Genomic DNA, 57671 nt, shown 5'->3' on the forward strand with positions numbered 1-57671 from the left:
TCGATACCCCGCTGTTTCACTTGTTTTTCCAGCCATTGAAAATAACGTTCAAAGTCAGCTTCCTGGTCTAAAAGTTCGTCAAAAGTGTAGCAGAACAGATTTTGATTTTCCTCCTTTTCAACCCCATGGCGAGCAGCTTTACTAATACGACGCACTGCCACCAACCAACCCTCATCAGTTTTTTCCTTTGCCACAGACCGACGCAAAGCATTGAGGTCGCAAGTTGCCGCCTCCCCTTCCACACCTCTGACCAGAATGCGGTCATACCCCCGACGCGTCTTAACTTTAATTATCCATTCAAAAAATCTTTTACCGTGAATTTTATCTACAACGTTATAGTTTTCTGCAAATTGATAACCCAGAATTTTAAACCATTCCTTCATCTGTTGAGGTAGGGGAAATTTGTCGCGATCGCTCTGTTTTTGGAGTTCTGTTTCTACAACTCCACGAAAATTTTTGCAGGTAATTTTTTGCCAGAATAAATCTCCCAATATTTTCCATAAATTAGCTGCTTCCTGTCTAATATATCCCTCAGCAAAATTAGTTTTTATCGCAATTTCTCCATATTTTTCATTCTCCCAAGCTAGGCAAAAAATATTCTTTTGTAAATCGCTTAAACTTTTTCCTTTCTGATTAAGATATTGATTATTGACAAAATCAAAAGCTGGTTCTGGATTCATAATATTTTGAAAATAGTGTCTTAATTTTTCAACTATTGTTCATTATAGATTCTGTAAAAAATCAAATGTCGCCTTTCTCGCAAACTCCTAACTTTTTCTAACTTTTTAAAAGAATTGAAGGAAGAAGTAAAAAATTTAGGTTGTCTGAGTTTTATAGCGGTTTTCACAAGGCGTGAAGTACACCAACGATCCCCCTAAATCCCCCTTAAAAAGGGGGACTTCCGGTTCCCCCCTTATCAAGGGGGGTTAGGGGGGATCTCCACTTACCCTTACTAAGAAATGCTATATAAGCCATGAGCTACAACAAAGATCCCCCTAAATCCCCCTTAAAAAGGGGGACTTCCGGTTCCCCCCTTATCAAGGGGGGTTAGGGGGGATCTCCACTTACCCTTACTAAGAAATGCTATATAAGCCATGAGCTACAACAAAGATCCCCCTAAATCCCCCTTAAAAGGGGGACTTCCAGTTCCCCCCTTATCAAGGGGGGTTAGGGGGGATCTCCACTTACACTTACTAAGAAATGCTATATAAGCTTTTGATTTATCCTCACCTTTCTTTCAATTGCCATATTACAAAAAATCACTTTATCTCAGAACATTTTCTAACCATTGAATAACAGGAAAAAGCTACATTATAAATATCAAGTGAAGCGATTTTTATTGATGAAAACAAATAAATTTTTCTATTAATTTTTAGCAAAATATCACAGTTTATTAGGTAAAAATCTCGGCTTCAGCACAACTCAATTTTAACGAAAATATCTTAGTCAAAAAACACAAAAATGACAAATTTTAACAACTCTCGCACCAAAATTACTATGCCAATAAACCCAAAAAAAGGAGTAGAAATAGCATTAACTACAACTCGAGCAATCATTCTTGGTTTAACCACAACTTTTGCCTTAACTATTTGTCAACCCAAAATTATTATTAATATTTGTTGGCGTTGTACCTTAGATTCTGATAATAATAGTATTCCGGGAAATCAAGTAGGAAGAATTATCGATGAAATTGGCGAAAATTATTCGGTAATAAATAAGAGCGATCGCCTACTTCAGTTAAATAGGACTTACCAATGAACGCTATTGTTAGGGTGCGTTACGCTACCGCTAACACACCCTACTGGACCGACACAGCTAAAACTGTGCAATAGATTTTTGTTTCTAGGTGTCTTTATCTCCCAATCTCCCCATCCCCCCATCCCCCCATCTCCCCATCTAATGCACCATTTAAGGTGTGTCAGTCTACTACTGGACCGACACAGCTAATTTTATGCATTAGATTATTGGTGCGGGGGCGGGTTCACCAGGTCCTGGGTAAAACCATTAACTTAACGCGGAACCCGCCCCTACTATTGCAACATTTTAGGTGTGTCACACCACTACTGGACTAACTACTGGACTGACTTTTCTCTATTCCCTATTCCCTATTCCCTATTCCCTGCTATAGTTTAAAAATTTTCGGGTATTTTGTATTATCAGAAGAGCGCACAAAATCACCAATATTTTCCGGACCAGATTCTTGTAAATTTTTCAATAATTCAGTACTTTCTGTCAGTAAATTATCGACATCAATCTCAAAATAACTAGGTAAATAATAATTCAATTTCCTAATACCTTCCCCCAACAACATAACAGCACCACGCCAATTTTCATTACCCGCATGATAAAGTCCAACTGCTATTTGTAAAACCCCTTGATAAAAAGTACGTTCTGGTTCTCCAGCTTCCATCCATAAAGCCTCCAGAGTATCATGGCATTTATAGAACTCTTGTTGATTAAACTCAGCTATTCCCTGCCAAAACTCTTGGGGAATTTGTTCTTGTTCAGAAGTCATTATTTTTATAGTAATTTCATTTGAGTTGCGTAAAAAAACCGCTCGCTTTTAGGCAACAGGCAACAGTTCAATAATTGATAATTGATAATGGATAATTGATAATTACCTCTCCCTAAAACGGATTGGATTGAATAAAAGGAAAATATTTATTTTTTCCTCTTGAAAGGGAAGCTTTAAACCTAAATTATTGAATTATTGAATTATTGAATTATTAATTCTTCGGTAAGAAGGTTTGCCGGACTTTTTACCGTTAGTAAATAACCAACTCTTGTTTGACATCTCATTTGAAAACGCTATAACTAAGTTGAGGAAGGAAGAAGGAAGAGGGACTGAACTGGAAAAAATTGTCCGGCAATGTTTGTTACGAGAATAGTGGGAGCATCTTGCTCCCGTGCCTGATATTCCTTCTAATTTTCAGCCTACATAGTTGCTCTAGTAGCTTCTAAAACTTCTTGAGTAATTGTTTGCTCTTCCCCAGCAAAATCATTATCTGGAGTTAAAAACAACATACAATGACATTCTTTACGCTCTCGCATCGGAACACAAGGACAATTCCAATATGTAGCTTTTACTTCTGCTTCTTTATCTTCATAATGACGACATGGACATAAAGGAGCGCCCAATTCATCCTTATGTTTAGCCAACCCTTCAATTACCACCGCCGTAACGGAAGGATCTACACAAAAATAAGTATTTGTATTCTTAGCATACTTTTCAGAGAAACTTTTCATCGCCTTCAACGATTTTTCACTGGATAGTTTGCTTTCTGTAGTTGGGTTCATAATATACGCTTGTTATGCTGTTAATATTAGATAATTCTTTAAATTTTACAGCAAAAAGCCATTTTAGGGAGAAAATATGGTAAAAAATTCTAAATATTTCAAATTTTTTACACATATACAATAAAAAGTTAAATTTGTCAATACAAACATAGGTGTTAGGTCCTAGGTTTTAGGTGTTAGGTATTGGGTGTTATACCAATTTTATCTTTTCTCTCATGGGTTTAATACCCCACCGTCAACGGGGGTGCTTAAAATTGCTTGGGTTTATAAGACATTAAGTGGCGTCTAGAAGACATCCTCATGCAATTTTCCCTTCTTTCTTCTTCCTTCAAAGTTGAGACTAAAGTTGAAACTTTAATGGCTGAGTCGAAGACTATCCACAAGCAATTTTCCCTTCTTCCTTCTTCCTTCTTCCTTCTTCCTTCTTCCTTCAAACTTGAGACTAAAGTTGAAACTTTAATGGCTGAGTCGAAGACTATCCACAAGCAATTTTCCCTTCTTCCTTCTTCCTTCTTCCTTCTTCCTTCTTCCTTCAAACTTGAGACTGAAGTTGAAACTCTAATGGTTGAGTAGAATTAATTTCTAAACCAGAAGAATGCGAAACCTTTCCTGCTTCTGTTCCTCGAGAAATAGACTCATCTAACCATAACAACCACCTACTTCCAGAAGGGAGAGAAGATAAACTAACTGAGTCTTGAGTCAACCAGAGCAAAGACTTATTTGGTGGGTTTCCTAACACAACCTCCTCCCCGAAGTTAACTCCAGCCAAAGTTTGCAACACCACCCTATTTCCATGCACCAACCCAGTAGCAGCAGTCCAAAGCTGGACATTTTTCAGAGAGCGGTTAGCATAAAAATACAAAGAAGCTGCTGCTGTTACCGCCGCTTCAAAATTATCCGTTTGCCAGTGAGCAGCACTATCAAGACAAATAATAACTTCTTCTCCCCCCTTAGAAACCTCTAATTCTCGAACTCGCAACTCTCCATAACGAGCGCTACTCCGCCAATGGATCAAACGACTAGGGTCGCCAAACCGATATGGTCGTAATGTCCGAGTTAAGCCTTCCGAAGCCATCAGATAACGACTATCCTCATTGAGTTGACGACTATTTTCTTGACCAAGTTCATCTATTATCGGACAATTACTCAGGGGTAAAACAGTAGGATACACAATAGCAGTAGCTTTAGCATTCCGACTACGGCGACACCAAAATAGACCAAGAGGTGCTGCACTTCTCAGTTGAAGATCATCCCAACGATATATTCCTCTTCTTTTGGTAGGTAAATGGTAAGTCCAATGGTAAACTTCTTTGCCAGCAATGACTTCTATTGCTTCTTGAGGTGATTTTCCTAGCACAAAAGGAATTTCATCTTTGAGTTGTACTAATGCTATTGGTTGATTAGTAGAATTTTCAATTGTGAGAGCAATAGTTAAATAGTCGTTCACCGTTACAGGTTGAATTCGATGGCGACGTACTTGTATTTGACGTAGCGATCGCCCAGGCAAAAAAGCACCCATTCCTAATAATGCAAAACTCATCCCACTAATTACATATAGCCATCCTGCCATAGTATTAGTGGCGGCACCAAAGAAGAATATTGATAACATTCCGAGTAACCCACCTGCATAACTTGGTGTTACCCAGTGAGTTTCTAACCAGTCGGAAATTTTGTAGTAAATTTTCATCTTTTTAGTGTGACTATCTTTATAATTATTTAGGGATATTTTTACCGAAAAATTCAGGTATAAAACCTCTCCATTCATGGAGAAAAAAGCGGTCGAGGGATGGCGAGGTCCCCTCGCCATATCCATAAGACCAAGACAGCGGTCGTTTTGCTACGCAACATGTTTGCGGAGCATGACAAACGGAAAAAGCGTAGCTTCCCGTAGGGTGGGATGGCGAGCAAACCTGCGCCATATCCATAAGACCAAGAGAAGAAAAAAAATCCTTTGATCCAATCCTCTTATTTATAAGAAGAGGTAATTCTAAATTCTAAATTCTTAATTCTTGAATAATCTAATGCTGCTTCTTTTTGTGATTTTTTGTATATTTTATTTCGGGCATTCTCTGATTTTTGTCGGTATAATGATTTTGCTAAAATATATTAATAATTTTTTAATATATATATTGTGATTGCAATCTATCCAGGCAGTTTTGACCCTATTACCCTCGGTCACATAGATATTATTGAACGGGGATGTAAGCTGTTTGAAAAGGTTATTGTGGCCGTACTGCAAAATCCCAGTAAGACTCCTTTATTTGCCATTGAGAAACGTTTAAGTCAAATTTGCTATTCCACACAACATCTATCTAATGTGGAGGTAGCCAGTTTCGATGGTTTAGCGGTAAACTATGCAAAAATGCGACAGGCTAAAGTCCTGATTCGAGGTCTACGAGTTCTTTCAGATTTTGAAAAAGAACTTCAAATGGCCCATACAAATAAAACCTTATCATCTGAAATAGAGACAGTTTTTTTGGCTACCTCTAACGAATATAGCTTTTTAAGTAGTAGTGTAGTTAAAGAAATCGCTATTTTTGGTGGCTCTGTAGATCATCTTGTTCCTCAGCACATTGCTATTGATATTTATAAATGTTACGACAAAATTCAACCAATATTAAATCAGAAGTAAGTGGACAAGTTGATATCCAGGGACAATTAAATCGACTGGAGGAAATTATTCTCGATCGCCCTAGAATTCTCTTTATATTGGTTGATGAAAAACAACTACTCGAACCACTAGAAATAGTGCATCTGAATTTGGAAGGACACTAGATTGTTTCCTATACTAAAGATAAAATCCCGATTGAACCAAAAGTAAATGGACAAAATATCGAAAATCAACTTACCGAATAATTAAGGTTTAAAGCCTCTCCTTTAAAGGAGAAACAATGAATTAATTTTCATTATTAGTCAATCAATTCCGTTTTCTTTTGAGAGGTAATAATTAATAATTAATAATTAATAATTAATTGTTGAACAGTCCTTTCCTTGGAGTCGATATCCAGCAAGAATTAAATTGATTGGAGGAGATTATTCTTGATAGTTCTAAAATTTACTTTATGGGAAACACTTTTATAGATAAAGAACAGTTATTAAATAAGTTAGATAATGTTAGGACAAAACTCAGCCAAAGCCAATATTGAACCAGAAGTAAGTGGACAAAATATCGAAGGCGAACCCGCCAGTAGCTCCCCTGGAGTTGATATTCAACGAGAACTAAATCGTCTGGAGGAGATTATTCTCGATAGTCCCAGAATTCCCTTTGTAGGGCGTACTCTGATTGATGAAGAACAGTTACTAGACCAGTTAGATATAGTACGTCTGAATTTACCAGTTGCTTTTCAGGAAGCAGAAATGATTGTTCGCCATAAAGATGAAATTCTTCAAGAAGCTGAACTTTATGCGGAAGAGATTATTGAAAATGCTGAACAACGAGCTTCCCAAATTTTAAATGAAATGGGTCTTGTTCAGCAGGCAAAAGTAGAAGCAGACCAGCTCAGAAATCAAGTTCAGCTTGATTGTGAAGCTATTCAACAAGCTACTATTGCTGAAATTGAACAAATTCGCTATCAAACTCAACAGGAGTTAGAGGAAATGAAAGCTAGAGCGATCGCAGAGTGTGATGAAATTCAAAATGGTGCAGATGACTATGCAGATCGTGTTCTAGATAGTATTGAACAGCAGTTAACTGATATGCTCAAGGTCATTCGCAATGGTCGTCAACAATTAGAAGGAGATGAAAATATACCAAAACCACTAAATCCTACTAATAATTTATAGGCAAAAGTACAACCTGAGTTGCTGAATTATTAATTATTAATTATTAATTATTAATTATTAATTATTTATCACCTCTTCTTTAAAAGAAGATGATTGACTCAAAGGAAAATTTTTCTTTTTATCCCCTTACAAGAGGAGGCTTTACACCACAATTTTTCGGTAAAATTTGCATTGAGTTCATTAAAGCAATTAAGCTCTATTCTTGAGTAAAAAGTACTTTGACCGTCTTCAGCAAAATTTGACAATCCAGAGCTAAAGACCAATTATTGATATATGTCATATCTAGGCGGAAGGCATTCTCAAAGTTAAGAATATGAGAACGACCTGATACTTGCCACAAACCTGTAATTCCTGGCAATACATTTTGTTGTATAAAATGATGTGGCTGGAAATTTTCGATGTCTTTGGGTTTAAGAGGGCGCGGCCCTACCAGACTCATATCGCCTTTAACTACATTAATTAACTGAGGTAATTTATCGAGGTTGTATAGCTCAAGAAACTTACCTGCCTTGGTAATTTGCAAGTCTTCCATCGTGTCCCAGGGTACATCATCCCTAGTGTCATTTTTTCCTTCTAGCTCTTGAAGCAACTGATTTGCATTTACCACCATAGTTCGGAATTTCCATATTTGAAAGTGTTTCCCTCTCAGGCCAACTCGAATCTCCTTATCAATTATTGGCCCTGGGGAATCAAGTTTAATTAAAGTAGCGATCGACAATAAAAAAGGAGCAGTTAACAACAGAAAAAAACTGGAAACTACTAAATCAAAACTACGCTTCACACAATAATCAATACCCACAATAGCAGGCGGACTTAAATGAATTGTTGGCATCCCACCAATCATTTCTATTTTGGGAATTTGACTGGGAATGGTCAAACTAAATGGCAAAATCCGCAGATGAATACCGGCTGTTTTTAGACTCCAATAAAATTCCATGTGGTCTGGTATTGACCGCCAAGAGCAGACAAAAATTTCTCCCACTTCTTGATCGGACATATATTCTAAAATCTCTGGCCAGCGGTCGCAATTTTCTTTAGTAGATAAATCTATTTCTCCTAAGATTTCATATTTTTATTACTGACTAATTTTAGAGAAATTTTTGCTACTAAAGTATCTTGGGAAGTACCTACTAAAAAAATTTTGTGAGTGACGGTATTTTGTCTGGGAATAACGATAATTATTGCTTCTGAAATTAGACGACCTGCCGATACAAATATGAGATTAAATAACCATGCTAGTACAAAAGTAGAACGAGAAAAAATTGATTCTGGTTGGTATAAAAAAGCCAGTAATAGTAAAATTACTTGAGCAAATGTCAGACTTTTTACTAGGCTAAAAAAATGACAACGATTTTCGCGATCGCCATACAAACTAGCAGCAGCTATACTACTTAGAGTAATTAATAAAATTGGCAACAACAATGCTGGTTGATAAGCATAAGTTCCGACTACATCTGAGCTAACTAAGTAAGCCTTTTTCCAAGCAAGAGATACAAGAATTGCATCTAGAAGTACAAATCCAATGGTACGCAACCAGAGAATCTTGATTCCACGACTTAGACTAACAACTTTATTAGGCACACTTTGCTCTCGTTTACTATTTTTTTGAGTATCAGAATTTATGCGCTTTTTTGAGTACAGCATTTTTTTTCTTGCCTATTCTATCTTAACATTCTTGATGATACGATCGGGAAAGACAGAGGGCATAAGTGCCTTCGTTTATTGAAGAAAATTAATTGGCTTTGCATAATCAAGCCGATTTTATTTTATCTTCTAATATCACTACAGAAAATCATCTGAACTCAAATCATTTGTTAAACAATTTTTTCTGAATTGCCGATCGATAGTTTCATTAATGGATAATGGATAATGGATAATTACCTCTCCCTAAAAGGAAGAAGATTGACGCGGTAGGGAAAAAATTTATTCTCTTGGTTGATTGGATATGCTTAGGAAATCCATCCATCCCACCCTACGGGAAGCTCCGCTACGACCGCTTTTTTCCCCTTGTAGAGCGACAGCTCGCGGCGCAGCTAAGGGGAGGCTTTAAAACTGAATTATTTAATTATTTAATTATTAGACATCTCCAGAAAAGAGGGAACAGGGAACAGGGAACAGGGAACCCACCCCTAACCCCGACCGTGGAGGGGAATAATTGATAATTTATGGATAAGAATTGATTTTATTTTTGATTTTCACGCCTATGTCTATTAATTCTTCGGTAAATTCAATCTACCATTTTATTTTATACCAGTCGAAGCAAAGGTTAGGACATTTATAAATGCTCAAACCTAGACAGGGATTACTTTTGACTGTCAGATGTGCGTCTTACATTCTGGAGGGACTGTGTGCGGAATTACTTCAGCACAGTAGGCGCCCCGTAGGAAAGCTCGCCAATTAGCACTCGCTTTTGTAGGGCAAATGGCCATTTGCCCCTACTGATTTTTGGGCGTTGCACAGTGACGAATGATTTGAAATTTTTGATTGATTGGATTGTGGATTTGAGAATTGCTATAATGATTAATATTAGGTTTTTTAGTCAAAATCTAAACCAATTTTTGGCAATATCATTCCATAATGTAGCAACCCCGATTTTTGACTTGCGCGTAGAGCTATATTTGTTCAGAATTCATTTCTGCTTGATTTTAACTACTCTCAAAAAACTAGAAATTAAATTATTTGTTATCTGGTAGCATTCCGTTGTAAAGCAGTGATTCTCTGAGAATTGGCAAAGACACCTTCTCCTTGCATTTGATTTATTGGTGGTTTGATTTCAATTTTCATCACTTTTTCTGTAGAAATACAAACTGTTTGATCTATTAAGTGAAAAGTTATCCAAGGTTCTTGAAGTAACTGTGGTAACATAACTTGAAACTGTTGAGAATTTATTGGTAAACTAAAGGTCTCTGAATGACCGTTGATATAATAAAGTATTATCTCTGTACTGCTTTCTTGAGCGTATTGTGCAAATGAACCTTTCATTGTTTTTGTTCCTCAATTTAATTGTGCAAATACTTAGTTTTAGTTGATACTATGACTGTTAGATATTTTTATAAATTTGACTGTACCTACTTCTCACTTTAACTATTTTACCTAAAGAAAAATTAATTAGATGAGGGCAAATACTTGTTAATACAAAATTCATAATAAGTTGCATAGAATCAAATTTTTATCGGAGTTAATTGTAGAGCAAAACATAAATACTTAATGATTTTCTCCTGAGTTCTGAGTTCTGATTCTGTTCGGCCTCACATAAAATTGATATAAATCTAATAAATAATCAAAGTTACACCATATTGAAAAATATTTATGACATAAACAGTTTGAATTTTAGTCGCCAATTAAAATAACTAAATAAATCAAAATTTTATGATTTATAACTACCTCTGTGTTAACAGCTATCAACTCTGGTTTAAATTCCTTTTTAAATATCATTTATTTCGGTTTCAGTATCAAACTTATAGCTGAATAAATAAATTGCTAAACGCTGTTTATATAGTTAAAGATTCATTCTGGGATTGATACTTGATATAGATAATTAAATACTTGATGATGGAGTATAATTTTTTTCAGTTCCACAATTAATCTGTCAACACTATATATATAATATATACTCAATTATATTCCTCTTACAATAGCCAGTAAAAAAGTTAATAATCTGTAAGTATGAGATTTATAAATTCAAAAAAGATTAAAACTTTTCAGTAAAGCCTGACAACTATAACAAGATTTGCCTATACTCAATAGAATTGACTCTAATCTAGCCTTAGTCGCCATGATTAAACAGACTAACACCTCCCAAGCAACAACATTATCCCTAAATATTGCTCCAACTCAAATTATTCGAGGGAAAAAGGCTCTAGCTCAATCAGGAGAAGCGATCGCCCATCTTGGAGCTAATCCCTTAATTGTAGGAGGCGATCGCTCCTTGGATATCATTCAACCATACCTTGGGCCTTTACTACAAAATCATCAATTAAAATTTACTCAGGCCAGCTACGGGTTGGACTGTAGTGAAGCAAGTCTAGCTCATCTTCGCCAAATCGTCACAGCTCAAAAAGCAGACCTCATAATTGGCATAGGTGGCGGCAAAGCCCTCGACACAGCCAAACTCTTAGCCCACCAATGTCATTTACCCATAGTCACCATTCCCACCTCAGCAGGCACTTGTGCAGCTTGGACTGCATTATCAAATATCTACTCAGACCAAGGTGCTTTCTTGTATGATGTTAGTCTAGCTAAATGTCCAGACCTGCTAATCCTGGATTATGGTCTCATCAAAACTGGGCCTTCCCGTATATTAGTAGCTGGTATTGGAGATGCGATCGCCAAATGGTATGAAGCCTCAGTTAGTAGTGGCCATTCAGAACAAACAATGACCATTGCTGCTGTCCAACAAGCAAGAGTGTTACGAGATATTCTCTTCCAAAAATCAACAGTAGCCTTACAAGAACCTGGTGGAGAGACCTGGCAAGAAGTTGTCGATGCCACAGTCTTATTAGCAGGTTTAATTGGAGGTATTGGCGGTGCTCAATGTCGGACTGTCGCTGCTCATGCCGTTCATAATGGCCTAACTCATTTATCAGCAAGTCATGGTACATTACATGGAGAAAAAGTTGCTTATGGTATATTAGTCCAACTAAGGTTGGAAGAAATGCTACAAGGCAACCAACTAGCTATAACTGCCAGACAGCAACTGTTAAAATTCTATGATGAGATTGGTTTACCAAAAACATTGGGTGACTTAGGGCTAGGAGAAATCAGTTTGTCTGAATTATGGCGTGCTGCTGAAGTTGCTTGTTGTGGCAACTCTGATATTCATCGCTTACCATTTAGGGTAATTCCCGAGCAATTAGTAGCAGCAATGGTTTCAACAACAGTCCCACTGGAGTCAGAGAAACAAAATTTAGTGTCAAAGCCGGAAATGCTGGACAAAAGACTATAGCTGTGAACCCCAAAAATACTAGCCAAGATTGCTCAAATTGTGAAGAAAAAGTCCCTAAAGAATTAAACATACGAACTCATTCTTGTTCCCATTGTGGCATAGTAGACCGCGACTTAAATGCGGCGATAAATATCAAAAATAGGGCGGTAGGGCCCAGACGTCCTTAAAGCTCGTGGAGTCCGACGAGATACCGGGACTACGTTTCGAGTTGCCCACACTATAGCGTCAGCGAGCGTGTGGGAGATGTCACAAATTGATACCTATGCAGATACTACAGCTAATTTCTGAAGATTGAAATCTGATGTTTTGAAAAAAATAGTTTATTTTAAGTAGTCTCACTTTTACCGAATAATTAAGGTTTAAAGCATCTCCTTTAAAGGAGAAACAGGACAAAATTTTCATTATTAGTCAATCCTCTTCTTTTCAAGGAGAGATAATTGTTAATTATTAATTATTAATTATTAATTATTAATTGTTGAACTACCTATTTCCAGCCTCAACTTGTAATAAATATGGATTGGATTAATCCCGCAAACAGGGTACAAGCACTACCACCTTATGTTTTTGCCCGTTTAGACGAACTAAAAGCTCGTGCCCGCGAACAAGGGCTAGATTTAATTGACTTGGGAATGGGCAACCCTGATGGAGCGACTCCTCAACCTGTGGTGGAGGCCGCCATGGTCGCTTTACAAGAAGTAGCTAACCATGGTTACCCCCCCTTTGAAGGTACTGCCAATTTCAGAAAGGCAATTACTAATTGGTATTTCCGTCGTTATAGTGTAAAACTTGACCCAGAAGGTGAAGCTTTACCACTTTTGGGTTCTAAGGAGGGTTTAACTCACTTAGCTTTGGCTTATGTGAATCCAGGAGATTTAGTTTTAGCACCTAATCCTGCATATCCTGCCCATTTTCGTGGCCCTTTAATTGCTGGAGGTAAGATTCATAGCATTTTACTGAAACCAGAAAATGATTGGATTATCGATCTAGGGGATATTCCCGATAGTGTTGCAGAGCAGGCAAAGATTCTCTATTTTAATTATCCTAGTAATCCTACAGGAGCTACTGCCCCACGAGAATTTTTCCAGGATATTGTGGCTTTTGCGAAAAAGTACGAAATTATGCTGGTTCACGACTTATGTTATGCTGAGTTAGCTTTTGATGGTTATCAGCCTACAAGTTTATTGGAGATTCCTGGAGGAAAAGATATTGGTGTTGAGTTTCACACTATGTCTAAAACTTATAATATGGCTGGTTGGCGAATAGGTTTTGTTGTTGGTAATTCTCGGATTATTCAAGGGTTACGCACTTTGAAAACTAATTTAGATTATGGAGTGTTTGCTGCTCTACAGTCCGCTGCTGAAACTGCTCTACAGTTACCGGATGAATTTTTACAACAGGTTCAAGAACGTTATCGGCAACGTCGAGATTTTCTGATTCAAGGTTTAGGTAAGCTGGGTTGGAATGTACGGAAAACTCTGGCAACTATGTATTTATGGGTACCTTGTCCACCAGGAGTAGGATCTACTGATTTTGCTTTGTCTGTATTACAAAAAACTGGGGTTGTGCTGACTCCTGGAAATGCTTTTGGTAGTGGAGGAGAGGGCTATGTGAGGGTTAGTCTAATTGCTGAATGTGAGCGTTTGGCAGAAGTATTAAGTCGGTTTCAGCAGGCAGGAATTTCCTATCATTCCTATCATTGAAGTAAGCCAAATTTTATGTCCCACATTCCGCACCACAAAATGTAGTATAGAATCAGGAGTCAGGAGACAACCCACCCTTCGCCCCTCCCAGGAGGGGAGGGGAAGACAGGAGACAGAATTTTAGAAGAAAATCATAGCTGCCGTGATTGAGTCATCATAAGAGGAAGTATTTATGCGTAAATTTTTACTCGGAAGATCGATGAACGAAAAAAGTATTGAGATGATTTGCATAGTATGAATATCTACCAAGCTACAGATTCATATACTACTGTTAAAGTAAGCAGAAAGCTAGGGTTAAACTTAAGCCGACTTTGTAGGGGCACCGCGGAAATTGTCCCCAAAGAATATATCTTTGGTCAGCGCTCGAAAAAACGAAGCAACATGGATTTATCCTGTTGCGTAGTATCAACTTAGAATCCCCGTGACTGACCTCCGGGGAGTAGTCAATATTATTTTCTTTGGATTTCTGAGAGCTGATTTATAAAGTAAATATTAAGAGGATAAATGCTTTACAGTGTAAGGGTTCGACACTATCGATCGCCCCTAGGACATAATTTTCCGCAAACTCATGCTAGAAAGGAGTTTCAACTCAGTTTACAAATCAGCTCTGAATACTTAGAGCCTGTCATCAATTAAAAAATTGACAAAATGGGTATTGTATGATCTAGGTCATAGGCGATCGCTATGCCAATAAAATGACTGAAGCTACCTTTAGGAATTCCTCCAAGATTTTTCCTTGTCTTGTAGGGGCGTTAACGATAGTTATGCGCAAGCTTTCGGCCGTTTGCTGACCCATAGCTGACGAATGGCACCCCTACTTCTTCCTTGCCTTCTCTATACAATACCGATGCTACCGGACATGATATTATTAATTATTAATTATTAATAATTAAATAATTCGCGCCTTGAAGTCTCCCCTTTTAAGGGGAAAAAAGCGGTCGAGGGATGGCGAGGTCCCCTCGCAATATCCAATCGACCAAGACAGCGGTCGTAGCGCAGCTTCCCGTAGGGTGGGATGGCGAGGTCTCCTCGCTGTCTGACCATCGACCAAGAAAAGAAATAATATTTCCTTATATTCAATTCCGTAGCGGTTAAAACCCGAGGTAATTATCAATTATCCATTATCAATTAATGAATACGGCCTATATCTTCCTGTTCTCCACTACTGTCTTTCGCTCCTGCACTATGTTGATGAGCACGAACAATAGTGGCATCGATCATGGCATATTCAGACTTCTGCATCCTCAGTCTTAGCTTGAAATAGCCTTTCCCATACCCCTGAACTGCTCCAACGACTAAAATGGGTATGGACTACGCAGAATTCCCCGAATCTTTCTGGTAAGTCTCTGGTTCGCAATTCCTGCTCTATACCTGTATAAAACAGCTTCCACAAAGAGGCGGTTGTCTGTGGCAGTCCTACCTACAATTCCTTCGCAGCCTGGTAGTAGATTTTGAATCCGTTCCCATTGGTCCCATACGCAAGCCATAACGTCTAGTCATTTAGAGCAGTCCTTTTTTATGATTGCTGTAGTTATTCCTCATAAGCACACTATACTTTTAATGTCAACCTCTTTAATTGATGACATGCCCTAGGACAGTCCATGTTTTTAAGCTCTAGCAAGCAACAGATATTTCTTAGTATGGTCTGTTAAGTTTTAGACGGAATTTTCCTCGACATTTATCGACAACTGTGGACAAAATGTATAGATATAACCATCTTTTTTATGTACAACTTTTCATTTGCTTACATGAACACTTTTAGCTTTTTGTCCTGACACCTTCAATAACTAATAATTAATTATTAATTATTAATTATTACCTCTCAAAAGAAAACGGAATTGATTGACTAATAATGAAAATTAATTCATTGTTTCTGCTTTAAAGGAGAGGCTTTAAACCTTAATTATTCGGTGAAATTAAAATTATTTGATTTTTACCGAGGATTAACTCTACCAACTTCCCCAGTTTCAATGTTCAATGCGCTAGTCTCCACTATTCCAAGCTTTTATCGGTTTTAGTGGGTTATACCTTATCGGGTAGCCTAATTTATTTACCGCTGCTTTCTGTCTACCTCCAAGCCCAGTGTAGATAGCAGCTAAAGCTTGGGTGGTCTTAAAGTCTAACTGATTCACTTCTCTTACACAAGCTGCATCTATACAGTGTGCTTTTTTTCACCGTTTATCCCAACACCAAATATATATAGACATCTTCATAAATAAAATATTCCTATTCAGCAAGCTTTTTAGAGAGGTTATATACAGTCCATTTAACTATCCTTTAAATAACCTCTGCTATCGATTCAGGTCGAGTTTTCCTATTCTCCCTGAAATTTGCCCCCTGCTCCAGTACTCAACATTTCTACATTTTTTTCACGCCTATTTCTATTTGATGCGGGCATTCTAGGAACGTTTTTGATAAGTTAGTATTTGTTGCTGCCAGAGAACTTACGATTATTGCCACCACTGTAGTTACCACCACCCTTATTTTCTCGTGGCTTGGCCTTATTAACCCTCATATCACGACCCATCCAACTTGCACCATCCAAAGCTTCAATTGCTTTTTCTTCATCCTCCTCGCTTTGCATTTCCACAAATCCAAAACCACGTACTCGACCTGTTTCCCGGTCTATAGGTAAATGAACTCTTGTTACCTGTCCATATTCAGCAAATACTGCATTTAAGTCCTCTTGTGTGACATCGTAGGATAAATTACCCACATATATTGACATAGACTGTCTCCCAAATCAGCTAAAAATTTAAAAGGAATAGAACTCGGAGACAAGTCTGTAAAGAAAAACTGGAAAACGCCCATCGAACTTAAACAGATCCTCGAAACCGATAACACATTCTAGTATATCACAAGCTAGATTTAGCAATAGTAAAAATCAAGAAAGTTTGACTCAGAATATAGCAGGCAACAGGCAATAACTTATTTGTGGGAAAAATATTTCTTTGCCTAAGGTTTATTGTCGGTATATTTTCTAACCAACCCTTTCTTTGCTATAGATTTGTATACTTATGGCTGAGAATCAAGTAAGTTTTTCTATATTTGATAATTTTTAAGCAGACTCATGCTGTTTATGCCAAGTTGGATGCCATAACAATTCAGCAGTGGATCTTTTTTCTACCATTTCTTCAGTGATAATACAACGGGTTACATCTTTACGGGATGGCAACTCATACATTACCTCTAACATTAATTCTTCTAAAATGCCTCGTAATGCTCTAGCTCCTGTTTTGCGTCTATATGCTTCTTTAGCGATCGCCCTGAGAGCTTCTTTTTGAAATTCTAACTTAACATTATCCATCTTTAATAATTTTTGATACTGTTTAACTAGAGCATTTTGTGGCTCAGTTAATATTTTCATTAATGCCGTTTCATCTAATGGGTCAATTACTGTTAATACTGGCATTCGTCCAATAAATTCTGGAATCAAACCAAACTTAACTAAGTCATCTGGTTCTACATTTTTGAGTACATTAATATTACGTTTTTCTTTTGATTGTAAAGCGATATTCTCTTGATTAATATTTTCGGCCTGAATAAAGCCCAATGATTTTTTTCCCTGTCGTTGTTCAACTATTTTCTCTAACCCGACAAAAGCACCACCACAAATAAATAAAATTGAATTGGTATCAAGCTGAATAAAATCTTGATAGGGATGTTTACGTCCTCCTTGTGGTGGGACATTAACTATTGTCCCCTCCAAGATTTTTAATAAAGCTTGTTGGACTCCTTCTCCAGATACATCTCTTGTAATGGAAGTATTTTCACTTTTACGAGCAATTTTATCTATTTCGTCTATATATATTATTCCTCTCTGAGCCGCTTCTATATCAAAGTCTGCTACTTGCAATAACCTTAACAAAACATTCTCTACATCATCCCCTACATAACCAGCTTCGGTAAGGGTCGTTGCATCTGCTACTGCAAATGGCACATCTAGTAATTCTGCTAGAGTTTGGGCTAACAGAGTCTTTCCACAACCAGTTGGGCCAATTAATAGGATATTAGATTTTTGTAATTCTACATCAGGGTCAACGCTGTGGTCGGAATTATGATTTGTTTGACAACTCAGACGTTTGTAGTGATTATATACTGCTACTGACAGTACTTTTTTTGCCTGGTGTTGTCCAATTACATGATGATCCAAGTATTGATTAATTTCTGTAGGTTTTGGAACTGCTTCTAAGGAAGTTTTGCTCTTAGCTGAATAATTATTGTCTGCTAATTGTGAGCCGATTTGGCTAGCTGAAGTATCATCTTTTCTAGAGTTAAAAATTTCTTCTTCTAATATTTCGTTACAGAGTTCTACACATTCATCGCAAATATAAACCCCAGGACCTGCTATTAACTTACGGACTTGATCTTGGGATTTGCCACAAAATGAGCATTTAAGATGGGAGTCGTATCTGGACATACTTGTTTTCTTCCTTGATGATGGGGATCTTTTTTTTCTGAGGAGTTCAAAAGCTGTTATTTGATATTGATGATTGAAAAATCCAGCGTATTAGTCATATTTTAAGTCTGAATTTCACAACTTCTTATGTTTATAGTTTCAACTCTACTCTCATTATATATATTTTTAAGCATTTTAATTTTTCAATAAGATAATTGAAATAATTTACTATAGTAATTGCCATACTTGTAAGGTACAAAATTCGTAATTTTTAGGGAACAGGGAACAGGATAGAAATAAAGATAGGTGTATCTCACGCTTCCTGAGAAACACTATATGAGATTTATCTACTCAGAAGGTTTAACAAGTATGAGGATATGGCCTGATTATTTTAAACTCAAAAAAGAAAAATAAGCTCTGTCTGAATCATTAATAATTGTAGGTTGGATTTATGATTATATTATATCCACAATTTGTATCCGCTCAATAAATGGGGGCAGACTACCAGTTTAGGAACGATTTTATGCCATTTGAGGCTTGCCATTTACCTAATTTACCCCGGATTATTGAGCAGTTACCACAATTTCTTAGTTTTTTGCATAATCTAGATTTAGCTGAATCGCCGATTCATCTCACGCCATAATCTTTAATTTGGCGTGAGATGAATCTGCGGCAAATTGAATAGGTTCGATGCCCATTCAATTTTCCAACATCACAGCAGAAGCCTTCGCCCTAGTAGACATCTCCAATAATAAAAAATCAAATTAATTATCGTACAGAAATCATTAATTCTTTCCCCCTACTCCCTATGCATGGAGGAGATGTTTAGTAGAAAAACTTGTATTATGATATTCCAATAACCCCAGAAATTTTCCACCATGCGCACTGCCTACCAATATAAATTAAGGCCCAAATCATATCAAATCGCCACAATAGAACTATGGCTGGACTTGTTGCGTCGGCAGTACAACTATCGGTTAGGTGAGCGGTTCTCGTGGTGGTCAGAAAACCGTTGTCCAGTTAACGCCTGCCCCTTGGTAATGCCAATTCCTCAACTAAGAGATAATCCAAATTATTACTCTCAAAAAAAAGATTTAGTCAATACCAAAGACAAATTTCCGGAATACAAGCGAATTCACTCTCAGGTGTTACAAGATTGTATAAAACGGGTAAAACTTGCCTTTGATAGATGGTTGAAAGCAGACATAAAAGGACAAAAATCAGGAAAACCAAGGTTTAAGGGAAAAGGACGTTATCGCAGTTTTACTTATCCTCAAATAAAACTTGACTGCATAGAAGAAAATCAAATTAATTTGCCCAAAATAGGAAAGGTAAAGTTAATTCAACATCGTCCAATACCAGAAGGGTTTACAATTAAAACAGTGACGATTAGTCGTAAAGCTGATGGTTATTATGTAACTTTATCCCTAGAAGAAAAATCAGTTCCAGCTTTAACAACTGAAGTGGAACCTACATTAGAAAATACTCTGGGAATCGATATGGGACTGAAGGAATTCTTAGTAACAAGTGAAGGAGAATCTGTTTCTATCCCTCAATACTATCGAAAATCTCAGAAGCGATTAAAGACTTTGCAAAAACGTTTATCTCGAAAGAAAAAAGGAAGTAAAAGGAGGCTCAAGGCTGTCAAAGCTGTAGCGAAACAACATAAAAAGGTAGCCGATAAACGTAAAGATTTTCATTTCAAAACAGCCAATGAATTGTTATCAAAAGCAGATGTTATTGCCCATGAAAACTTAAACATAAAAGGACTAGCAAAGACTCGTTTAAGTAAATCAATTAATGATGCAGGATGGGGAAAATTCCTGTCTATTTTGACTGTCAAAGCTGGAAATGCTGGACAGAAAACCATAGCAGTGAACCCTATAAATACCAGCCAAGATTGCTCAAATTGTGGAAAAAAAGTCCCCAAAGAATTAAACATACGAACTCATTCTTGTCCGCATTGCGGTATTGTCATAGACCGCGACTTAAATGCCGCGATAAATATAAAAAATAGGGCGGTAGGGCATTCCGTCTTTAAAGCTCGTGGAGTCCGATGCAGTGGCAGGACTGCGAAACGAGAAGCCCACACTATAGCGTCAGCGAGCGTGTGGGAGTATGTCACATACTGACTAACTATTTTTTTGAAAAGATGTATTAAGCAGAAAATGTTGAAAAATTTATAAAAATCAAAAATATTTTGAGCTAGAAGAGAAATATTATGATATAGTTCTTAAACTATGTTGGTTCTAGCGAGGGTCAGTCGTTAGAAGTAAAGGGGAAAGTTTGGTGTAAATCCAACGCTGTCCCGCAACTGTGAAATGAGTTTAGTAAAGTCTAAAATTTCATTAAGCCAGAATGCCCACCAACATTATTAATAAAAATAATCAATACATCTGCGAGGTACGGATGAAAGATAAACATTACAAGCCTACAAAAAGTAGGATTGTTCATCAATTGCATAGAATAAAAGTAATTTTAGCACTAGCAATTTTAATTTTTTTCAGCACAATAGAATCAGCAATAGCTCATCATCCAATGGATGGAAAAACACCAAGTAATTTGTGGGAAGGTTTTCTATCTGGTGTAGGGCATCCAGTTATTGGAATAGATCATCTGGCTTTTGTAGTTGCAGTTGGATTAATTGCAGTAGGAATCCCCAATGGTATATCAATAATAGCATCTTTTCTCGCTACAGTAATATTAGGAACAGGTATCCATCTTCTAAGTATTGATTTACCTTTAACAGAAATAGCGATCGCTCTATCAGTACTTGTTTTTGGTACAATGCTAGCTCTTAAACAGAAGCTGAGTGTCCAATTCTTAAGTATCTTTGCAGCCATTGCTGGTATATTTCATGGTTATGCTTATGGAGAGGCAATTATTGGTGCAGAAATGACACCTTGATTTGCATATTTGTTAGGCTTTACAGTGGTGCAATTATTAATAGCATTATTAATAATAAAATCTGCTGAATTAGTAAGTAATTCTTGGCAAAATAAATTCTTTCTTGTAATGCGCTTCTTGGGTTTAGCAATAGGTGCTATTGGAATGGTATTTTTCACCAGAGTAATATTTAGTTAGTAGCACAATTAAATTCCTACAAAATTATCAAAAAAACAGAATGTCTACGCCACAAATACTATTTGTTTGTACTACTTGTGCGAGTGTTTGGAAAGATGGGAAACGACAAGGCATTAGTGGAGGAGAAAAACTACTCGAACAACTTTCCCAACAATATAAAAATTGGCACTTACGGGATAGATTTTCTATAAAACCAATAGAATGTATGAGTGCTTGTAGTCACTCTTGCGCTATCTCTTTTGCTGCTCCTGGTAAGCATACTTATGTATTTGGAGATTTACCATCTCAAACAGAAGTTTTGTCAGAAGTATCAGCAGCAGTATTAGAATGTGCGAGTCTCTATGATGCTAAATCTGATGGATTATTATCTTGGTCGGAAAGACCTAAGCATTTAAAAAAAGGCGTTTTAGCAAGAATTCCACCATTAATTTATGGAGAGATTTAAGCAAAATTAATTGTTGAAAAAGTACAGATATTTTTCAATGTTAATTGTGTTTCTTAAGTAAGCATTCAGCAATTAGTAATTAATAATTACTTCTTAGGTTTGTGGAGGGTAATTTGACAGTAACTTTTTATTCAAACTCAATTTCAAAGGTTGCCTTTACCTGCCCCAAAATTACAGCACTTTTGAAGATAGTGAGGTACAGTTATAAGACTATTTATTCCTATATTCCCTGTTGCCTGTTGCCTTACGGAGCTTTTGCCTAGAGCAATAAACTTTGTACCTCATCCACTAGGAAACTGCTGTAATTGCTATTTGCGTAGCATTGCGAAGGAAAGGAAGCGCTAATAACTGACAGCTGTTAGCTCCGCATTCCGCAGGAAATGCTTACCTTTCTTCTATCACTCGTTACTATGGCTTTAGTAGTTCCTATGTTTGTTAATTAAATGTAGCTATAGGATTTATATTGGAAATGTAAGTAATACCAAATTCAAAAAAGGTCGTTACAGTATTAATCTCTAAATTCCGACCAGCAGAGAAAACCACTGTAGCAATATTTTATGAAATTGGTATAAGAAATTTACAGCGCAATTCATTTAAGTAGACTACAAAATTATTTTGGGTTAGGGAGGTCGGGACATTCCATACAACGTCCGTAGGTAGTAACTTGTCACTGTAGTCTATCTATTTTAAAACCGCTATAATTCTCTAGAAAACAGGGGAAAGTTTTAGTAACTTTTTTTGCCTGCTAAAAAAGTTGAGAATCTAGTTTCAAACTCATTACTAAATTCTATAGAAGGCAACAGTTCCAGAAAGCAACAATGGAAAAAAATTTCTCCTTATTTGATTCATCATTACTCTATTTATTCATTTTTTCAGCAATTCAATATTTGCTTTTGCTATGGATAAAATAAAAATCTAAAGCAAGGAAAAGACCAAATTTAATAGTTCATAAAATATTTATAGCAGTGGAAGGAAAGGGCGCGGATATATCAAAAACTTACCGAAAAATTAATAATTAATAATTATTAATTAAATAATTCAGCTTACTCTGCCTCCCCTTGGCTGCGTCGCGAGCTGCCACTCTACAAGGGGAACAAAAGAAATAATATTTCCTGACATTAAATTCCGTAACGGTTTTAACCAGAGGTAATTATCCATTATTCATTATCCATTATCCATTAATGAAAGCGTATTTCATATTAGTAAGGTACACCTGTCGCGGGCAAGATGCTATAGCGGGCAAGATGCCCGCACTACGAACACTTTAGCATTCATACTTGTACCTCATTTATCTGAAATCTGCTGTAAAACTCAGACAAAACAAAATTTTTAGCTCTTTTAGTCCTTCCTTCTTCCTTTTTCCTTCTTACTTCTGCTATACCTAATAAATCTAGGTAATTTTGTACTTAGTTTTATTTCCTCTAATTTTTGATTTCTAGCTTGTTCCTTATTCTCAATTTTCTATTTGTCAAAAAAATCATCAATAAACAGTATTAAAATTTATGAGTGCCAAAATTCCTGTTACTGTAATTACCGGCTTTCTCGGTAGTGGAAAAACTACCACAATTCGCCATTTATTACAAAATAATCAAGGTCGTCGTATTGCAGTTTTAGTTAATGAATTTGGAGAGGTTGGCATAGATGGAGAACTTTTGCGTTCCTGTCAAGTTTGTGATGAAGAAGATGCCACTAATAACATTGTTGAACTAACAAATGGTTGTCTTTGCTGTACAGTGCAAGAAGAATTTTTCCCGACTATTCAGCAGCTATTAAAACGCCGAGAAAAAATTGATAGTATTTTAATAGAAACCTCTGGGTTAGCATTACCAAAACCTTTGATACAAGCATTTCGTTGGCCTGAAATTAAGACTTCTGCAACTGTAGATGGAGTTGTTACTGTTGTTGATTGTGAAGCAGTGGCAAATGGTACTTTGGTAGGAGATATTGATGCTTTGGAAGCTCAACGTCAAGCTGACCCAAATTTAGACCATGAAACACCTATAGAGGAATTATTTGAAGACCAGTTAGCTTGTGCGGATTTAGTTTTATTAACTAAGGTTGATATGGTTGATGAAGCTACTTCAAATAAAGTACAAAATTGGTTAAAGGAACAGTTGCCTAAAACTGTAAAAATAGTTTCTTGTATTGGGGGAGAAATTAGTCCGGATGTATTGTTAGGATTTAATGCAGCAGTTGAAGATGATTTAGATGCTCGCCCTAGTCACCATGATACAGAGGAAGACCACGAACATGATGATGAAATTAATTCTGTTCATTTAATTTTAGAGCAAGAATTTGAACCGAAAGAGTTAGTAGAAAAGTTGAAAAGGTTAGCGATAAATGATGAAATTTATCGAATTAAAGGTTTTGTTGCGGTGCCGAATAAACCAATGCGTTTAGTTTTACAAGGGGTAGGTTCGCGCTTTGATTATTTCTATGACCGTCTCTGGCAAAAAGAGGAACTTAGGCAGACTAAGTTAGTATTGATTGGTCGTGATTTGCAACTAGAAAAAATTCAATCTGAGTTGGTTGACATACTCTCCAACCTAAAGGCGCGGAGATTCTCCTGAAACCAGGATTCTTGGTTTGCGCTCCGCAAGGCTACGCCAACAAAGAGTCCACTTAAATCAAATACCTTGCGGAATCTAATCCAGAGATGGTTCTCACGTCTGCGGGTTTGCTCTATTGCCTCCTCCGGAGGAGCTTCGCTATCAAGAGCCTGTTACCGAATAATTAAGGTAAAAATCCTCACGGGGTGACAAGCTCCTCAAAACTATTGTTGGATAAGGATTTCCAGGATTCTACTTTTGTAGAAAATATGGATTTTTGCCAATAATAATGATAATCCTTTTTAAAAATGTGTGGGTTCGCGTTGGCGGAGCCTAGCGGCAGCTATATCGCGAACCCACACCACCACTAATAATGATTATCATTCTTACAAAACCAGTCAATTTTTCACCATTGCTTACATCCTTTAAACCTTTATACAACAATAGCTTTGAGCTGCTTGTCACCCCGTGAGGTGAAAATCCTCTCCCTTAAAGGAAAAACAAGAAAATATTTTCCTTTTATTCTATCCTCTTCCTTTTAGGGGGAGGCTTCAAACCCAGTTTTTCGGTGAATAATGTTGCATTGATGAGCTGCGGATGTGCCTAATAATATTTGTTTGAATAAGTGTTTGTTTTTTTATTTTTGATTTGGTTGATAATATTTTGTTTTGGAGGTTTAAATTAGATGTAATTATAGGTTTCTGTTTTTGGTTTTAATATTTTAAACTTTACCGTTTTTGTCTGATTGTTAAATAAGGAAATTTTTCTGAGTTGGTTAACGAGGTTTCAATATTTTTAGGGATTTTTTTCGATTTTGTGATATTCTATACTTGTGATAAACTTAGGGCATTTTATGTCTTGATTGATTTTTAATGCTGTTAATCCCTATTATGCCGTTGTCTTGCCCGATCTTTTTCTTAATTTTCTTTGCTCAAAATGACTAATTTTTCTTTGGTCATTTTTTGCTGTTTTGACAAAAAGTTGTTTGTGTGATAATTAAAGACAGCTTTTTCGGTTTTCGGAAATGTTTTGTGTTGAATAAAAAGTCTAGCGTAGGGGCAATAAATCCCCAATAACATTATACTATCAGAGTTGGTTTGAGGATGCAAGCCTATTTTTTTTTCGACCCCACTTCTTTTTTGGAGCTTCATAGAATGAAAGTGTTGTTGGGTTAACTGGACTTTTGGAAAAAATAGGTTAAAAATAAGGCTAAACCTTTATACATAGGACTTACCGAAAAATTGTGGGTATGCGCCTCCCCTTGATCGGGGATAATAAGCGGTCGTTTGCGGAGCAGTCCGTTAGGATGGGATGGCTCCGAAACCTGCGCCATATCCAATCGACCAAGAGAAGAAAAATTTTCATGAATTTGTCAATCCTCTTCTTTCAAGGAGAGGTAATTATTCATTATTCATTATTCATTATTAATTGTTGAAGCAGATACGCTATATATAGTACCCATAACTATTGTCCAATAGTTACTGGACTCTATACACAGTGTCTTTGCGTAAGTCCTGATACAGTAATATTTTTACCTTAAATAGAACGTTTTCTTGATATATCTAGGTTTCAGCCATTTTAAGCAAATTCAGGTATTTCACCTGCTAATACTGGGTTTGAAGCCATTTTCAGTGTAAAAAATTTAAAAGTCCAGTTAAGGGGGTTTTGATGGGAAAGGCGATCGCTCTATGGGTTTAGCGATCGCCTAAATTAGTATTTACTATGTATAGTCTCTTTGCTTAAGTCCTATCAAAATTAATCAAATTGACAATTATGAGAGTCTTTCTAACTTTATTGCTCTTTGTCAAGAGATTAATATTATTGCTCTTCACCGCTTAAACAGCCTGTTATTCACGAGTGTAGATGTCTAACTTGTTAACAGTTATGGTTTCATCCACAGGTCCACTATTCTTGATAATAGAGATGGAAAGTGAATCTAGGTTGAACTCCTTAAACTTTTTAATTTGCTGAAGTAACTCATCGGTAATGTCAAATAGAAATGTTTTTGAGGTTGGGCGATCGCTCTCTAAAACAAAGAAAGCCATAGCACCCAGAAAGTAGGTATCAATATCAGCAATGGCAGCCTTCTTGGCTTCTTGCTCATTGGGTAAATTGAGATAGACTTCGTAGATGCCTAGAGGTCGTCCGGTATAGGTTACACTTACTTCCAAATATTGGGGTTGAGATAACCCGTCTTTAGTGAATAACTGATTGGATTCAAGTTGACTGCGGAATTGAGGGTTCAGCGGAACCGTCTGGGTAAACTCTTGATTGCTTCCCACTGTTCCTGTAGTCTTATTGGTACCCAGGAGCGTTTTAGGGGGTTTATTGGCCATAAGAGTTGTTAAATCTAATATAGCAGAGAGATTTGGACTCGTGTCATTATATTTATAGTCTATGCTGTAGATTGCCTTAATGACTTCCTGTATGGTATTGGCTTTTACCGTTTCGAGATTCTTTTTTCCACAGAAGATATGGGCTTCATAGCGAGTATGGGAGTTACAGGTATTTGTAAGGGTATTATCAGCAGCAGTTTCTCCTGCCAATGTACTTACTGACAAAAATATACCTACCAAGGACAAAATAAATGTCCTGCATAGGAGTAGGAAAAAATACTTCATATTGGAGATGTACCTTGTAATCATCAAATTGACAACGATTACAGCTTGTCAAACTTTATTGTACTTTTTTTTAGTCTTTTCTGTCACCCCTTCTGCACATTATAGCGGTTTTCACAAAGGTAGACTACAGAACTTCATGCCTTCTGACTTTACAGCGCTTTTCAAATTGGTGAACCACATCGCCATAACCAAAACAAAGGCGATCGCTAAATCCATAAAACGATCGCCTCAATTAGTATGTACTATGTATACTGTTTTTGCGTAAGTCCTGTCAAAATTAATCAAATTAACGATTATGAGAGTCTTTCAGACTTTATTGCACTTCGTCAAGAGCCGGACTTATGGAAAATCACCATATCTAGTAGGAGCGAATGCCATTCACCCCTATAGATAGTGTATAATTTTGTGTTTTGCGTAAGTCCTGAAGAGATTAAAACTATAATTCTTCAGTACTTAAATAGCCCGCTATTCACGAGTGAAAATGGATATGTTGTCAACAGTTATGGTTTCATCCACAGGTCCGCCATTCTTGAGAATAGAGATGGAAAGTAAATCTGGGTTGAACTCCTCAAACTTTTTACCTTGCTCAAGTACCTCATCAGTAATATCAAATAGAAATGTTTTTGAGGTTGGGCGATCGCTATCTAGGACAAAGAAAGCCATAGTACCCAAAAAGTAGGTGTCAATATCAGCAATGGCAGCCTTCTTGGATTCTTCCTCATTAGGTAAATTGAGATAGACCTCGTAGATGCCTAGAGGGTGTCCGGTATAGGTTACACTGACCTCCAAATATTCGGGTTGAGATAACCCTTCTTCAGTGACTGGCTCATCGGATTCAGGTTGACTGTCAAGTTGAAGGTTCGACCTATTGGATCTCAATTGAGGGAGGAATTGAGAGTCTATCAGAACTGGCTCGATAAACTCTTGATTTTGTCCCACTTTTTTCCTAGTCCGCTTGCTAACTAGGACTTTTTTACCTATTTTAGCTTTGAGAGCTTTTGCTGTGGGAGCTGTTGAAGTTGATTCAGCAATGAAAGGTGTTGAAGTTGATTCAGCTTGAACAGGGAGATTAGGCCTCGTGCCATCATCATACACATAATCCATATTGTAGACGGCCTCAATGACTTCCTGCATTGTGTAGCCTTTTACCTGACCGTTAGGTTCAAAAAATTGATAAGGCCAACTTACTTTCTCCAGTTCCTCTTGGGTAACAGGCTGCGTTTTGGGTAGCTGAGTCCATTGTGCCCAAAGGCGATCGATATTGCCGTGATGCATCCAAAAGATGGGGTCAAAGCCAGCGCTAGGAACATTTGTCATTAAGCCAAACTGGGGGTTGCCTTGATCGTCTACAGAGCGGTTATAGATTATATTAAAGATATTTTGATTTTCTTCCGAGTAGTAACCGCCAAGATAGTTATGCATTAGGCCGTGGGGTCTAATATCAATTGTTGTGTTAAAGTCCTCATACACTGTCCCTTTTTTTAGTCCTTCCACTGCATCTAATAAATTTTTCTTGGCAAAATCATGGTCTAGTGACCCACCATTGTTCAATCCCGGGTCTCTTCCTGATTCATAGAGAGAATTAGAATCATCTGCTGGTGTGTAAAACTGCTTGGGCATAGTTAGCCGACTTTTATCCGGGATTTGCGTATCGAATAAACTAATATAATTCCAATAAGGAAGGTTGAAGTCAGGATTATTGGACAATTTCCGCACAATTTTTTCAAAATGATACACATACAGCCGATGCCAGGGCAAAAAGTGAATGCCAGACGTCCCTGCAGAGTCATGGGTGCAGTTATCCCAGGAGGTAAGCAATTTGCCAGTGTCGGGAATAGGATTACCTTGAGCATTTACAGAAAATTCGGAATAGAAGGGACACAGTGGATTTTCCATTATGAGTCCTGATAACCCAGAGGCTGCAGTAGGTACCCAGTGAATTGATCCCTGATAATACCAGCTAAGTGGGTCTTCACATCCCATAGCTTTCATTCTTTTGAGGGCTTTCTCAAGGGATTTGAGATTCTTTTTCCCACACTCGGTACTGGCTTCATAGCGAATATGGGGATTACAGCTTATGGTAGGGGTATCAGCAACAGTTTCTGTTGGAGTATCGGCAACTGCTTCCCCTATAAATGTATTGACAGACAACAATATGCCCACCAAGGACACAATAAATGCCCTGCGTAGGAATAGGAAAAAATGCTTCATAGTGATGTGCCTTTAATCAAAATTAATCAAATTGACAACTATTACAGCCTGTCAAACTTTCTTGCACTTTGTCAATAATTCTGCACTTCAAAATGTATGACAAAAGTGCCATTCAAGCAGTAAACCGAGCATCGTGAGGTTTAGGAATCTCCCGTTATAATCGCGAGATTTAACGGGAGAGGATGTCAAGAATCGACTAATTTTCCATAGGGAAGGGGAGAATTATCTTTATCACCCCCAATTTCAAACCAGTAGTGTATATGAGCTTCGACAAACTCTTCACGAGTGATGGAACCTGAGCCATCTGAGTCGATACTGTCGAAAGCTTGGTCAGCATTGTCAGACTTTTCTTCTCCGGTGTATATTGCCAGGTACTTTCGGTACTCTTCACGAGATATTTCCCCAGAATGATCGGTGTCAATAATATCGAAGAAAAGCTCGTTTTTATGTCTGCCTACTTCATATATTTTATCTGGAGATTCAGCTAATGATAATGATACAGTCTTTGCAACATTAGCAATCAAATCTTCTTCACTAATTTGAGTGTTACTATCAACTGGTCCCCCTCCAGCCATAAAATATTGAAACAGAGAATGACACATCTCGCGAATTTCTTCATTCTTTGATGAATCATTTTGAAGTTGAATTAAACGATTTGCAATTTCTTCAAAGTCGGAGAGGGTTAAAACCCCATTTTTATCGACATCCATAAGTTTGAAGTAAGTCTTCATTCTGGCACGCCAAACAGGGGATGACAAAAATTTTTCTGGATACATTTTTACTAATAAGTCAAGAAAACTATATGAATGTCTTGATATTATCATTATCTATGCAGAAGGAAGAAGGAAGAAGGAAGAAGGAATAAGGAATAAGGAAAAGTATTACGTTGTCTGAGTTTTAAACTTTTTAACTGTCCTCACCTTTCTTGAGACTGCTATAATTGCTCATTAGCGAATTGGTCGCCATAAAAGCTTAAATCTACATTCCCCACTCCAAAACGTAATATAAAAAATGGAGAAAATAATTAAGTCTTTATGCTTAATATTTTCCTGATAAATTTAATTTTAGAAAAGTCAATGAAGATAATTGATGTGGATATATAAATATTTACTTATCTGGCATTTTGTCTAATTTTTCTCTGAAAGATAATTCAAATCCTGACTTTAAAACCAAGATAAATCCTAATCCTGATAATATACCAACCACTATTGCTGCTTTCATCAATCCTTCTGCCAATAAAACTGAAGCTGAGAGGAAAGTAAAACCAGAAAAACAAGTAAAAATCAAAGTTTTCAAAGCCAAATTAATCCGTTTTAATAATCGATCATTTTCAATAGAGCGGACTCTAAATTGAATTTCCCCATCTTCAATTTTCGTTTCTAATTGACGGATTAAAATTTCACTTTTACTTGGCTGCTGTAACTTATACTTAATAAAATCTCTTGTCTGTTTTGCCAATTCCCCTACAACTCTACCTCTACCTTGAGCAACAGTAATACTTTTAACAAAAGGTTGAGCGCAAGTAACCAAACTATATTCAGGATCGAGTTCTCTAGCAATACCATCTAAAGTAGATATAGACTTCAGAATAAAAATCATTTGGGAAGGTAATCTAAATGGTTGCTGCTCAAACAAAACATAAAGTTCTTCCTTTATTTCATCAAAATTATAAAAATCGACAGGTTTATCTGTAAAATTTTCCAATAGAAAATTCACTAATCTTTTTACAGGCATAATATCCGGCATTGGCTCAATTAAACCAATAGTAATCAAAGTATTAAGCACCTGGTCAACATCTTTTCTGAGAATAGCAAAAAACGTTTTAATCATCTGGTCTTTCGTCAATGACTTTACCTCAGCCATCATGCCAAAATCATAAAAAATTACGCCACCATTTAAACTAACAGCTAAATTTCCTGGATGAGGATCTGCTTGAAAAAACCATCTAATAATAATTGCTTTAAATAACAACAAACTCCTATTTGATTAATCCCTTTTGGATTAATATTACAAGCTTCTAGTCGTACTTTGTCGTTAATTTTAATTCCCGGTAAATACTCAAGAGTAATAACTTTTTCCGTAGTATAAGTCCAATAAACAAGAGGTACAATTATTTCCGAATAATCTTTAAAATTTTCCCGAAAACGGTCAGCATTTTTCCCCTCATTCACATAATCAATTTCTTGATAGAGAATTTTAAAAAATCATAATAAATAGCATCTAATTCATACCTTTTAGCCCAGGCAAAATACTTTTGACAAAAACGGATAACACTTTTGACAACCTTTACATCCAAGTCAAATAAAGATTTTAATCCAGGACGCTGTACCTTAACTACAACTTCCTCACCTGTTTGTAACTTGGCTTTATGTACTTGTCCAAGACTAGCTGCAGCAATGGGACGTTCTTGAAAATCTCGATAGAGAGAATAAAGAGAGTTACCAAGCTCTGACTCAATAATAGCGATCGCTTCTGTCGTTTCAAAAGAAGGAACATTATCTTGTAATTTTCCTAACTCCTCCACATATTCCTTCGGTAATATATCAGCCCGTGTGGATAAAGACTGACCTATTTTGATAAAAGTTGGGCCTAAATCTAGCATAGTCCTCACCAACCACTTAGCCCTACGCTTTCTCACAGAGGCAAACTTATTTTGAAATAAATTGTCCCACCATAAAAAGGAAAAAAATTTTCCGAAGGCACTAAAAACATCTATTTTTCTGGTTAGAGGAGAATATTGAGTGCGTTGCCAACGAAGGGACTGAGAGGCATCTTTAGTGAGCATACTATAAGTTCTGTAAATCTATCCACCGTCCATTGATTGTAACTGGGAAACGAAAATTCCGGAAGATGGGTAGATTAATGCCAATTTCACCTATAGTGCTACGCGCTAGGAAGTAGGGGAGTAGGGGAGCATGGGAGTAGGGGAGTAGGGAGTAGGGGAAATTAAATATTGAAGTAATTATAGAATTATCAACATATACTGTACTTTATAACCTGATTTTATATCATATTCAAATCTGGTAGCATTGGCATAATTAGATTCAGAGGTGGAGACCCACCCCTAACCCTCCCTGGAGGGGAAAATGTGGAGATGGGGGATGGGTCCCCATCCCTAACCCCTCCCTGGAGGGGAATATCGAGAAAGGTTTGGCAATGGCGCATCGGTTGGAACATTTTTATACCTAACCTGAGCGGGTTTGATATCAGAAGTAAGGAGTCAGGAGTTAAAAGATAAGGTGTCGGATTCTTTTTGAATTTGGTAAAAAAGATAAAAATAATACAGAAATAAATAGAGAATTTCTTATTTTTTATTAGCTTCTTGTTTAGCTATATCGCTGTTTTTTTGGTAAAGTTCAACCCTATTGACTGCCACATCATAGCGTGAATAATTTGGAGAAACAGAGGCCATTAGTCGTGCTGCCTGTTGCCATTTGGAGGCGATCGCCATCCACTCCTCCTGAGACTGAGCTGTTTTACCATCAGCAGCAGCTTCTTGAGCAAGTCGTACCGCTTGAGCAAAAGCTTCTTTCGACTCAGCTATAGTATCCTCTAAATTTTTAATAGTGGAGTCAGAAGACTGTAAGGTTATATTTTCTGTTGTGTTTTCTGTAATTGATATTCTATCTAACCTAGAAAAGTTTAACCATCTATTAACTTGAATGCCCAAAACCAGCATCAGTAGACTTAGAAAAAAACCACTCATCATACCCAGTTGAAATTGATTTTGGTTTTGCATTTGAATTGGTTTAATACCTGTAGATAGAGATATGGGAATTGGTTGAGGCTTATTTGTCTGAAAATGACGTGCTATTTGTTTAAAAATATTGGGCTTAGTCAAAGTAATTTGTTGAGACCAGAGCAACTTATCTTTTGGGTCTCTGATAATTTCATCAAGCCATAGTAATTGTTGTTCTTGGACAATTCTACTGTTAATATTTACTTTTCGGATATTACGAGGTGAGATGTCTTCGAGAGTATGCTTAACTTGCTTTACAAGGTTAGACTGTTCCAACTGTTCAATCTCAGGTGCTTCGCATAAAAGCTGTAAAACACCATCCGAAAATATAGCTCTAATTCTTACATCTAATGTAGCAAGCTGTTGATTAAGAACTTGAATAATAGCTGCTACACTTCCTTGACGCGCTTGTATAAATATATCGTTAATTTGATCTGTCATTGGTAGTTACTGTAATTGATTTATATAGTTAACTCAGATAGTTAAATATGATTTTTAATTTGTCTAAACTTTCTTGGCTAGACTTCACAATTATTACCGAAAAAAGCAATCAAATAAAATTAAATATCAATAACTTTATACCTTTTTCTTAATAAGATTGTAGATAGGGAAATAGTTATAATTTTTACCTAAAAATTGTGGTTTAAAGCCTCCCTTTTAAGGGGATAATAAAGAAAAATTTTCATGATTAGTCAATCTTATCCGTTTTACAGCGGTTTTCATTTGGGTAGACCACAGTAGGGACGTTCCATGGAACGTCCCTACAATATTTTGCTTGTGAAGATGTGGTTCATCAAGAGCGAAAAGCGCTATAAAGGAGAGGTAATTGTTAATTAGGCTTTGCGCTCAAAAGTCTTTTAGTAGGGGTAGGAAACAACCCACCCCTAACCCCTCCCTGGAGCAGGGCTAATTCATTGTCGCCAGAGAAAAATATTGAGGAGTACAATGATTGTTGTCAAGTATTGAGTTAAGCTAACTATTCTCAATATTAGGGCTTAGATAGAAATGAACTTATTACAAATATTGGCCCAATTACCAGATTTTCGAGCTGCTAGAGGGAGACGTTATCCATTATGGTTAGTATTACTGTTAGTAATTATGGGTACAATGAGCGGTTGTTTCTCCTATTGTGCCCTAGAAGATTTTGCTCGTCGTCATCATCTGGCATTACAGCAACAACTAGAGCTATCGCCTTTGAGTTTTCCAACTGAAGTCTACATTTCGGCGAATTATGACCAGAATTGATTTTGCTCAATTAGCTCAAGTATTCAATCAATGGGCTCAACACCAAATAACAATTCAAGAGGCCGAATGGTTAGCAGTGGACGGTAAGAGTATTAGGTCTACTGTCAGTGACTGTTATGGTTCTTACCAAGACTTTGTCAATGTTGTTTCTGTGTTCAGTAATTGTCAAGGAGTACCTGTAGCCATAGAACAATTTCACGTGGGAAGAAAGTAGTGAAATTGCTGTTGTCCAAGCCATATTGGCTAGTTTAAACCTTGAAGGAGTAGTTTTTAGTTGCGATGCTTTACATTGTCAAAAAAAACCGTCAAGTTAATCATTGACAGAGGTAACCATTACACAATAGCAGTCAAGGGTAATCAAAAAAAACTGTACCAGCAAGTACAACTAACAACTGAACAAACACAACCAAGTAGTGTTGATATATCAGAAGATAGATCTAGAAATCGTGTGGTTTGTAGAACAGTGTCTGTGTTTAATAATCTGTTGGGAATTAGCTCTGAGTGGGAAGGAATTAAGTCTGTGATTAGAGTTGAGCGTCAGGGTACACGAGCAAGTGTTGACTATTATCAAACAGCTTACTACATTAGCAGTCTGAAATTAAGTGCAGCAGAATTTGCAGTAGGAATTCAGGGACATTGGGGAATTGAGAATCGACTACATTGGGTTAAAGATGTAGTGTTTCGAGAGGACACAAGTCTAATTCGGCACTCTCAAGCTGCTGCTAATTTTTCTGTGATTCGTCAGTTGGCGATCGCTATCTGTCGCCTTCATGGTTATTCTTCCCTCACTACTGCGATTCGTACCATTGCTCACGATTTGGAGCAGATTTTTCTGATGATTATAAATCTAGAACTGTAGTCATTGAGAATTGAAATTGGCCCATACACAGAACCTCACTCCCCCCTAGTTTTCGATTTCAATAGTTCTGGTATTGGCGATCGCGACTGATATTAGCGATCGCGACTGAGTCTGTGACATAAATTTTTCCTGTATAAGTATGATAATTTAGGGGAAAAGACTATGAAATACTTGACAATATGGCCAAACTTGTACTCCTCAATATTTTTCTCTGGCGACAATGAATTAGCCCTGCCTCCCTGGAGGGGAAGACAGGAGAAATGGCTTGGGAGCGAGGAGGTAGGAGCTAAGTTTTGTCCCAAGATTGTTCTGCCCAACTATAAGCCTAAAATAATAACTTTTTGAGCGTTTTAGACGTGATACCAGGCACTTTTTAAAGGCCCCAAAAAGGCACTTGTCTTTATATGTCAATGCTTTTAGATTTAATCAGCAAGCCCTAATTATTAATTATTAATCATTAATTGTTGAAAGATATTCCTTGTATAATTTAATTCCCACTATAAAACCTTGGCTTTACCGATCTTTACTTATAAACTGGCCATTTCATTAATATGACCAACTTCTGATTAACAATAAAGTTGTACAATATCAAGAAAAATTAAATCTGTTACTATACCTTTTTCTCTTTTCTATTCTATATTTCTGACAACTACAGCTAAGTCTACTAATTCTGCAAGAAGTCTACGATATTATACCAGTTACCAAAAATAATGCTATACTTAATTATCACTTCAATTATTAAATAATTAATACTAACAAAACCACTTTTTTGATTATTATTACCTGGGAGCGCATTAATTATGATCGTGTTTACTACTCCCCCACTCCCCTGCAATGCGAAAATGTAGAAAAGTTTTTGAGAAATGGTATTAGCTATTTGAAGTTAAGAACCTTATGTTAAAATTTGCTACAGCAATAGAGGGAAAACAAAAAACTGATTATGGCCCAATCCCTAAGTGGCAAAATATTTGTAGTAGATGACAATATTGATACCGACGTGCGACTCGTTGGCTAGCCAAGACTGCCGAAAAGCAGGTTACCTAGCCTTCCGTGACTAATCTTAAAGGAGGTTAAATATATGGCCATTGGAAAACTCTTATATCCTTGGTGGTGAAATTCCATCCGCCTTGTTGTTGGGTTGACAGCATAGGCCACGGAGTAGAGACTGAACATCAATCTCCGAAGCTGGTTTAAAAGCGGGAAAATACCAGTTACCGAGGAACGATACCGCGAGCAAAGGCTGACAAGTGGACGAACAGGAAGGTAATTAAACTCTCGTTACAATAAGCCATTCCAAAGGTAGCTATGGAATGTAGGACAAAGTCAGAGGGTCAATGGATAATCCTATGTCTGTGGGGTTATCAGCAACCATGCCGAACCCTCCGGGAGAGTTTACCCCACTAAATCAGCCGTAATAAAGGAATAAGGGAACGAGGAAACCTCTCTTTGACACCTAAGAATATAGGTCGAGAACTTAGGAAGCCATTCAAGGTCAATCTACACTCATGTTGTAGGTCAAAGGGAGAGTAGGATTGGATAAAAAGCATTAATTTGCAGACGTATCCACTGTTAGACGTAATGTAAGGCAATGAATAGTAATGAATAAAGCTCAGACACTAAAAAGAAAGTTAGGAAACCCTAAACCATTTCTTGAGTGCGTCTTACATTCTGAGGAGACCTCAGAATTACGCACTCGCTTTTTAAGCGTAGCATGGGATACAGAGGATATACCTTCACAAATTTCAATCAATCCTAACCTTAAATGGAAGGATATTAATTGGAAGAAGGTAGAGAAATCTGTATTTCGATTACAAAAATTGATTTACAGAGCATCCATGAGTGGCGAACTCCGCAAGATGCGCAGATACCAAAAACTTCTTTTAAAAAGCTATTACGCTAGGTTGCTAGCTGTTAGACGCGTGACACAGGATAACCAGGGGAAGAAAACTGCCGGGGTAGATGGAATTAAAAACCTACTCCCATGCAAAGATTCAACTTGGTGAACCTACTCTCATCACGCCACCTCAAAGCAAGCCCGACCCGCAGAGTCTATATACCAAAACCAGGTAAAAATGAAAAACGTCCATTAGGCATCCCTACGATGTACGACCGTGCGTTACAAGCCCTGGTTAAGTTAGGTATGGAACCAGAGTGGGAGGCACGTTTTGAACCTAATAGCTATGGTTTTAGATCAGGACGGTCAACACATGATGCCATTAATGCCATCTTTGACAGTATTAAACACAAGCCTAAATATGTTCTTGATGCTGACATATCCAAGTGTTTTGACCGAATTAACCATGATGCACTTCTAGGAAAGATAGGCCAATCTCCTTACAGACCGTTAATCAAGCAATGGTTGAAGTCTGGAGTGATGGGCAACAATCAATTCCTAGAATCTGTGGAAGGTACGCCACAGGGAGGGGTTATATCGCCCTTACTAGCAAACATCGCCTTGCACGGTATGGAAGAAAGATTAATGGAATTTGCCGAAAAACTGCCCCTCAAATATCCAAGTGGAGGGGTAATGGCAAAACGGCACAAACAAAAAAGCTTATCTTTAATACGCTATGAGTCTCGACTTTGTTATCCTACACGAAGACATCAAAGTAGTATTACAAGCAAAAACCGTAATACAGGAATGGTTAAACCAGGTAGGATTAGAACTAAAACCAGAGAAAACCAAAATTGCCCATACCCTGGAAGAATATGAAGGGAATAAACCCGGATTTGACTTCTTAGGTTTCACAATCAGGCAATGGAAGGTTAAGTCAACCAAACATGGATTTAAAACACTAATTAAACCATCCTCCAAGAGTATTAAAACTCACTATCGGAAATTGGCAGATATATGTGATTCTATCAAAACTGCCTCCGTTAAAGTTTTAATAGCCAAACTAAATCCGGTGATAAGAGGATGGAGTAACTACTTCTCAACTGTAGTCAGCAAAGAGACATTCAGCAAACTGGATATGCTTCTATGGAAAAGATTATGGAGATGGGTAAGTAGAAGGCATCCAAATAAGTCGGCTAAATGGGTTAAAGATAAGTATTTCCCTCACTGCAAAAAAACCAGGAATTGGGTACTTAATGACGGTGAATATATACTTAACCAACACTCGGATGTGCCAATTATAAGACACATAAAAGTTAAAGGTAATAAATCCCCTTATGACGGCGATTGGACTTATTGGAGCAATAGAATCGGCAAGTATCCAGGCATAAGAAAAGAAGTCACGACGCTACTAAAACGTCAAAAGAATAAATGCGCATTTTGTGGACTAACCTTCAGGTCAAGCGACCTTATGGAAGTAGACCATATAAAACCTAAATCTGAAGGTGGTGACAACAAACTAAAGAATAAACAACTGTTGCACCGACATTGCCACGATACTAAAACTGCCTTAGATAAAAAGACATACACGCAACCAAAGTTACAGGACTTACCTGAAAATTATTTATGGGTTGACGATATGTTGATATTAAGGTAGGGATGTACCCATGACAAGGGACGTTTAAGAGAGGAGCCGTGATGAGGTGAAAGTCTCACGTCCGGTTCTGAAGACGAGTCGGTTTGGTAACAAACTGGCTTAGTTTAACCAAATTATTCCCGCCGAGTACTTGACCTTGGTTCCTTCCAAGCCAGATGAATATGAAAAGTTAGGTAGTTATGCTCTATGTGGGTTGCCCGATCGCTACGGTAAGTTTATCTCACCGGGAGAAATGAAAACCCACTATCCAATCATTGTGGCTGGAGAAAACTTTGGTTGTGGGTCTTCGCGGGAACACGCACCTATCGCCTTGGGTGCTTCTGGCGTCCAAGCAGTAGTGTCTCAATCTTATGCTCGCATCTTTTTTCGCAATTGTTCGGCAACCGGGGAGTTATATCCTTGGGAGTCTGTAGATCGCCTATGTGAGTTATTTGAAACTGGTCAGGAAATTACTATTGATTTTGAAGAAAATCAGTTAACTAATCATACTCTTGGTAAGACTTATCAGTTGAAGTCTTTGGGAGAAGTAAAACCTGTCATTGATGCTGGTGGTCTTTTTGCCTATGCGCGTCAAACAGGTATGATTTCTCAAAAACCAAGTTAAATTTTTATTTTCAATGGGAGAGAAACTCATCTCTCCTTTTTGCTGTTCAATTTTTCGATAATTTTTAGTTGCGAACTTTTGCATTTAATGTATGATTTCTCCATCATCAGATTAGCTATTTTTTTACTTAACTTATCTGTTTTTATCTTTGATTAATTATCAGAGAATTAAAACCTAAAGACTAAATTTTGTTTTGACTTATCAAAGGCATAACCAACTTTTTTGGGCCTAAAATTATCGAGTAAAAAAATAAAAACTCACAACTCAATATTAGATTATTGATTTAGGAAACAATGAGAGGTTCTTAATTAAATTTCTGACATAGTTTATAGATATAGCAGTCAAAGGAAAGGGAGCGGACATATCAAAAGCTTAAAACTCAGACAACATAAGATTTTTCCTTTTTCCTTCTTGCTTCTTCCTTATTCTTTCTTCCTTATGCTATAAATTCTCAAATTCTCAAGCTTAAATTACAGAAATAATTTGACTTTGAATTTTAGCAAAATCAACTAAAACATACCCCCTTCATACTTTCTCTTATGGAAAAAGTAAAAGAGGGAAAAGGCAAAAATAGATGAGTTGGTACATTCACCATCAATCCATTAATTTTGCATAAATTCCTGCAAACCACGAGTCATCATCTCAACTATTCCCTCTTGGTTATTCAGTTCAGTTTTTGCCTCATTTTCTATACGCTCCACTACATCACCTGGAAGATTCAGCAATTGCTTTAAATTTTCATAAGCAGCTTCTTCATCTTCATTAATCTTTGGTTCTTCAGGAGTACGAGCACTACAAGCAATTACCTCGTAACCCAACTTTAGCACCAGTTCCCGTTCTTGTTGGGATTCTAATTTAGGAATTGACTCCCCTAATGGGATATTTTGCATAAAATAATCCCTTAATTCTTCCTGAAGTTGTTGCTGCCCATCTCCTGTAGCAAAAAGACTACTGAATCGATTTAACATTAAGTCTACCTCTTCTTGCGCCAGTTGTCCGTCAGACCATGCCATATAAGCAACAATCCGCAACAAATTCATCTGGCGTGGAGTAATAGATGGAGGTGGAGGTGGTTGTACTGCCATAGATTTTTCCTCAATTTTTGGCTATTCATAGCTAAAGTTCTAACCTATCATCAACTCAGCAATTATTATCCAATCTTTGACAATTTTTAACTGAATCTGTGAGAAGTCCCACCATGCTATTGACCTTCATTTTTAACGAAGTCAGAAGTCAGAAGTCAGTAGGGGCGTTAACGTAGTTGTGCGTAGCAAATGGCCATTTGCTGACGCAAAGCTGCCGAATGGCGCCGATACAGAAGTTAACCCACCCCTACTCCCAGGAGGGGAAGTAGGAGATTTGAGCAACTCTCCAAAAATATTTCGCCTTAAAAGGCGGGGTTGCGCGACCCAATTATAATTATTTTGATAAATTATTTAATAATTGAAGTTTCACTGAAGAAAAGCATTCGGTTGTGCAGAGCGCGTAATGTGTGGGATAAGTAAATATGGCTGGCGAATCTAATCTAAAAGCACTGATATATAAAGGTTGAGCGCATTTTGGTCGCGAAGGGGGTGCAAGTATTTAAGCTTCTTGGACCAAAAAGTTAGGAAAAGATACAGGTAGAATTATTCCTCCTACTTTCTCAGCTCTCCCCACCCTCCCCACAGGAACCACACTTTCTTGACGCACAACCAAGCATTCTTTGGTGGTGGTGCATTATACCAATTAAAAAAGAATGTTACAAATAATAAGTGCGATAGAACTCCGTTCCCCTGAGGTGATCGTGTATACTTTGCATGAGATGTCCCTTTGACAAAGCGGTGGATCTTCGGAGCTTCCCGTAGGGTGGGATGAGGTTTTGCTGGCGCATAACTACTTTAACGGCTGTCGCCGATATGTTTGCGCAGCATGACAAACGGAAAAAACGAAGCGGCTCTGCGCTCTTGAGGTTCCCTCGCCATATCCATGAAACCAAGAGAGCGGTGCGACCCAGCGACGACGCTAGTTGCACCTGGTAACGCACCAAGAGAAAAAGAGAATTTATGACCTAAAAGTGGTATTGAAGCCATTCCCATGTGAGGAGGTCCTCCTGAGTTTCCCTCCTGGGAGGAGCGGGGATGGGTTGGGAAGGGTTAGGGGTGGGTTGACTCCTACAGCGGTTTTCATGTGGGTAGACCACAGTAGGGGCGTTAACGATAGTTATGCGAAGCTAACAGCCGGAAAGCTGACGCATAGCTCAGAATGGTGTCCCTACAGGGTTTTGGTTATGACGATGTGGTTCAGAGATCGGCCAAAGCGCTGTAATAAATACCCTATTGTAGCAAACATTTATCAATTTGGTATTAGACATCTCCAATATAAAAATAAAATCAATTATCGTAGATAAATCATTAATTCTTTCCCTCTACTCCCTACCCCCTACTCCCTCTTTTCTTGAAAGGTCTATTGTAATTATTTTTGTTACGAGACACCGCAGTGGGAGCATCTTGCTCCCGTACTAATAATTTTTTTCCTAGATTACCATTACGCGAGCAGGACTGCCAAAAATTTAATTAAAAATTTAATTTTTTGCCATTTTATTATTAACTACCAAAGCTGTTAGGATAGAGAAAAGTACAAATTATTAGACCATCTCCATAGAGGCGATGTAGCTGCCACACTTGCTCCCCCAACGCTATGTTCCTCACTTTATGCTCTAAGCGCCTTGGAGACTTCTATAAAATACTAAAACCATCTGATTTTCTTTTCTGAGCTATCCATAACACGCGAAAAAGTTAGTTAGGATATAGAGCGATCGCGAACCTTAGAGAGGAAAATTTTTTTCCTATTGTTGGCTTTTCCTTGCTATAGCACCTACTTTACTGATGATATTAGTCATTGGAGTTTTACTATTCCAGCTTAAGATCGACTGTGATCTATATCATTACTTAGTCAACTGAAGTATCACTAACCAAGTTTTATGTTATCACTAAGTTATGCTTCATGTGATCACGAACCAAGCTTCATGTTATCACTAAGTTATGCTTATGAAAATCACTTACTAACTACATCACAATATCGGATAATTACCTTGTATTTAAAATTAGCAAAGTAGAAAAAAGTTATGGCTCTCTTAATTCGTCCTTTAGGTGATTTTAACAAAAAAGAGTTCTCTGCTACAACATAAGTTGAAACAAATGTTAGCTAATAGCTCAGAAAATTGCTGTGTAGTAGACCTTGCCACTATCCATTCAATTAATAATTATGGATTAGTGACTTTGGTCGCATTACATCGTATAGCCAATAAAAATGGTTGTAAATTATACCTAATCAATTTGAACGATTCCGTTAAATATTATTTAGAACTTACTGGACTAGATAGAAAATTTAACATTAAGCAGAATGTGAAAAATGTTAAGTATAAACCAGGTAGTAAACTAAATTTTTGTTCTCATACTGTCAATCAGGACAAGGAGATTCTTCAATCGGGACTTACGCATTAAGTACAAAAAACTAGAATTTGAGATTGCTTCCATTTCCCCACAGCTTGAATGTACCCGCTTGAAATTTATCGGAAAACGTTAAATAACGTCTATCCTCTGAAAGCTTCCAGTCCGACGTTTGATATTCAACAGATGCTCTAACTTGATACTTTTTCAACCTAGGGAACCCCTTTTTGCCGGGTTTTTTTTGCCGACAATTCCTATAGAACCGTAAAGGATTGATACACTTAAAACAAAAGTTATTTGAGAAGATATTTCTCAAGCACTTAGAATTGAAAATATTCTGGAGAACGGAAGTTATAAGAAGGAATAAAAATTCTTATTTATTTCCTGTTTTGAAGTGCCAAAAATATGCAATTTTAAAGTCGATTACCTCACATTTAGTTGATGCAAAATTAAAGCATGACTAAAATAACTACAGCAATACATTTTACCAATTCCGATATAGTTTTTCAGCATCAAACATAATCTCTTCATTTGGCAATCTAATCTTTGACTTTTGTCGTTCATAAAGGCTTTCCACCGCCGTTGTATCCTGGTCAATAACAGTAGCTGCCGCCTGTAAAAATGATTTTTGAAACAAAAACTTAAAGACAGGATTTTTAAATTTTCCATATAACAAAATAAATGTTTTTGTTACGTTTTCAGTTTCTGGGTAAACAATGTGAGTTTGAACAATATTACCTACTGGTACTTCAGCTAAGAATGTTGTAGTTGAAGGAAAAGAATATTCTAGAGTATTGTTCATAACTTTAGGAATTATCCCAAAGCCGGATTTTTTAAAATTTCTCCAAAAGTATTTTCAGCTCTTGTTATATATTGTTCTACTTTAGCATAATATCCATTAGTTTGATATGACTTAACATCACATGAGGTAATTTCAAACAAATCCTTATGAGTACCATTTTGATGATTATAGTCATAGTTAACAAGCATACTGCTTAAAAAATCTGCCTGAATACTTTTTTCCCCACTTACTCCAATAAATTCATATTCCTCAGTTACTTTTTGAATTAACTCAGGAATTGGTAATCTTGCCTCATATCCACCATAAGTCCAAAGACAATCCTCTTTAACAATTAATTCTAAAGGTTGGGTAATTGGTTGAGTGTCTAATTTACCTGCCTTATATAATTTTCCTGCTCCATCAAATTCTAGGGCGTGAAAAGGACAAGTTATTGTGTTTCGTTCTTGACAAACCCAGCCTTCAGATAAGGGAGCTTGAAAATGAGGGCAGACATTATTGAGGGCAAAAACTTCACCTTTTTTGTTTTGCCAAATAACATAATCTTTCCCATTTAAAGTAATTTTTAGGTTGATTAACTCCTAGCATAGACTTATGAGCAATCAACCAAGGTGCGCCTGGTAAAATCGGTTTCATATCTACCTCAAAAATTATATTTACTAACAAAAATGTTTGAATTTCCTAGATTTATCTATAGGGTTTTATTACACCATTTTTAAAAAAGAATGTTATGGATAATAAGTCTAATTAAAAGACAGATTAGTATATGTCCTTTTGAAATAAAAGAGAATTTATGGCCTAAAAACTGGTATTGAAGCTATTCATTCTGACTCCTGACTTCTGACTCCTGACTTCATCGACAACTGTGGACAAAATGTATAGGTATAACCGTCTTTTTTATGTACAACTTTTAATTTGCTCAGATGAACACTTTTGGCTTTCTGTCCTGGCACTGTAAAGTTAAAACTATTTGATTTTGAGCGAGGATTAACTCTACCAACTTCCCCAGTTTCAATGTTCAATGCTAAGTCTCCACTATTCCAACCTTTGATTGGTTTGAGTGGGTTATACCTGATAGGATAGCCATATTTGTTAACTGCTGCTTTCTGTCTACCTCCTTGCCCTTTACAGATAGCAGCTAAAGCTTGGGTGGTCTTAAACTCTAACTTATTCACTTCACCTACACAAGCTGCGTCTATGCAGTGTGCTTTTGGCAACTTCTGTTTTCTGCGGTTAAATTTTGTCTGTCCTCCACTACCTGTAGTTACTACCAAACCTGTAGTCTTTAAAGTATTGAACAATTTCCACCGCGTAGAATTAACCGCTGCTGCATCTTTTAAAGGCGATATTGCTTGGGTAAGTATTCGCTTTAATAATTCTGGCTTTCCTGATAAGAATTCTTTGACATCTTGATTACTCTTAAGTTGATTGCATTTACTACAGGCAACAGTTAAGTTAGATACTCTGTCTGAGCCTCCTTGAGATTTGGGGTAGATATGTTCTATTTCTAGTGGTGTATCAGTTTTGCCACAATAAGCACATCTCGGACCCCATTTTTCTAACAAATATTCTCTCAATTCATATCCTGCTAATTCACCCTGTTGATACTCTATATCCTTTAATTTCTGGATTTTGAATCAATTGAGTATCAAAGCGAACCAACTCCATTGAGATTGATGCTACAGGACAAAACTTCATTAATCGTTTGACCCAAGTCATAGTAGTTTCGACTCTGTGCATTAGAGAAGGTGCTAACCAACCAGTGGGCTTCTTTTGTTCGGGTTACCTGGTTTACGGTATCTGAGGTTTTTTGTCCTTCTAGCTCTCCGTCTGTGAGAACGCTTTTGCAGTTTTTCGGAAATTAATGAACCTCGGTGTTGAATTTCTAGCATCCAGATCACCTTGTTTCCCTCTAATAGAGCAATTCCTGTAAATTTAGAGCCTGGGTCAATCTTTAGAGTTAAAGTTGTTTTTACAACTATTTCAACAGCTTTGCGTGAGAATCAAAGTAAACGGAAAGCGTCGCCATACAGCAGCTTTACCAGAATTTAACAACCTACGAGCTACAGTTGGTTTGCAAGGTTGTAATGGTTTTTTGTTTGTATCTATGACAAAAATGTAATTAGTATTAGACATTGTGGTGTCTAGTCCTTTTCAGTAAAGTGTTCCTCGATTGCGTTCCGCAAACCGAAGCTATCATGTTGGCCAGGCTTGTTCATGCTCTAAACACTATCGGTATCAAACCCACTTCCGATTGGCGCACTTTAACGCTGTCCTTAATTTAGAGCGACCAGCATATATGCTGGAGTTCACATATGGTGGTCGTGACCTGCCAACGTAGTCATTACTGACTCGATCTGCAACCTTTGAGAGACAACCTTAGAAATGTCCAGGGTTGGCTAGGTTTTTCAAAGGTGATGGTATATCTATATGTGCCATCTGTTGCTCCTTTTATTTAACTAAATATTTAGTCAGTTATTAATATAAAGCTTTTAAATGTGGTTTGTCAAGAGTTAACGAAGCAAATGCTAATATTAACTAACTAAGAATTAAGGCCATATTTTGGCCCGAGTAATTAGTGTAAAGCTTGGCCTTTTCAGAGTAAGGTATTAACGAAGTCAGAAGTCAGAAGTCAACCCACCCCTAACCCCGACCGTGGACGGGAAGTAGGGGATTTGAGCAAGCCTCCAAAAACATTTCGTCATTTCCCGGCGGGGTTGCGCGACCCAATTATTTTGATAAACTTTTTGGGAGTCTATTTATAACAGTTGTGAACCATCAAGGCAAAGAAAACCATCACCGAACAAGAAAGGAAGATTGCGCGATCGAGAAGCAACAAAAGCAGAAATTTTAGATGCAGCAGAAGAGGAATTTGCGAAATATGGTTTAGCTGGGGCCAAGATAGATGCGATCGCAGCTCGTACAGGAGTAACAAAAGCCATGATTTACTATTACTTCAAAAGTAAGGAGGTTCTGTATCAGGAGGTTTTTCAACGCTTGGTCAGCGAACTTAATCAAATGATTCAGCAGTCCCACCTGGAGCAGTTGTCAGCAGAAGTAGCTTTGAAAATGGTCATACGTTCAGCGATCGCCTACGAAGCAGCTCATCCGTATAGAGGGAGACTGTGGTTCCATGAAGCAATTCAAAATCAGGGTAAATACGGAGAATTAACTGGTTGGCAAAACAGCTTTGTATTTTTGATGGGTATTTTGGAGCGGGGAATAGCAGAAGGAAGTTTCCGGCAGATCGACCCATTTTTGACAACTATAAATATTCTAGGGATTTGTGTTTTTATTTTGATGCTCAGGAAAATCTCAGTTATCTCAAACCCGATCGACAACTTTTGAGTCAGGAAATGATTGAAAAACAAACTCAAGAAGTCATCAATTTAGTTCTAGGTGGCGTGCTTTTATATTCAGAAAATTCTAGTAAAGTTTAAAATACAAAAAAAGTTAAATTTTTCTATAGTAATTTAATTAGTTTATTTTTACGTCTATAATTAACATTTAAGATTTTGTCATCGATATCAAGATAGAATATCCTCAGTATAGCTGTTTATATTGACGATCCCCAATCAATAAATTACTAATATTTTATGTTAAAAAATAGAATTTTTCGATTGGTATTAAGTAGTATTTTATCCATAATAATTTGCTTAATTATTGGCTATTTTACTCCGAGAAATTGCTTGGATAATTCTTGCAATATGGCTTTATTAGACCAAGGTATATCTATCTATATTTATAATACTGGTATCCATACAGATATTCTAGTTCCAGTCAGAACTAAAATTTGGAATTGGCAGCAATATTTAGACTTAAAATTAATAGCTAATCAATCAGCTTCTATCAAATATCTAGCTTTTGGCCTTGGTGATCGAGCTTATTTTCTCGAAACTTATAATGGGACATCATTGCCAATTGTGACAATTTTTAAGGCCATGTTCCTACAAACACCCTCTGCAATGAGGGTATTAGCATATAGAAATATTCCTCAACAATATGAAATTAAGTGTGCTATAATTACTCAAACTAATTACCGTAGGCTGATGGAATTTATCAATAATTCCTTCCAGTTAGATACCCAAGGTAATAAAATCAACCTGCTCGTAGATAGTAATTATGGAGGCGGTTTTTATGCAGCAAAAAGTAATTATTCGATTTTAAGAGCTTGTAATGATTGGACTGCAGAAGGTATGAAATTAGCAGGAGTAAAAACTCCTGTGTGGTCAGGACTTTCTAGTTCGATTATGTATCATATTAACAGTAGGTGCAACTGTTAAAAAAATAGTAGTTTTGAATACAAAAATCTTGTCTATGAATATTATTCCCGCAATCGATATACTAGATGGACGTTGTGTACGGTTATATCAAGGAGATTATAAACGAACGCACGTTTTTAATGATAACCCAGTTGATGTAGCAAAAAGGTGGGTAGATGAAGGAGCAACAAAGCTACATTTGGTAGACTTAGACGGTGCAAAAGCAGGTCAACCTGTCAATCAAAGGACAATAGAAGCGATTATCAAAGCAGTAGATGTACCAATACAATTAGGGGGAGGTTTACGCAACTATTCTGCAGTTGCAAGTGTGCTTGCTCTTGGGGTCAAACAAGCTATTTTAGGTACTGTAGCGCTCGAACGACCTCAGTTAATATGTAACCTCTGTCAAGAATTTCCCGGTAAAATTATTGTAGGCATTGATGCCAGAAATGGTAAAGTAGCTACTAAAGGGTGGTTAGAAACATCTGAGGTATCAGCAACTGACCTCGCTCGGCAAATGGCTAAACTAAAAGTTGCAGCGATCGTCTATACAGATATTCAGCGAGATGGTACTCTCAAAGGGCCTAACATACAATCCTTAAGGGAATTAGCTGCTGTAATTAATATTCCCATTATCGCTTCTGGCGGTATTAGTTCAATTACTGATTTGTTAAATCTGTTAGCACTAGAAGCCATGGGCGTAGAAGGTGCAATTGTTGGTCGTGCTTTGTACACTGGTGATATTAGTCTGACAGAAGCAAATCAAGCTGTAGGTCAAGGACGTTGGCAAGATATTCCTCCATATTTAGGATATTCTGCTTTTGCCTAAGCTTGAATCAGTTTAATTGCATCTACATCCAATTTATACCAATATGGAATAGGAAGTATAGCAGGGAACAAAAGTTAGACCCCGCATTGGTGACAGACGTGCTTGGTAGCGCACTTCTGCAACTCAACACTGGGAAAAACATTTCCCCTTATTCAGTTTATCATTAGTATAAGTCAAACACTAACTCGTTCCTTGCTATTGTTTCTGTGTTTTTCATTCTTTATTCTCTAAAAGTCAGGGTATTTCTTAGAAGTCAGGAGTTAGGAGTCAGGACTCAGGAGTCAGAATAAATAGTTTAGATGCCATTTTTTAGTTCATAACTTATCTCATATGATGTCCGGTAGCATCGGTATTGTATAGTGAAGTAAGGAAGAAGGAAGAGGGAAGAGGGAAGAAGGAAGAGGGAAGAAAGCTTAAAAGCTTGAAAAAACGTAAATTTCCTGTAGATATTCACCCTTGATTTTACACAAACGCGCCCCAGCGGACATGATATCATTAGTCAAAAGGATATCTCCTTTCATTAATTGATAATTGATAATGGATAATGGATAATTGATAATTACCTCTGGTTAAAACCGTTAAGGAATTGAATATAAGGAAATATTATTTCTTTATTTCCCGATCAAGGGAGGCTTCAAGGCGCGAATTATTTAATTATTAATTATTCGGTAAAGGATGCACGATCGCCCTTACTATTCGTAAAATTATTTTTCAAAGATGGTATAGTAGTCGCAAAAAAAGATTTAATATTTTATTTAAGTAGTAGACTGACACAGCTAAAACTGTACACTCTTATTTTTGTTTCTAGTAGACTGACACAGCTTAAATGGTGCATTAGATTATGAGGGTGGGGGCGGGTTTACCCAGTCGTGGGTGACACCATTAACTTAACGCGGAACCCGCCCCTACTATTGCACCAACTGAATTTTTTAGGCGTGTCACGCCACTAGCTGTCTTTATCTTCCCACCCTCCTTCTTGAACTTACAATTATTTAGTAAAAATAGTTAGTAATACTGCTCCCAACAAATAGTGATTTGCTTGTAAATTTAATCCAGTTTCTTTACCTAATTGTTCGCGAACTGTTGGACTATAAAGCTTAATTCCACCAGGAGAAATATTCAAAGACTGAAATTCATCTTGCCACTTAAAATAGGAATCAACTAAATAGAAAAATCCTCCTGGACGTAAAACTCGACTAACTTCATTAAATACTTGTTGAGGATGAGGATAATGTAAAAAACTAATTGTATTAAAAACGGCATCAAATTGTTCATTAGCAAAAGGCATCTCTTCAGCATTTCCTATTAAAAATGTTACACTTTCTGAATGACGATTACGACTATTAGCTTGATCGACCATTTCGGGAGATAAATCTAAACCAGTACCTTGAAGATTTGGAAAATTAATAGCAAGACGATGTAGAAGTTTTCCAGTCCCACAACCTAAATCTAATACATTTGCTGGACTTGGCAGATTTACATACTCCAATAATCTTTGATGTACTGCTTGATAAACTACAGATGGAAATAACCAATCATAATTAGGGGCCCAAAGATCGAAAAATTTTTGTTTAGAGGAAATATTATTTGTCATATAGCAGTTATGTTTGAGTTCATAGGAAAATAACAATTATCTCGTTCCATACAAGCGATCGCCTGCATCTCCTAATCCTGGAATAATATAACCATGTGCATCTAATTTTTCATCAATAGCAGCAGTGTATAAAGGTATATCTGGGTGATAGTTATGGAAATTTTCAATTCCCTCTGGTGCTGCCAATAAACACAGAAACCGAATTGACTCTGGGTTAAATTCTTTAATCCGATCAACTGCTGCTATTGCTGAATTTCCAGTTGCCAACATTGGGTCAATTATTAACACATCTCGCTGGTCAATATCATGGGGAACTTTGAAATAATATTCTACAGCAACTAAAGTGCTAGGGTCACGATACAAACCAATATGTCCCACTCTTGCTGTAGGTATTAGCTCTAAAATTCCATCAAGAAGTCCTTGACCTGCTCGCATAATGGAAACAATCACCATTTTTTTTTCAGCAGCTAACATGGGTGCTTCCATCAATTTCATTGGTGTCTGAATTTGTTGATATTTTATTGGTAAATCACGAGTTACTTCATAAGCTAATAACATTCCTATTTCTTTTAGCAGTTGGCGAAATTGAGCAGTGGTAGTCTCTATTCTGCGTAATAATGTCAATTTATGCTGAACTAATGGATGATTAATGATAGTAGTTTTTGTCATTTTATAATCTAGTTTTATTCATCAAATATTGTTCGTAACATTATTGTTTAAAAATGTTATAAATTATCATAAAATACAGAGACCTCTAAAACAAATTTAGGTAGTAATGTACAATAGTAGCGAGGTACATTTTTTTACTTGATTAAATTCTTTAAAAATCAAAATAAAGTATATACTTCACCACATTTAAAATAGTCTAAATTACCAAATTTATTAACTAGACATCTCCAATAGTCATTTCAGTTATCAGTTATCAGTTGTCAAAAATAAAGTTAATTATCTTACTATATACATTAATTATTTCCGCCTACTACTTACCACCTACTTGTTCTTTTCTGGAGATATGTACTAAATTAGTTGGCATTACTGAATTAAGGTATCAAAGTAGATTTATAGGGAACAGGGAACAGTTAATATTAACAAGTAGGGCGTTGCTGAATTGAAGTATGAATGCACGATTTTTTGGTTCTGGTCAAGCCCCCGCGCATCCCCCGTTCAACAAAAAAGCGCAGCAACATCTGGCTTCCCCCTTTCTAAGGGGGACGGGAGGGGGATCAAGGGGGACTTTTAGAGTTTTATTACCCCCAAATTGGCTTGCTCGGGTAGCTCTGCATCATACCCAGAATCAGCAACGCCCAAGTAGTTCAAACAATCTAAAATAAAAATCCAAAATACAGAATTATTAAATCATACCCAGAATCAACAATGCCAATTAGTTATATACTAATGCTTCCTTTTCTCTAGTAATTTCAATAGTAACTTTGCCACTAAAATCTGGTATTGGAGCTGCTAACTTAGTTACACTAACCTTGACATTTTGTACTAATGATTCTTGCAAAATAGCCGTAGCGATCGCATCAGCTACTTTTTCTAACAAAGCAAACTTAGAATTTTTTATAAGCTTTTGGACAGTATTAATTATGCTGCTGTAATCTACAGTATCTTCCAAAGCATCGCTTTTACTTGCAGCATTCAAATCTAACCCTATAGTTAAATCTACTTCAAACCATTGTCCCAATATTTTTTCTTCTGGAAAAAAGCCGATGTACCCATAGCAGCGAATTCCAGTAATTGAGATTGAGTCCATAATTACTAATTAAAAACTGTTCCATCACTCTTTATTTTAATCGGAGGCGAACCATCTTTTTCTTAATTCTTTTGCTATTTTTCGCCCTGCTGTCCATGTGCCTCCTTGTAAGACTTTTATCAGTGGTAATTCTGAACTATTTAAGTTAAGTTTTTGTTGAATTACTTGAGCAACTTTGCCTAAAAGACTAATAGTTAATGCTCTCCATTCTACAATAATTTCTGAACCTGGTAAATGTTGCTGTTGTAAAACTAGAGGGTTTTTAATTTGTATTAGTCCTATATCTATAAATAAGCCACCATTCCGATATTCTGCTAATCCAGTTAAATCATCTAATCCAATTATTTTTAAACCCAATTCTTGTAATGGTTCAAGCAATGAGTATGTTAACCATTGAGATAATTTATGAAAAGGTATATATTCATCCCCTAAACAGTCAGTTTTGAGCAGAGAATGAGACCAAACATCTCCTAAATTAATCCCTGAAATATTACTACGTCCTGGCCAAATATCACCCAACCCCTCCAATACAGCATTTAATACTGAAGTAGCTTGAATTACTTCTTTATTGGCCTGATTTTGCCACAAATAATCAACCATATTTCCTGGACGTGGACTCTCAATGCCAAATAACTGAGGATGTTGATTTAACACTTGTCCTAAGCGTTGTAGCAATTCCAGACGACCTTCAAGACCCACCAATGGATTTTCTGGACTAACTTGGAATCCTTGAGTTAAAGTCTGAAGATTAATTTGGGAAAGTCCTCTAGTATCTGCTTGCCAGGGAAAATCGGGATTACTAGAAAAAAAACCTTGGCAAAATAGTCGGAAACTACAAACTGCTAAACCTTCCGAACGGCTAAATATTAAGCTTGTTTCAGGTTCAGTGTATTGCCAGTTTATGCCCGCACCCGCATCTAGTAGTACACTAATAATGGCTAAATCAAATTTAACTTTGGCCTTTTCTAGAGGTGTGAGTCCTGCCAACATTTGGTCAAGTTCAGCTAGGCGAGGTATATCTCCTACTTGGAAATGTCGCCAACGACTATGGAAGGGTATATCTAGTTTGGGATACTGCTCCAGGATTACATTAATAACATAGTCGGCACATTTATCTAGTTGAGTTAAATCGACTCGAAAATTATTGAGTTGGTCTTGACAAGCAAGATTAAATATGCAGTCGCATCTTTCTCGAATGGCCTGGGGAGTTCTTAGATATGTAATAACTTCTGGGATTTTTTTATTCATTAAAAATCAAAGTTGAAGAATATAATATTAGGATTTACGCATGAGGTACGAAAAACTAGGATTTGAGATTGCTTTCCCTCCCGGAATGCTGCGCAAACCCTGTCGGTCGCTTCGGACGAAAATAAGTTGCAGGTGCGTAAGTCCTGAATATAAAAGGAATATATAGCATTTCTCATAAAGATGAGGTACATTTACGATCCCCCGCGCATCCCCCGTTTAACAAAAAGCGCAGCATCTTATGGTTTCCCCGATCTTCGGGGACGGGAGGGGGATCGATAAAGGGGGACTTTGAAACTTTTAAGCGGTTCCCCCTTATTAAGCTATGCTTTATAAATATCTTTCTTAAGATAAAACTTGACACAATCGACAAGTTATGTATTAGCCTTCCAAAGATTTTTGCCAGAGAAAAAGTGTATTAAAAAGTAGATTTTTCTTGATAACTTAAGTAGTTTTTCCTATATAAATTGGTTCTTTCTCCTTTCTCCCCTGCTCCCTACTCCCCTTCCCTTCCTGGGAGGGGTTAGGGTGGGTCACACAAGGTTTTCAGGAGTTCCTTATAAGGGATAGCTTATTAAGGGGGTTAGGGGGGATCTAAAACTGTATCTAACCAATTTGAGAAACGCTATAATATAAATAGTAAATTAGAAAAAACTATCACAGGCATCATGCTATTAAAAACGTTTTAGTTGATGAGAAACTTGGGTAGTTTATTGTTGGTTTTTCTAAATTTAATTCAGCAAAAAATCAGGTCAAAAATTCCCTAGTAATGTCTCATCAAGTTCACTTCAGTCAATCAGAAAAACAAGAGAATAATGTAGCTGTTGCTCTTGGTAGTAATCTTGGTGATTCTTTAAGTATTCTAGAAAATGCAATCCAAATTTTATCCAAAACTCCAGGTATTACCTTAAATACTTATTCTAGTTGGTATCGGACTAAACCTATCGGTCCAAAACAACCAGATTATCTGAATGGTTGTGCATTATTAAAAGTAGAATTAACTCCTCAAAATTGTTAGAAATTATTTTGGATATAGAAAACAATTTAAGCGAGTACGTTTAGTACATTGGGGACCTAGAACTTTAGACCTAGACTTAATCCTATATGATGATTTAATATTAGATATTCCGAATCTGCAAATCCCCCACCCTCGGATGAGAGAAAGAGCTTTTGTTCTCGTACCCCTAGCAGAAATAGCCCCTAATTGGATAGACCCAGTTTCGGGAAAGGCGATCGCTCAACTTCTAGAAGAGGTAGAATGTTCGGGAGTATCTAAGCTTTAAGCTGGCAAGTTAAAATAGCAATTCTACTAATGATCAAAAAAGCACTCGTAACAGGTTCCGCAGTGGGAATAGGTAGAGCGATCGCTCTCGATTTAGCAAGTAAAGGATTTGATGTAGCATTTCATTATAACCGCAGTGCAGAGGCAGCTAACCAAGCAACTCAAGAAGCAGCTACTTATGGAGTAAAATCTGTAGCTCTACAAGCAGATATTACCAAACCAGAGCAAGCTCAGTTTCTAGTAGAAAATGCAGCAGCACAATTGGGTGGTTTATCAGTAGTAGTTAATAATGTGGGTAACTACCTGAGAAAACCAATTAGCAAAACATCTATAAAAGAGTGGCAGGAAGTTATTAATTCTAACCTCAATGCCACTTTTTATATTACTAAAGCAGCACTTCCCTATCTCAAAGCAGCAAATGGCGCACACATAGTTAATTTTGCTTGTGCTAGTGCCCAAAATATAGCAGCACGACGAACGAATACAGCTTATATGATTGCCAAAACTGGTATTATCATATATACTAAATCATTAGCTCTTGAATTAATTAAAGATAAAATTACTGTTAATGTAGTATCTCCTGGAGTCGCAGAAAATTCTTGGGATGTAGAAGAAATGATTCCTAAATTACCAGCTAAACGTCCAGCAAAGTTGACAGAAATTAACCATGCTGTTTGGTTTTTTATTAACCCTGATTCTGAGTATATTACAGGGCAAATTTTGGAAGTTTCTGGTGGTTGGAATTTATAGATGGTTCATTAATTGATAATTGATAATGGATAATTGATAATTACCTCTGGTTAAAACCACTCTTGATTGAATATAAGGAAATATTATTTCTTCTCTTGGTTGATTGGATATGGCGAGGGGACCTCGCCATCCCTCAACCGCTTTTTTCCCCTTAAAAGGGAGGCTTTAAACCAGAATTATTTAATTATTAATAATTAATAATTCGGTAAGGCAGAAGGCAGAGGGCAGAGGGCAGAAGGGAAGAAAAGGCTAGAAGGGAGAAAGTTTTTTGATGACTGATTATTCGGAAATTATATAATATATTGCTGATAATTGCGGGAAATTTTATATTCAAAAAATAGCTACAATCAAATAAGTAATAGAGAAAAATTTAACTTATGTAAGTTGGTAAACTTCTGACTAAGAAATTAAGCAGGAAGACTTTCATATCAAGTCTCATTAATTAGCCATAATAAAAAAGATACATGATATTAGTTATCTAGGAGAAAAGGAAGGAGGAAAAAACTTAAACTTGACTAGATACTTCCCAAGAGTTGAGATATAGTAGATTCGGTGGTTAATGTGGTACAATTGACAAAATGAATATTTTTTACCGAATAATAAAGGTTTAAAGCCTCTACTTTAAAGGAGAAAAAATTTTCCCTACCGCGTCAATCCTCTTCTTTTCAAGAATAGGTAATTGTTAATAATTAATAATTAATTGTTGAACTATTCCCTCTAATTATTCAGGATATAGTAATGGTATTAAATGGAAAAAAAGAGGAAAAATGTCAAACTCTCAAAAATGAATCTAACTCAGAAACTTGGATAATAGGTAAAGAATTTAGATTTGAAGCTTCCCATCAACTACCTAATCACGATGGGAAATGTGCAAGATTACATGGTCATTCTTGGCGTGGTGTTATTTATATTTCTGGTAATGAATTAGTAAACTCTGGTGCAAAGCAGGGTATGATTATGGATTATGGAGATATAAAAAAACATCTAAAACCCCTTCTAGATGATTATTTAGACCACTACCACTTAAACGAAACTACAGGCTTAGTTAATCCTACCAGTGAAGCGATCGCTAAATGGATTTATGAACAATTAGAACATAAAATTCCCGGACTTGTAGCAGTTAGAATTGATGAAACTTGTACGAGTCAATGTATTTATTCAAAAGGGAAAGGTAATTTTATTTATCTTTGAGGGAGTAGGGAGTAGGGAGTAGGGGGAATTTTTAAAGGTTCTATGTTTTTTATTAACTAGCTCCTAGTTAGATAATTAAACTTAATAATTACGACCTAACTCGTGAATTATTTCTTCCTCAAGAAAATTAGGATTATTAATACAACAATATATAGAGATTTATATCAGGTCTCATTAATTAGACGTAATAAAAATTATCTTCATCAATTATCTTGAGAATTTATCAAATTTTCTCCTACTCTGTAGGGACGTTACATGCAACGTCCCTACCCCCTACTCCCTAATAATGTTATTTGTGGGTATTTAAAGAGACATGATATTAGTTCTATGAAGAAAATGATAGGAATTATGAGAGGGGGACCCGCATTATTCTCAAATTTGATTACAGCAAGAATTTAACTTCTGACTTCTAACTTCTGACTTCTGACTTCAGCTAGTTTGGTATTTAGAATAGGACTTACGCAGTAAAACCTATTTTCGTCATTATTCTCAAATTTGATTACAGTAAGAATTTAACTTCTGACTTCTAACTTCTGACTTCTGACTTCAACTATATCAGGTATACTAAAAAGTTAAAGTTTAGGGAATTAAAAAATGGAAAACCAGAAACAACATAAATTAAATAACGATGAAATTAAGCAGCTTTTTATTAAGGGCGTTAACATTTTTTTGGCAGGGTCAGCAATTACATTAGTATTTGGATTTATGATTTGGTTTGTACATGGAACTATTATGGTTTCTGACTTATCAGAGAAAATTGTTGCTAAAGGTTGGGGTGCTTTAATTGCACTAATGGCTGTATTTTTATCTTTTATTGTACCTTCAATTGTTACTCTTTTCGGATTTGCGGTAATGGCATTATTAGTGTGGTGGTTATCGCGGGTTTTTTCCCAATATGAAGAATTTCAACCTACTGCTTTAATTGTCTATCAATTAGTGGCACCAGTGGGAATGATAGCTGCTTTAATTTTAGCTTCACCAGTATTAATTTCCTATGCAGTTATTCGTTTATTTAATGGTAGTGGACAAGCGTTAATTTCGGAAGTTAAGGAAGCGTCAAGTATTTTATTGCCACTTGAATCTGATAATAAATTTATGAGTGGAACTCCAGCAGTTGAAACTCAATATTTAACAGGGAAAAAGTTTATGAGTGGAACTCAAGCAGTTGAAACTCAATATTTAGAAGGAGAAAAATAATAGATGGTTGATAGCTTCCAGCTTCTTTTAATGCCTTCATTCCTGCTAATTGCAATACTTCTTTACTGATTCCACTTAACTGTTATATATTTTATTTCGCATTCATTATACCCAATCAAATTAGCCTTGACCTGATTTTTTTCCCATTGTATACCCCTGACGTGATACTTGTAGTAATTTCCATATTCTATCTGAGCTATCTCTATAGCTTTAGCTCCAGTATCTCCTCTGAGTATGAACTGTAAAAAAAACACTAATATCAGTGTATATAAAATGCCCAAAATAAATGCCAGTTTTGGTGGAGATACTGAACGTTTTGGCCTAACTTTTTTACCAATTACAGATATATTTCTTAGTTTGATG

47 protein-coding genes, 7 pseudogenes and 1 riboswitch (2 of these 55 cut by a window edge) are annotated in these 57671 nt (G+C 36.7%); of the genes and pseudogenes, 25 read left to right on the top strand and 29 right to left on the bottom strand.

The window, feature by feature from the left end; all coding sequences use genetic code 11:
• Nucleotides 1-680, bottom strand: the 5' portion of a protein-coding gene (locus tag SAGCYANO_RS28360; RefSeq protein WP_202223134.1) for an NACHT domain-containing protein. 3532 nt of this gene lie to the left of the window's left edge; 680 of the gene's 4212 nt are visible here — the first part of the coding sequence; it begins with the start codon at nt 678-680; its stop codon lies beyond the left edge, outside the window.
• 781 nt (nt 681-1461) lie between these two features.
• On the opposite strand from SAGCYANO_RS28360, the gene SAGCYANO_RS28365 reads away from it, so the two are divergent.
• Nucleotides 1462-1758: a hypothetical protein gene (locus tag SAGCYANO_RS28365; protein WP_202223135.1), complete on the top strand. Its 297-nt coding sequence runs from the start codon at nt 1462-1464 to the stop codon at nt 1756-1758.
• A gap of 364 nt (nt 1759-2122) precedes the next feature.
• Here the strand turns inward: SAGCYANO_RS28365 and SAGCYANO_RS28370 are convergent, their stop codons facing one another.
• From SAGCYANO_RS28370 to SAGCYANO_RS28385, 4 genes are all read right to left on the bottom strand, one after another.
• Nucleotides 2123-2515, bottom strand: a complete 393-nt coding sequence (locus SAGCYANO_RS28370; RefSeq protein ID WP_202223136.1) for a DUF309 domain-containing protein — start codon at nt 2513-2515, stop codon at nt 2123-2125.
• A gap of 419 nt (nt 2516-2934) precedes the next feature.
• The gene (locus tag SAGCYANO_RS28375; protein WP_202223137.1) at nt 2935-3297 is read right to left on the bottom strand and encodes a ferredoxin-thioredoxin reductase catalytic domain-containing protein; all 363 of its coding nucleotides are present in this window, start codon (nt 3295-3297) and stop codon (nt 2935-2937) included.
• Nucleotides 3298-3545: 248 nt separating this feature from the next.
• Complete coding sequence (locus SAGCYANO_RS28380) at nt 3546-3833, bottom strand: hypothetical protein (RefSeq protein WP_202223138.1); 288 nt, start codon at nt 3831-3833, stop codon at nt 3546-3548.
• Nucleotides 3830-4984, bottom strand: coding sequence for a DUF58 domain-containing protein (locus tag SAGCYANO_RS28385; RefSeq protein WP_202223139.1), 1155 nt, complete (start codon nt 4982-4984; stop codon nt 3830-3832). The genes SAGCYANO_RS28380 and SAGCYANO_RS28385 overlap by 4 nt, the downstream gene beginning before the upstream one ends.
• Nucleotides 4985-5428: 444 nt before the next feature.
• On the opposite strand from SAGCYANO_RS28385, the gene coaD reads away from it, so the two are divergent.
• The 3 genes from coaD to SAGCYANO_RS28400 all read left to right on the top strand — a co-directional run bounded on the left by coaD (nt 5429) and on the right by SAGCYANO_RS28400 (nt 7080).
• Nucleotides 5429-5929 carry a pantetheine-phosphate adenylyltransferase gene (gene coaD, locus SAGCYANO_RS28390; protein WP_202223140.1) on the top strand — a complete coding sequence of 167 codons (501 nt, stop codon included), beginning with the start codon at nt 5429-5431 and terminating at the stop codon, nt 5927-5929.
• The gene (locus tag SAGCYANO_RS28395) at nt 5890-6072 is read left to right on the top strand and encodes a hypothetical protein (protein WP_202223141.1); all 183 of its coding nucleotides are present in this window, start codon (nt 5890-5892) and stop codon (nt 6070-6072) included. The genes coaD and SAGCYANO_RS28395 overlap by 40 nt, the downstream gene beginning before the upstream one ends.
• A gap of 336 nt (nt 6073-6408) precedes the next feature.
• On the top strand, nt 6409-7080 hold the full coding sequence (locus SAGCYANO_RS28400; protein ID WP_202223142.1) for a DivIVA domain-containing protein: 672 nt from the start codon (nt 6409-6411) through the stop codon (nt 7078-7080).
• Between the two features lie 196 nt (nt 7081-7276).
• On the opposite strand, the gene SAGCYANO_RS28405 is transcribed toward SAGCYANO_RS28400, so the two are convergent.
• From SAGCYANO_RS28405 to SAGCYANO_RS28415, 3 genes are all read right to left on the bottom strand, one after another.
• On the bottom strand, nt 7277-8077 hold the full coding sequence (locus SAGCYANO_RS28405; protein ID WP_202223143.1) for a sugar transferase: 801 nt from the start codon (nt 8075-8077) through the stop codon (nt 7277-7279).
• Between the two features lie 59 nt (nt 8078-8136).
• On the bottom strand, nt 8137-8724 hold the full coding sequence (locus SAGCYANO_RS28410; RefSeq protein ID WP_202223144.1) for a hypothetical protein: 588 nt from the start codon (nt 8722-8724) through the stop codon (nt 8137-8139).
• Between the two features lie 1038 nt (nt 8725-9762).
• Nucleotides 9763-10062, bottom strand: coding sequence for a hypothetical protein (locus SAGCYANO_RS28415; RefSeq protein WP_202223145.1), 300 nt, complete (start codon nt 10060-10062; stop codon nt 9763-9765).
• Between the two features lie 793 nt (nt 10063-10855).
• Here SAGCYANO_RS28415 and SAGCYANO_RS28420 point away from each other — a divergent pair.
• The 3 genes from SAGCYANO_RS28420 to SAGCYANO_RS28430 all read left to right on the top strand — a co-directional run bounded on the left by SAGCYANO_RS28420 (nt 10856) and on the right by SAGCYANO_RS28430 (nt 13725).
• Nucleotides 10856-12025 carry an iron-containing alcohol dehydrogenase family protein gene (locus SAGCYANO_RS28420; RefSeq protein ID WP_202223222.1) on the top strand — a complete coding sequence of 390 codons (1170 nt, stop codon included), beginning with the start codon at nt 10856-10858 and terminating at the stop codon, nt 12023-12025.
• 2 nt (nt 12026-12027) lie between these two features.
• Nucleotides 12028-12192: a transposase gene (locus SAGCYANO_RS28425; RefSeq protein ID WP_237396789.1), complete on the top strand. Its 165-nt coding sequence runs from the start codon at nt 12028-12030 to the stop codon at nt 12190-12192.
• 339 nt (nt 12193-12531) lie between these two features.
• Nucleotides 12532-13725, top strand: coding sequence for an aspartate aminotransferase (locus SAGCYANO_RS28430; protein ID WP_202223223.1), 1194 nt, complete (start codon nt 12532-12534; stop codon nt 13723-13725).
• A 1137-nt stretch (nt 13726-14862) separates the two neighbouring features.
• Here SAGCYANO_RS28430 and SAGCYANO_RS45825 read toward each other — a convergent pair.
• The 4 genes and pseudogenes from SAGCYANO_RS45825 to clpX form a co-directional block, all read right to left on the bottom strand.
• Nucleotides 14863-15225: pseudogene (locus tag SAGCYANO_RS45825) on the bottom strand (IS5 family transposase); the annotation flags it as partial.
• A 482-nt stretch (nt 15226-15707) separates the two neighbouring features.
• Nucleotides 15708-15857 (bottom strand): hypothetical protein, encoded by a 150-nt coding sequence (locus tag SAGCYANO_RS28440; RefSeq protein WP_202223229.1) that lies wholly within the window; start codon nt 15855-15857, stop codon nt 15708-15710.
• 287 nt (nt 15858-16144) lie between these two features.
• Entirely contained in the window at nt 16145-16453 is a 309-nt protein-coding gene (locus SAGCYANO_RS28445; RefSeq protein WP_202223146.1) for an RNA-binding protein, read from the bottom strand.
• Between the two features lie 330 nt (nt 16454-16783).
• A complete protein-coding gene (gene clpX / locus SAGCYANO_RS28450; RefSeq protein WP_202223147.1) occupies nt 16784-18145 on the bottom strand; it encodes an ATP-dependent protease ATP-binding subunit ClpX in 1362 nt (453 codons plus the stop codon).
• An 857-nt stretch (nt 18146-19002) separates the two neighbouring features.
• On the opposite strand from clpX, the gene SAGCYANO_RS28455 reads away from it, so the two are divergent.
• The 4 genes from SAGCYANO_RS28455 (at nt 19003) to cobW (ending at nt 24223) form a co-directional block, all read left to right on the top strand.
• Nucleotides 19003-20256, top strand: a complete 1254-nt coding sequence (locus tag SAGCYANO_RS28455; protein ID WP_237396790.1) for a transposase — start codon at nt 19003-19005, stop codon at nt 20254-20256.
• A gap of 95 nt (nt 20257-20351) precedes the next feature.
• Nucleotides 20352-20509, top strand: a riboswitch (cobalamin riboswitch).
• Nucleotides 20483-21031, top strand: a complete 549-nt coding sequence (locus tag SAGCYANO_RS28460; RefSeq protein ID WP_237396791.1) for a HupE/UreJ family protein — start codon at nt 20483-20485, stop codon at nt 21029-21031. (Overlaps the previous riboswitch by 27 nt.)
• A 217-nt stretch (nt 21032-21248) precedes the next feature.
• A complete protein-coding gene (locus SAGCYANO_RS28470) occupies nt 21249-21653 on the top strand; it encodes a DUF1636 domain-containing protein (RefSeq protein ID WP_202223149.1) in 405 nt (134 codons plus the stop codon).
• 1502 nt (nt 21654-23155) lie between these two features.
• Nucleotides 23156-24223 (top strand): cobalamin biosynthesis protein CobW, encoded by a 1068-nt coding sequence (gene cobW / locus SAGCYANO_RS28475; protein WP_202223150.1) that lies wholly within the window; start codon nt 23156-23158, stop codon nt 24221-24223.
• Between the two features lie 1826 nt (nt 24224-26049).
• Here the strand turns inward: cobW and SAGCYANO_RS28485 are convergent.
• A complete protein-coding gene (locus SAGCYANO_RS28485) occupies nt 26050-26763 on the bottom strand; it encodes a hypothetical protein (RefSeq protein ID WP_202223152.1) in 714 nt (237 codons plus the stop codon).
• An 88-nt stretch (nt 26764-26851) separates the two neighbouring features.
• Here SAGCYANO_RS28485 and SAGCYANO_RS28490 point away from each other — a divergent pair, with 88 nt between their 5' ends.
• The gene (locus tag SAGCYANO_RS28490) at nt 26852-27088 is read left to right on the top strand and encodes a hypothetical protein (RefSeq protein ID WP_202223153.1); all 237 of its coding nucleotides are present in this window, start codon (nt 26852-26854) and stop codon (nt 27086-27088) included.
• Between the two features lie 200 nt (nt 27089-27288).
• Here SAGCYANO_RS28490 and SAGCYANO_RS28495 read toward each other — a convergent pair whose 3' ends face one another.
• The 4 genes and pseudogenes from SAGCYANO_RS28495 to SAGCYANO_RS28510 all read right to left on the bottom strand — a co-directional run bounded on the left by SAGCYANO_RS28495 (nt 27289) and on the right by SAGCYANO_RS28510 (nt 33214).
• Nucleotides 27289-28974, bottom strand: coding sequence for a tyrosinase family protein (locus SAGCYANO_RS28495; protein ID WP_202223154.1), 1686 nt, complete (start codon nt 28972-28974; stop codon nt 27289-27291).
• A 245-nt stretch (nt 28975-29219) separates the two neighbouring features.
• A complete protein-coding gene (locus SAGCYANO_RS28500) occupies nt 29220-29792 on the bottom strand; it encodes an EF-hand domain-containing protein (protein ID WP_202223155.1) in 573 nt (190 codons plus the stop codon).
• A gap of 349 nt (nt 29793-30141) precedes the next feature.
• Nucleotides 30142-31819 (bottom strand): annotated as a pseudogene (locus SAGCYANO_RS28505) (ABC1 kinase family protein).
• 519 nt (nt 31820-32338) lie between these two features.
• Nucleotides 32339-33214 carry a hypothetical protein gene (locus SAGCYANO_RS28510; protein WP_202223156.1) on the bottom strand — a complete coding sequence of 292 codons (876 nt, stop codon included), beginning with the start codon at nt 33212-33214 and terminating at the stop codon, nt 32339-32341.
• Nucleotides 33215-33778: 564 nt separating this feature from the next.
• On the opposite strand from SAGCYANO_RS28510, the gene SAGCYANO_RS28515 reads away from it, so the two are divergent.
• From SAGCYANO_RS28515 to SAGCYANO_RS28535, 5 genes and pseudogenes are all read left to right on the top strand, one after another.
• Entirely contained in the window at nt 33779-34018 is a 240-nt protein-coding gene (locus SAGCYANO_RS28515; RefSeq protein ID WP_202219316.1) for a transposase family protein, read from the top strand.
• Nucleotides 34005-34232 carry a hypothetical protein gene (locus SAGCYANO_RS28520; protein ID WP_202219317.1) on the top strand — a complete coding sequence of 76 codons (228 nt, stop codon included), beginning with the start codon at nt 34005-34007 and terminating at the stop codon, nt 34230-34232. Before SAGCYANO_RS28515 ends, SAGCYANO_RS28520 begins: the two co-directional genes overlap by 14 nt.
• 75 nt (nt 34233-34307) lie before the next feature.
• Nucleotides 34308-34877, top strand: coding sequence for an ISAs1 family transposase (locus tag SAGCYANO_RS28525; RefSeq protein ID WP_202220848.1), 570 nt, complete (start codon nt 34308-34310; stop codon nt 34875-34877).
• A gap of 1598 nt (nt 34878-36475) precedes the next feature.
• Nucleotides 36476-38471: pseudogene (gene ltrA, locus SAGCYANO_RS49490) on the top strand (group II intron reverse transcriptase/maturase).
• A 33-nt stretch (nt 38472-38504) separates the two neighbouring features.
• Nucleotides 38505-38972, top strand: coding sequence for a 3-isopropylmalate dehydratase (locus SAGCYANO_RS28535; RefSeq protein ID WP_237396795.1), 468 nt, complete (start codon nt 38505-38507; stop codon nt 38970-38972).
• Nucleotides 38973-39574: 602 nt separating this feature from the next.
• Here the strand turns inward: SAGCYANO_RS28535 and SAGCYANO_RS28540 are convergent.
• Nucleotides 39575-40057: a TerB family tellurite resistance protein gene (locus tag SAGCYANO_RS28540; RefSeq protein WP_202223157.1), complete on the bottom strand. Its 483-nt coding sequence runs from the start codon at nt 40055-40057 to the stop codon at nt 39575-39577.
• Nucleotides 40058-42103: 2046 nt separating this feature from the next.
• Here SAGCYANO_RS28540 and SAGCYANO_RS50740 point away from each other — a divergent pair.
• Nucleotides 42104-42457, top strand: a complete 354-nt coding sequence (locus SAGCYANO_RS50740) for an STAS domain-containing protein (RefSeq protein ID WP_375340010.1) — start codon at nt 42104-42106, stop codon at nt 42455-42457.
• Nucleotides 42458-42488: 31 nt separating this feature from the next.
• On the opposite strand, the pseudogene SAGCYANO_RS45845 reads toward SAGCYANO_RS50740, so the two are convergent.
• The 6 genes and pseudogenes from SAGCYANO_RS45845 to iscB form a co-directional block, all read right to left on the bottom strand.
• Nucleotides 42489-42668 (bottom strand): annotated as a pseudogene (locus tag SAGCYANO_RS45845) (RNA-guided endonuclease TnpB family protein); the annotation flags it as partial.
• Between the two features lie 219 nt (nt 42669-42887).
• Nucleotides 42888-43205, bottom strand: coding sequence for a hypothetical protein (locus tag SAGCYANO_RS45850; protein WP_237396797.1), 318 nt, complete (start codon nt 43203-43205; stop codon nt 42888-42890).
• An 11-nt stretch (nt 43206-43216) separates the two neighbouring features.
• Nucleotides 43217-43393: a hypothetical protein gene (locus SAGCYANO_RS45855; RefSeq protein WP_237396799.1), complete on the bottom strand. Its 177-nt coding sequence runs from the start codon at nt 43391-43393 to the stop codon at nt 43217-43219.
• Nucleotides 43394-43639: 246 nt separating this feature from the next.
• Nucleotides 43640-43777: pseudogene (locus SAGCYANO_RS45860) on the bottom strand (Rieske 2Fe-2S domain-containing protein); the annotation flags it as partial.
• Nucleotides 43716-43868: a hypothetical protein gene (locus SAGCYANO_RS45865; RefSeq protein ID WP_237396801.1), complete on the bottom strand. Its 153-nt coding sequence runs from the start codon at nt 43866-43868 to the stop codon at nt 43716-43718. The gene SAGCYANO_RS45865 and the pseudogene SAGCYANO_RS45860, both read right to left, overlap by 62 nt.
• Nucleotides 43869-44023: 155 nt before the next feature.
• Nucleotides 44024-45338, bottom strand: a pseudogene (gene iscB, locus SAGCYANO_RS50745) (RNA-guided endonuclease IscB).
• 681 nt (nt 45339-46019) lie between these two features.
• On the opposite strand from iscB, the gene SAGCYANO_RS28560 reads away from it, so the two are divergent.
• The 3 genes from SAGCYANO_RS28560 (at nt 46020) to hisA (ending at nt 48293) form a co-directional block, all read left to right on the top strand.
• On the top strand, nt 46020-46550 hold the full coding sequence (locus tag SAGCYANO_RS28560) for a TetR/AcrR family transcriptional regulator (protein WP_237396802.1): 531 nt from the start codon (nt 46020-46022) through the stop codon (nt 46548-46550).
• A gap of 341 nt (nt 46551-46891) precedes the next feature.
• A complete protein-coding gene (locus SAGCYANO_RS28565; protein ID WP_237396803.1) occupies nt 46892-47485 on the top strand; it encodes a DUF2459 domain-containing protein in 594 nt (197 codons plus the stop codon).
• A 34-nt stretch (nt 47486-47519) separates the two neighbouring features.
• Complete coding sequence (hisA, locus tag SAGCYANO_RS28570; protein WP_202223160.1) at nt 47520-48293, top strand: 1-(5-phosphoribosyl)-5-[(5-phosphoribosylamino)methylideneamino]imidazole-4-carboxamide isomerase; 774 nt, start codon at nt 47520-47522, stop codon at nt 48291-48293.
• Between the two features lie 988 nt (nt 48294-49281).
• Here hisA and SAGCYANO_RS28575 read toward each other — a convergent pair.
• From SAGCYANO_RS28575 to SAGCYANO_RS28590, 4 genes are all read right to left on the bottom strand, one after another.
• The gene (locus SAGCYANO_RS28575) at nt 49282-49887 is read right to left on the bottom strand and encodes a class I SAM-dependent methyltransferase (protein ID WP_202223161.1); all 606 of its coding nucleotides are present in this window, start codon (nt 49885-49887) and stop codon (nt 49282-49284) included.
• Nucleotides 49888-49923: 36 nt separating this feature from the next.
• Entirely contained in the window at nt 49924-50556 is a 633-nt protein-coding gene (upp, locus tag SAGCYANO_RS28580; RefSeq protein WP_202223162.1) for a uracil phosphoribosyltransferase, read from the bottom strand.
• A 712-nt stretch (nt 50557-51268) separates the two neighbouring features.
• The gene (gene folB / locus SAGCYANO_RS28585) at nt 51269-51643 is read right to left on the bottom strand and encodes a dihydroneopterin aldolase (RefSeq protein ID WP_202223163.1); all 375 of its coding nucleotides are present in this window, start codon (nt 51641-51643) and stop codon (nt 51269-51271) included.
• A 36-nt stretch (nt 51644-51679) separates the two neighbouring features.
• Complete coding sequence (locus tag SAGCYANO_RS28590; RefSeq protein ID WP_237396804.1) at nt 51680-52891, bottom strand: URC4/urg3 family protein; 1212 nt, start codon at nt 52889-52891, stop codon at nt 51680-51682.
• A 766-nt stretch (nt 52892-53657) separates the two neighbouring features.
• Here SAGCYANO_RS28590 and folK point away from each other — a divergent pair.
• From folK to SAGCYANO_RS28610, 4 genes and pseudogenes are all read left to right on the top strand, one after another.
• Nucleotides 53658-54171: pseudogene (gene folK, locus SAGCYANO_RS50750) on the top strand (2-amino-4-hydroxy-6-hydroxymethyldihydropteridine diphosphokinase).
• A gap of 29 nt (nt 54172-54200) precedes the next feature.
• Nucleotides 54201-54920 carry a bifunctional dihydropteridine reductase/dihydrofolate reductase TmpR gene (tmpR, locus tag SAGCYANO_RS28600; protein ID WP_202223164.1) on the top strand — a complete coding sequence of 240 codons (720 nt, stop codon included), beginning with the start codon at nt 54201-54203 and terminating at the stop codon, nt 54918-54920.
• Nucleotides 54921-55658: 738 nt separating this feature from the next.
• Nucleotides 55659-56111 carry a 6-carboxytetrahydropterin synthase QueD gene (queD, locus tag SAGCYANO_RS28605; protein ID WP_202223165.1) on the top strand — a complete coding sequence of 151 codons (453 nt, stop codon included), beginning with the start codon at nt 55659-55661 and terminating at the stop codon, nt 56109-56111.
• A gap of 594 nt (nt 56112-56705) precedes the next feature.
• Nucleotides 56706-57308: a hypothetical protein gene (locus SAGCYANO_RS28610; RefSeq protein WP_202223166.1), complete on the top strand. Its 603-nt coding sequence runs from the start codon at nt 56706-56708 to the stop codon at nt 57306-57308.
• A 62-nt stretch (nt 57309-57370) separates the two neighbouring features.
• On the opposite strand, the gene SAGCYANO_RS28615 is transcribed toward SAGCYANO_RS28610, so the two are convergent.
• Nucleotides 57371-57671, bottom strand: the 3' portion of a protein-coding gene (locus SAGCYANO_RS28615) for a hypothetical protein (protein ID WP_202223167.1). 368 nt of this gene lie beyond the right edge of the window; 301 of the gene's 669 nt are visible here — the last part of the coding sequence; its start codon lies off the right edge, out of view — the gene reads right to left on this strand; its stop codon occupies nt 57371-57373.

It is taken from the genome of Okeania sp. KiyG1 (assembly GCF_014132355.1).
Lineage (GTDB): Bacteria > Cyanobacteriota > Cyanobacteriia > Cyanobacteriales > Microcoleaceae > Okeania.

What these genes read in the sequence shown, in the direction of transcription:
- SAGCYANO_RS28515 (WP_202219316.1), top strand. Translation starts at nt 33,779, where the DNA reads ATGAACTTATTACAAATATTGGCCCAATTACCAGATTTTCGAGCTGCT.
- SAGCYANO_RS45855 (WP_237396799.1), bottom strand. Translation starts at nt 43,393, where the DNA reads ATGCTTGTTAACTATGACTATAATCATCAAAATGGTACTCATAAGGAT.
- SAGCYANO_RS28470 (WP_202223149.1), top strand. Translation starts at nt 21,249, where the DNA reads ATGTCTACGCCACAAATACTATTTGTTTGTACTACTTGTGCGAGTGTT.
- cobW (WP_202223150.1), top strand. Translation starts at nt 23,156, where the DNA reads ATGAGTGCCAAAATTCCTGTTACTGTAATTACCGGCTTTCTCGGTAGT.
- SAGCYANO_RS28405 (WP_202223143.1), bottom strand. Translation starts at nt 8,077, where the DNA reads ATGTCCGATCAAGAAGTGGGAGAAATTTTTGTCTGCTCTTGGCGGTCA.
- SAGCYANO_RS28385 (WP_202223139.1), bottom strand. Translation starts at nt 4,984, where the DNA reads ATGAAAATTTACTACAAAATTTCCGACTGGTTAGAAACTCACTGGGTA.
- SAGCYANO_RS28445 (WP_202223146.1), bottom strand. Translation starts at nt 16,453, where the DNA reads ATGTCAATATATGTGGGTAATTTATCCTACGATGTCACACAAGAGGAC.
- SAGCYANO_RS45850 (WP_237396797.1), bottom strand. Translation starts at nt 43,205, where the DNA reads ATGAACAATACTCTAGAATATTCTTTTCCTTCAACTACAACATTCTTA.
- clpX (WP_202223147.1), bottom strand. Translation starts at nt 18,145, where the DNA reads ATGTCCAGATACGACTCCCATCTTAAATGCTCATTTTGTGGCAAATCC.
- SAGCYANO_RS28415 (WP_202223145.1), bottom strand. Translation starts at nt 10,062, where the DNA reads ATGAAAGGTTCATTTGCACAATACGCTCAAGAAAGCAGTACAGAGATA.
- SAGCYANO_RS28400 (WP_202223142.1), top strand. Translation starts at nt 6,409, where the DNA reads ATGTTAGGACAAAACTCAGCCAAAGCCAATATTGAACCAGAAGTAAGT.
- folB (WP_202223163.1), bottom strand. Translation starts at nt 51,643, where the DNA reads ATGGACTCAATCTCAATTACTGGAATTCGCTGCTATGGGTACATCGGC.
- SAGCYANO_RS28590 (WP_237396804.1), bottom strand. Translation starts at nt 52,891, where the DNA reads ATGAATAAAAAAATCCCAGAAGTTATTACATATCTAAGAACTCCCCAG.
- SAGCYANO_RS28365 (WP_202223135.1), top strand. Translation starts at nt 1,462, where the DNA reads ATGACAAATTTTAACAACTCTCGCACCAAAATTACTATGCCAATAAAC.
- SAGCYANO_RS28540 (WP_202223157.1), bottom strand. Translation starts at nt 40,057, where the DNA reads ATGGCAGTACAACCACCTCCACCTCCATCTATTACTCCACGCCAGATG.
- SAGCYANO_RS28510 (WP_202223156.1), bottom strand. Translation starts at nt 33,214, where the DNA reads ATGACAGATCAAATTAACGATATATTTATACAAGCGCGTCAAGGAAGT.
- SAGCYANO_RS28455 (WP_237396790.1), top strand. Translation starts at nt 19,003, where the DNA reads ATGCGCACTGCCTACCAATATAAATTAAGGCCCAAATCATATCAAATC.
- SAGCYANO_RS28395 (WP_202223141.1), top strand. Translation starts at nt 5,890, where the DNA reads ATGTTACGACAAAATTCAACCAATATTAAATCAGAAGTAAGTGGACAA.
- hisA (WP_202223160.1), top strand. Translation starts at nt 47,520, where the DNA reads ATGAATATTATTCCCGCAATCGATATACTAGATGGACGTTGTGTACGG.
- SAGCYANO_RS28410 (WP_202223144.1), bottom strand. Translation starts at nt 8,724, where the DNA reads ATGCTGTACTCAAAAAAGCGCATAAATTCTGATACTCAAAAAAATAGT.
- SAGCYANO_RS28375 (WP_202223137.1), bottom strand. Translation starts at nt 3,297, where the DNA reads ATGAACCCAACTACAGAAAGCAAACTATCCAGTGAAAAATCGTTGAAG.
- SAGCYANO_RS28420 (WP_202223222.1), top strand. Translation starts at nt 10,856, where the DNA reads ATGATTAAACAGACTAACACCTCCCAAGCAACAACATTATCCCTAAAT.
- SAGCYANO_RS28370 (WP_202223136.1), bottom strand. Translation starts at nt 2,515, where the DNA reads ATGACTTCTGAACAAGAACAAATTCCCCAAGAGTTTTGGCAGGGAATA.
- upp (WP_202223162.1), bottom strand. Translation starts at nt 50,556, where the DNA reads ATGACAAAAACTACTATCATTAATCATCCATTAGTTCAGCATAAATTG.
- SAGCYANO_RS28460 (WP_237396791.1), top strand. Translation starts at nt 20,483, where the DNA reads ATGCCCACCAACATTATTAATAAAAATAATCAATACATCTGCGAGGTA.
- SAGCYANO_RS28610 (WP_202223166.1), top strand. Translation starts at nt 56,706, where the DNA reads ATGGAAAACCAGAAACAACATAAATTAAATAACGATGAAATTAAGCAG.
- SAGCYANO_RS28520 (WP_202219317.1), top strand. Translation starts at nt 34,005, where the DNA reads ATGACCAGAATTGATTTTGCTCAATTAGCTCAAGTATTCAATCAATGG.
- SAGCYANO_RS28575 (WP_202223161.1), bottom strand. Translation starts at nt 49,887, where the DNA reads ATGACAAATAATATTTCCTCTAAACAAAAATTTTTCGATCTTTGGGCC.
- tmpR (WP_202223164.1), top strand. Translation starts at nt 54,201, where the DNA reads ATGATCAAAAAAGCACTCGTAACAGGTTCCGCAGTGGGAATAGGTAGA.
- queD (WP_202223165.1), top strand. Translation starts at nt 55,659, where the DNA reads ATGGTATTAAATGGAAAAAAAGAGGAAAAATGTCAAACTCTCAAAAAT.